The organism is Kitasatospora sp. NPDC059327, from assembly GCF_042752535.1.
Taxonomy (GTDB): domain Bacteria; phylum Actinomycetota; class Actinomycetes; order Streptomycetales; family Streptomycetaceae; genus Kitasatospora.
Genome location: NZ_JBHYYB010000028.1, coordinates 1 through 43,775, shown reverse-complemented (window position 1 = coordinate 43,775; position 43,775 = coordinate 1). Strand labels below are relative to the sequence as shown.

The 43,775-nt window shown below is 73.4% G+C and carries 34 protein-coding genes; 8 read left to right on the top strand and 26 right to left on the bottom strand.

The genetic code is table 11. The features are described 5' to 3' along the window. Positions 1-143 precede the first annotated feature (143 nt). The 7 genes from trxA to ACFXHB_RS18915 form a co-directional block, all read right to left on the bottom strand. Entirely contained in the window at positions 144-470 is a 327-nt protein-coding gene (gene trxA / locus ACFXHB_RS18945) for a thioredoxin (RefSeq protein WP_380575549.1), read from the bottom strand. A 134-nt stretch (positions 471-604) separates the two neighbouring features. Then, positions 605-1,570 carry a thioredoxin-disulfide reductase gene (gene trxB, locus ACFXHB_RS18940; RefSeq protein ID WP_380575548.1) on the bottom strand — a complete coding sequence of 322 codons (966 nt, stop codon included), beginning with the start codon at positions 1,568-1,570 and terminating at the stop codon, positions 605-607. 325 nt (positions 1,571-1,895) lie between these two features. Further along, positions 1,896-2,867 (bottom strand): zf-HC2 domain-containing protein, encoded by a 972-nt coding sequence (locus ACFXHB_RS18935; protein WP_380575547.1) that lies wholly within the window; start codon positions 2,865-2,867, stop codon positions 1,896-1,898. Then, positions 2,864-3,631, bottom strand: coding sequence for an RNA polymerase sigma factor SigM (gene sigM, locus ACFXHB_RS18930; protein ID WP_380575545.1), 768 nt, complete (start codon positions 3,629-3,631; stop codon positions 2,864-2,866). The genes ACFXHB_RS18935 and sigM overlap by 4 nt, the downstream gene beginning before the upstream one ends. Before the next feature lie 87 nt (positions 3,632-3,718). Then, the gene (locus ACFXHB_RS18925; protein ID WP_380575544.1) at positions 3,719-5,680 is read right to left on the bottom strand and encodes a serine/threonine protein kinase; all 1,962 of its coding nucleotides are present in this window, start codon (positions 5,678-5,680) and stop codon (positions 3,719-3,721) included. Positions 5,681-5,986: 306 nt separating this feature from the next. After that, entirely contained in the window at positions 5,987-8,518 is a 2,532-nt protein-coding gene (gene murJ, locus ACFXHB_RS18920; RefSeq protein ID WP_380575543.1) for a murein biosynthesis integral membrane protein MurJ, read from the bottom strand. 58 nt (positions 8,519-8,576) lie between these two features. Further along, the gene (locus ACFXHB_RS18915) at positions 8,577-10,982 is read right to left on the bottom strand and encodes a DUF6049 family protein (protein WP_380575542.1); all 2,406 of its coding nucleotides are present in this window, start codon (positions 10,980-10,982) and stop codon (positions 8,577-8,579) included. Positions 10,983-11,463: 481 nt separating this feature from the next. Here ACFXHB_RS18915 and ACFXHB_RS18910 point away from each other — a divergent pair, with 481 nt between their 5' ends. Further along, positions 11,464-12,912, top strand: a complete 1,449-nt coding sequence (locus ACFXHB_RS18910) for a CCA tRNA nucleotidyltransferase (RefSeq protein WP_380575616.1) — start codon at positions 11,464-11,466, stop codon at positions 12,910-12,912. A gap of 111 nt (positions 12,913-13,023) precedes the next feature. On the opposite strand, the gene ACFXHB_RS18905 is transcribed toward ACFXHB_RS18910, so the two are convergent. The 5 genes from ACFXHB_RS18905 to ACFXHB_RS18885 form a co-directional block, all read right to left on the bottom strand. Next, complete coding sequence (locus ACFXHB_RS18905) at positions 13,024-14,073, bottom strand: hypothetical protein (RefSeq protein WP_380575540.1); 1,050 nt, start codon at positions 14,071-14,073, stop codon at positions 13,024-13,026. Positions 14,074-14,130: 57 nt separating this feature from the next. After that, complete coding sequence (locus tag ACFXHB_RS18900; protein WP_380575539.1) at positions 14,131-14,790, bottom strand: hypothetical protein; 660 nt, start codon at positions 14,788-14,790, stop codon at positions 14,131-14,133. 95 nt (positions 14,791-14,885) lie between these two features. Beyond that, on the bottom strand, positions 14,886-16,223 hold the full coding sequence (locus ACFXHB_RS18895) for an MFS transporter (protein WP_380575537.1): 1,338 nt from the start codon (positions 16,221-16,223) through the stop codon (positions 14,886-14,888). 217 nt (positions 16,224-16,440) lie between these two features. Further along, positions 16,441-17,523: an inositol-3-phosphate synthase gene (locus tag ACFXHB_RS18890; protein WP_380575536.1), complete on the bottom strand. Its 1,083-nt coding sequence runs from the start codon at positions 17,521-17,523 to the stop codon at positions 16,441-16,443. Positions 17,524-17,648: 125 nt separating this feature from the next. After that, positions 17,649-18,350 (bottom strand): helix-turn-helix transcriptional regulator, encoded by a 702-nt coding sequence (locus tag ACFXHB_RS18885; RefSeq protein WP_380575534.1) that lies wholly within the window; start codon positions 18,348-18,350, stop codon positions 17,649-17,651. Between the two features lie 352 nt (positions 18,351-18,702). Between ACFXHB_RS18885 and ACFXHB_RS18880 the strand changes: the two genes are divergently transcribed. Beyond that, positions 18,703-21,366: a transglycosylase domain-containing protein gene (locus tag ACFXHB_RS18880; protein ID WP_380575533.1), complete on the top strand. Its 2,664-nt coding sequence runs from the start codon at positions 18,703-18,705 to the stop codon at positions 21,364-21,366. A 107-nt stretch (positions 21,367-21,473) separates the two neighbouring features. Here ACFXHB_RS18880 and ACFXHB_RS18875 read toward each other — a convergent pair whose 3' ends face one another. The 7 genes from ACFXHB_RS18875 to ACFXHB_RS18845 all read right to left on the bottom strand — a co-directional run bounded on the left by ACFXHB_RS18875 (position 21,474) and on the right by ACFXHB_RS18845 (position 27,539). Beyond that, positions 21,474-22,334: an SMP-30/gluconolactonase/LRE family protein gene (locus tag ACFXHB_RS18875; protein ID WP_380575531.1), complete on the bottom strand. Its 861-nt coding sequence runs from the start codon at positions 22,332-22,334 to the stop codon at positions 21,474-21,476. A gap of 14 nt (positions 22,335-22,348) precedes the next feature. Beyond that, the gene (locus ACFXHB_RS18870; RefSeq protein ID WP_380575530.1) at positions 22,349-23,305 is read right to left on the bottom strand and encodes a sugar kinase; all 957 of its coding nucleotides are present in this window, start codon (positions 23,303-23,305) and stop codon (positions 22,349-22,351) included. Further along, a complete protein-coding gene (locus ACFXHB_RS18865) occupies positions 23,302-23,925 on the bottom strand; it encodes a bifunctional 4-hydroxy-2-oxoglutarate aldolase/2-dehydro-3-deoxy-phosphogluconate aldolase (RefSeq protein ID WP_380575528.1) in 624 nt (207 codons plus the stop codon). Before ACFXHB_RS18865 ends, ACFXHB_RS18870 begins: the two co-directional genes overlap by 4 nt. Continuing rightward, positions 23,922-24,773, bottom strand: a complete 852-nt coding sequence (locus ACFXHB_RS18860) for a hypothetical protein (protein ID WP_380575526.1) — start codon at positions 24,771-24,773, stop codon at positions 23,922-23,924. Before ACFXHB_RS18860 ends, ACFXHB_RS18865 begins: the two co-directional genes overlap by 4 nt. A gap of 71 nt (positions 24,774-24,844) precedes the next feature. Further along, complete coding sequence (dgoD, locus tag ACFXHB_RS18855) at positions 24,845-25,990, bottom strand: galactonate dehydratase (protein ID WP_380575525.1); 1,146 nt, start codon at positions 25,988-25,990, stop codon at positions 24,845-24,847. After that, positions 25,987-26,691 carry a FadR/GntR family transcriptional regulator gene (locus tag ACFXHB_RS18850; RefSeq protein WP_380575524.1) on the bottom strand — a complete coding sequence of 235 codons (705 nt, stop codon included), beginning with the start codon at positions 26,689-26,691 and terminating at the stop codon, positions 25,987-25,989. Before ACFXHB_RS18850 ends, dgoD begins: the two co-directional genes overlap by 4 nt. A gap of 80 nt (positions 26,692-26,771) precedes the next feature. Beyond that, positions 26,772-27,539 (bottom strand): SDR family NAD(P)-dependent oxidoreductase, encoded by a 768-nt coding sequence (locus ACFXHB_RS18845; protein WP_380575522.1) that lies wholly within the window; start codon positions 27,537-27,539, stop codon positions 26,772-26,774. 352 nt (positions 27,540-27,891) lie between these two features. Between ACFXHB_RS18845 and ACFXHB_RS18840 the strand changes: the two genes are divergently transcribed. Together ACFXHB_RS18840 and ACFXHB_RS18835 are read left to right on the top strand one after the other, a co-directional pair. Continuing rightward, the gene (locus tag ACFXHB_RS18840) at positions 27,892-28,950 is read left to right on the top strand and encodes a substrate-binding domain-containing protein (protein ID WP_380575520.1); all 1,059 of its coding nucleotides are present in this window, start codon (positions 27,892-27,894) and stop codon (positions 28,948-28,950) included. Between the two features lie 149 nt (positions 28,951-29,099). Further along, positions 29,100-31,751 carry an RICIN domain-containing protein gene (locus tag ACFXHB_RS18835; protein WP_380575519.1) on the top strand — a complete coding sequence of 884 codons (2,652 nt, stop codon included), beginning with the start codon at positions 29,100-29,102 and terminating at the stop codon, positions 31,749-31,751. 229 nt (positions 31,752-31,980) lie between these two features. On the opposite strand, the gene ACFXHB_RS18830 is transcribed toward ACFXHB_RS18835, so the two are convergent. Continuing rightward, the gene (locus ACFXHB_RS18830) at positions 31,981-34,722 is read right to left on the bottom strand and encodes a DUF6493 family protein (protein ID WP_380575518.1); all 2,742 of its coding nucleotides are present in this window, start codon (positions 34,720-34,722) and stop codon (positions 31,981-31,983) included. 216 nt (positions 34,723-34,938) lie between these two features. Between ACFXHB_RS18830 and ACFXHB_RS18825 the strand changes: the two genes are divergently transcribed. After that, positions 34,939-35,385, top strand: coding sequence for an anthrone oxygenase family protein (locus tag ACFXHB_RS18825; RefSeq protein ID WP_380575516.1), 447 nt, complete (start codon positions 34,939-34,941; stop codon positions 35,383-35,385). A 32-nt stretch (positions 35,386-35,417) separates the two neighbouring features. Beyond that, the gene (locus tag ACFXHB_RS18820) at positions 35,418-35,573 is read left to right on the top strand and encodes a hypothetical protein (protein WP_380575515.1); all 156 of its coding nucleotides are present in this window, start codon (positions 35,418-35,420) and stop codon (positions 35,571-35,573) included. Positions 35,574-35,642: 69 nt separating this feature from the next. Here the strand turns inward: ACFXHB_RS18820 and ACFXHB_RS18815 are convergent, their stop codons facing one another. Continuing rightward, entirely contained in the window at positions 35,643-36,293 is a 651-nt protein-coding gene (locus tag ACFXHB_RS18815; protein ID WP_380575514.1) for a nitroreductase family protein, read from the bottom strand. 85 nt (positions 36,294-36,378) lie between these two features. On the opposite strand from ACFXHB_RS18815, the gene ACFXHB_RS18810 reads away from it, so the two are divergent. Further along, positions 36,379-37,062 carry an IclR family transcriptional regulator gene (locus tag ACFXHB_RS18810; RefSeq protein ID WP_380575513.1) on the top strand — a complete coding sequence of 228 codons (684 nt, stop codon included), beginning with the start codon at positions 36,379-36,381 and terminating at the stop codon, positions 37,060-37,062. Between the two features lie 152 nt (positions 37,063-37,214). Here ACFXHB_RS18810 and ACFXHB_RS18805 read toward each other — a convergent pair whose 3' ends face one another. The 5 genes from ACFXHB_RS18805 to ACFXHB_RS18785 form a co-directional block, all read right to left on the bottom strand. Beyond that, positions 37,215-38,132, bottom strand: a complete 918-nt coding sequence (locus tag ACFXHB_RS18805; protein ID WP_380575511.1) for a hypothetical protein — start codon at positions 38,130-38,132, stop codon at positions 37,215-37,217. A 312-nt stretch (positions 38,133-38,444) separates the two neighbouring features. Further along, on the bottom strand, positions 38,445-39,500 hold the full coding sequence (locus tag ACFXHB_RS18800) for an Ig-like domain-containing protein (protein ID WP_380575510.1): 1,056 nt from the start codon (positions 39,498-39,500) through the stop codon (positions 38,445-38,447). A gap of 838 nt (positions 39,501-40,338) precedes the next feature. Then, on the bottom strand, positions 40,339-40,953 hold the full coding sequence (locus tag ACFXHB_RS18795; protein ID WP_380575509.1) for a DUF305 domain-containing protein: 615 nt from the start codon (positions 40,951-40,953) through the stop codon (positions 40,339-40,341). Positions 40,954-41,134: 181 nt separating this feature from the next. Further along, positions 41,135-42,040, bottom strand: coding sequence for a M56 family metallopeptidase (locus tag ACFXHB_RS18790; RefSeq protein ID WP_380575507.1), 906 nt, complete (start codon positions 42,038-42,040; stop codon positions 41,135-41,137). After that, positions 42,037-42,405, bottom strand: coding sequence for a BlaI/MecI/CopY family transcriptional regulator (locus ACFXHB_RS18785; RefSeq protein WP_355405569.1), 369 nt, complete (start codon positions 42,403-42,405; stop codon positions 42,037-42,039). The genes ACFXHB_RS18790 and ACFXHB_RS18785 overlap by 4 nt, the downstream gene beginning before the upstream one ends. A 239-nt stretch (positions 42,406-42,644) precedes the next feature. On the opposite strand from ACFXHB_RS18785, the gene ACFXHB_RS18780 reads away from it, so the two are divergent. After that, entirely contained in the window at positions 42,645-43,685 is a 1,041-nt protein-coding gene (locus tag ACFXHB_RS18780; RefSeq protein WP_380575506.1) for an NlpC/P60 family protein, read from the top strand. Positions 43,686-43,775: the final 90 nt, after the last annotated feature.

The following is a 43,775-nucleotide window of genomic DNA, read 5'->3' as shown; positions in this document are numbered from 1 at the left end:
GGTTGTGGGGCGGGCGCCTGTGGCCCCGGGGGTGGGGGGCTTGGGCGGCGGCCGGAAGCGGCCGGGGGGGGGGGCCGCCACGTCCCCGCCGGGCGGCGCTCCCCGGGTGGGGGAGCGCCGCCGTCGTCGGATCGGGCCGGGGCCTAGATGAAGTCGGCCAGCTCGCGCAGCAGCGCGGCCTTCGGACGGGCGCCGGTGATCGACTTCACCGGCTCGCCGCCCTTGTAGACGATCAGCGTCGGGATCGAGATGACGTTGTACTGGGCAGCGGTCTGCTGGTTGGCATCGACGTCGAGCTTGGCGATGGTCAGCTTGTCGGAGTGCTCGGCCGCGATCTCGTCCAGGATCGGGGCGACCTGGCGGCACGGGCCGCACCAGGTGGCCCAGAAGTCGACCAGGACGGGCTTGTCGCTGTCCAGGACGTCAGCCTTGAACGTCGCATCGGTGACGGTGGTGGTGGCGCCGGCCACGGGAACTCCTAGGGGTGGAACGGAGGGGGTGCTACCAGGGAGAACAACGGGCGGGCCCGTTCTGTTTCTGCCCGGCCGGGGCGGGGGTGTTTCACGTGGAACACCCCCGCCGAGGATCGGTGGGTGCGGCGGGATCAGACCGCCACGGCGGCGGCCTGGGTCTCCAGGTCGGCCAGCGAGGCCAGGTAGCGCTCGGCGTCCAGCGCGGCGGAGCAGCCGGTGCCGGAGGCGGTGATGGCCTGGCGGTAGGTGTGGTCGACGACGTCGCCGGCGCCGAAGACACCCGGGATGTTGGTCCGGGTCGAGGGGGCCTCGACCTTCAGGTAGCCCTCGGCGTCCAGCTCCAGCTGGCCCTTGAAGAGCTCGGTGCGCGGGTCGTGGCCGATGGCGATGAACAGGCCGGTGACCGGCAGCTCGCGGGTCTCGCCGGTGGTGGTGTCCCGCAGGGTGACGCCGCTCAGCTTCGGGTCGCCGTGGATCGCCTCGACGGCGCTGTCCCACTCGAAGCGGATCTTCTCGTCGGCGAACGCGCGCTCCTGCATCGCCTTGGAGGCGCGCAGGGTGTCCCGGCGGTGGATGATCGTGACGCTGCGGGCGAAGCGCGAGAGGAAGGTGGCCTCCTCCAGGGCGGTGTCACCGCCGCCGACGACCGCGATGTCCTGGTCGCGGAAGAAGAAGCCGTCGCAGGTGGCGCACCACGAGACGCCGCGCCCGGAGAGCTTGTCCTCGTTCGGGAGGTTCAGCTTGCGGTGCTGCGAGCCGGTGGTGACGATCACCGCGCGCGCCCGGTGGACGTTGCCCTCGGAGTCGGTCACGGTCTTGATGTCGCCGGTGAGGTCCACGGCGACGATGTCGTCCGGAATCAGCTCGGCGCCGAACCGCTCGGCCTGCGCCCGCATGTTGTCCATCAGCTCGGGGCCCATGATGCCGTCGCGGAAGCCGGGGAAGTTCTCGACCTCGGTGGTGTTCATCAGCGCGCCACCGGCGGTGACGGCGCCCTCGAAGACGAGCGGCTTGAGGGCGGCACGGGCGGTGTAGAGCGCAGCCGTGTAGCCGGCCGGGCCGGAACCGATGATGATCACGTTACGGACGTCGCTCACTGCATCTCCTGGTTCGCATCGCGACCCGCGCTAGGGCGGGGAGGGCGGTCCTGCTCCGCCGCCCGGGACAACGACTGACCAGTCTCTCGCATTCCCAGGCCGATCGGCACCAGGCGCCCGCAGTGTGGGAGCGCGGGGCCGCGCCCGGCGTGGATCGCACGGGAACGGTACGGGCGCGGCGGGCCCCTCGGTGCCGCGGGGCCGTCCCCGCCGGAGCGGATCGCGCCGGATCGGTTTCCCCGGGATCCGGCCCCGGCGTTCCGGCCCCGGCGTTCCGGCCGTGGTGCTCCGGGCCGCGCCGTCCCGGGTGGCGGTGCGGCGCCGGTCAGTGGGCCGCGACGGTGCGCTGCAGCAGGACCGGGCCGCAGTCCGGCTCCCGCAGGTAGACGTCGAGCTGTTCGGGCCGGCCCGGCACCCCGTACACCAACAGCTCGGCCGGGGCCCCGGCGTAGCTGCCGTGGCCGGTGGCCAGCAGCGGGCCGGCACCGGGAGCCCGGCAGGCCGGGGTACCGCCGCCGCCGGTGAGCCCCTGCTCGCCGGCGGCGGGGGGAGCGGCGGACGGCGAGAAGGGCTTGGCGGGGCCGTCGGTGGTCGTGCCGGCGAGCAGCTGCCGGGCCTGGGCGGCGAGCAGCTCGTCCTGGTACACCGTGCCGGCGGTCGAGAGCTTCGGCTCGGCAGGCCCGGTGGCGCTGCCCGCGGCGGCTCCGGTGGCGACCGGGGCACCGGCCCGAACGGCGGAGGCATCCGCCCCCCGCGGCTCGGCGGGCCGCAGCAGCAGCGCGCCGCCGAGGCCGACCGCGAGCAGCGCGGTCGCGGCGCCGATCAGGAGAGCGGCCCGTCGCCGGCGTGGGCGGGGGCGGCCCGGTCCGGCCGGGGAGGTGGCCGCGGTGCGTCGTGCGGGCGGTGCGACGGGGGTTGTGGCGGGCTGTGCCGGGGTCGTCGGTCCCTGGGGTCGGCCGGGAGGTGCGGCGGCCCTGTGGGGGCCGTCCGGGGCCTCGGCGGCGGACCTGGCGCGGGTGGCCGGGGCGTCCGCGTCGGTGTCGGCCGCGGCGGCCGCCAGGGCGGCGTCCAGCCGTGCGGCGACGTCGGCGGGCATGACCGGGGCCGGCACCTCGCCGAGCAGCGTGCCGAGCTCCGCGAGCGCCTCGGAGGTCTCACGGCAGTCGGCGCAGCCGTCCAGGTGCCGCCGCAGTTCCTCGGCGGCCGCGGGCTCGACGAGTTCCTCGGCGAGGTCGGCGAGCTCGTCGACCGAGGGGTGCGCTTCGAAGGGGTCGGGGGAGGAGAGGGGGGCCGTCATCGCGTGCTCGCGTCTCCTTCCAGAATTGGTCGGCCGGTGTCCGGGCCTGTCCCTGTGACGGTCCTGGGCCCGGGTGGGTTCCCCGGGGGTGCAACGCGGCCGGTCCGGCCGGTCGTCGCCCGCCCCGCCCCGTCCGGTGCCGTCGGTCCGGGTGGCCCTGTTTCACGTGAAACATCGGCGGCGCCCTCGCGCAGATGCCGGACCAGGGGCAGCAGGCGGGCCCGGCCGCGTGCGCAGCGGCTCTTCACCGTCCCGACCGGTACGCCCAGCAGCTCGGCCGCCTCGGCGACGGGGTAGCCCTGCATGTCGACCAGGACCAGCGCGGCCCGCTGCTCGGGTGCCAGCTCGTCGAGCGCCGCCGCCACTTCCCGGTGCAGCTCGGCGCGGACCACCGGGGAGTCCGCCGGTTCGGCGGCGCCGACGAGGGCGTCGAGACGCCGCGGATCGTCGTCGAGCGGCTTGGTACGGCGGGAGGCGGTGCGCCGGGCGCGGTCCAGGCAGGCGTTGACGACGATCCGGTGCAGCCAGGTGGTGACCGCCGAGCGGCCCTGGAAGGTGTGGGCGGCCCGGAAGGCGGAGACCAGGGCGTCCTGGAGGGCGTCGGCGGCCTCCTCGCGGTCGCCGAGGGTGCGCAGGGCGACGGCCCAGAGCCGGTCGCGGTGGCGGTCGACCAGCAGGCCGAAGGCCTCCCGGTCGCCGGCGACGTGCCGGGCCAGCAGCGCCGCGTCGTCGTCCGGCCGGTCCGTGCCGTCCGCCACTGCCACCCCTTGCCCGTTCGTCCCGTCCCGCTCCGACCGTCCCGCTCCGTCCGGCTCCGCCGCGTCGTGCGCCGGGGCCGGACGGGCCTCCGGTCAGCCTGAGACCTTGACCTCGGCGACGTAGCCGCGGAACGTGCCGTCCGTATCCTTCGGCAGGCTGGTCATCCAGAGCAAGAGGTACCGCGTGGTGACCGGGCTCTCCAGGGCGTAGTCGAGCGTGGTGCCGCTCTGCTTGGCGCCGGCCACCGTGAAGTCGCCCGGCTGTGCCTTGGCCGGGTCGCCGGCGGCCTGCGGGCCCGGGATCCGCAGCTCCGCCGTGGTGGCGCCGACGAACTGCACGTTCACCGAGCTGACGGCCTGTGCCGAGCCGAGGTCGAGCAGCAGGCCGATGCCCTCCCGGAGAGCGGGCTTGGGGCCGAGCTGGTCGTTGTACCAGGAGGTGATCCAGGTCGTGGCCGGGTCTCCGTCGATGGCCTTGCCGACCGTGTACTTGCCCCCGGCGGAATCGCCCGCCGGGCTGTACGCCTGGGCGTTCTTGACCGGGATCGGCACCGGAGTGCGGGCGGCGGCGTGCGCGGTCGGCGACGTCGCCGAGGGCGAGGGCCCGGTGGCGGCCACCGAGGTCCGCGGGTGGCGCAGGGTGTCGACCAGCTGCCAGGAGGCGACACCGATCGCGCCGAGGGCGACCGTCCAGGCGGTCACCTTGATCACCCGGCGCAGCCGTCGGCGGGTGCGCCGGACCGGGCCCGGGCGGGCCGCGGCGGGCATCGGACCGGTGCCGGGGGCGGCCACCACCCGGGTCGGGTTGGGCGCGGTGGGCAGCGCGTGGGTGGTGTGCCGGGGCGGCGGGGCGAAGACGGGCAGCTCCGGCTCGGGCTGGCGGATGCGCGGCATCAGCGCGATCGCCTTGGCCAGCTGCTCGGGGGTGGAGATCGGCTCGGCGTGGTGCGGCGGCTGGTCGAACAGGGCGCGCGCGGCCAGCTCGGACAGGCCCTTGTGGACGCCGGCCCGGACCTGGTCCGGGGGGACGTCGCGGAGGTTCTTCGGCAGGCCCTTGAGGTCGTAGCGGTCCTCCGGGAACGGCCAGCGGTGCGTGAGCGCGGCGAACAGCAGGGCGCCGATGGCGCGGGTGTCGGTGCGCTCGGCGTCCTCGTCGGTGCCCTCGGCGGGCAGGCCGCGCAGGGCGGCGTCGACGGCGATGCCGTTGATCCGGTACTGCCCGCTGTCGGTGCGCAGCACGCAGCGCGGGGTGAGCCGCAGATGGGCCTGGCCGCGGCGGTGGGCGGCGGCGACCGCGTCGGTGACCTGGCGGACCATCTGGTACGCCTCGTGCGGCTCCATCGGGCCGGTGGCCAGCAGCTTGGCGAGGTCCGAGGCGTGCGGCAGCCACTCCCGCACCACGTAGACCAGCTCGCCCTCCTGGACGGCGTCCAGGACCTGGACGAACCGCGGGTCGCCGAGCAGCGCGGCGGACTTGGCGGCGGCCAGCACGGCCCGGGCCCGCTGGTGGCCGGAGGCCATCAGATGGACGCCGACGGCCCGGCGCAGCTTCTCGTCGACCGCCCGCCAGCTGCTGAAGGTCTCGGTGTGGGAGATGCACTCCTCCAGCCGGTACCGGTGGCCGATCTTGTCGCCGCTGTGCCGCAGCGGGGCGGGCAGGGTGCGCGGCAGGGTGGCGGTGTCGCGGGGGTCGTGGGTGGGTTGCGGGTCCTGCGGGGGCCGTCCGGAGGGGCGGGCCGCGGGGCCGGGTGCCGGCTTGCGCTTGGCGTCGCCGGCGGCGAGCTCGGCGCGGATCTCGTCGGCGGACAGCGGAGCGGTGATCTCCGAGGTCTCCTCGCTGCCGGTGGGAGCGGCCTTCGCCGGGCCCGCCCCGGTGTCGTCCGGGTCGTCGGTGCCGGTGTCGTCCGCCTCGGTGCGGTCGGCGGCGTCCGCACCGGACGTGGGGGACGGGGCCGTCTCGCCGGCGAGCTCGTCGATCGCCGCGGCCAGTGCGGCCTCGTCCGCCGCCCCGTCAGCTGCTGACGTGTCGACGACCGCCTTGGTGCCATCAGCCACCGTGGTCCTGCCTCCCCTTGTGTCGCCCCGGCCTGAGAGAGTCGCTGGAGCGCTCGGGCCGAGGCCCGGTGCTCCAGGACAATTGTGCCCACTCTTCTCCACCGGGTACGACCGCTGAAAGGCCTTCGCGGTTGCGTGCCGGTGGAGAGATGTGGTGCAGATCCGACACTGGGCCGCCGGCTCGGGCCCGGGTGATCCCGGACGCCGACGGCGGCCCAGCACCCGCCCCGTCGGGGCGGAGAACCCGGGCCTTCCGGTTGACGCCCGGTCAGGGCGCCGGCCGGACGGACCGGTTGGCGGAGCGGGTCAGCGGCCCAGTCGGCCGCGGACCATGCCCAGCATGGCGTTCAGCTCCTCGATCCGCAGCTTCTTCGCGATCAGCACGAAGACGGCGAGCTGGAGCCCGCCGGCCACCACGATGGTGAGCACACTGCCGAACCAGCCGGCCAGCACCTGCTGGACCGCCAGGCTGGCGCCCAGACCGACCAGCGCGGCCGGCACCGAGGCGGTGATCAACCGGGTGTAGGTCTTGCCGATCCGCTTGGTGTCCAGGCCGCCGATCTTCTTCTTCAGCTTGGGCACCGCCACCGTCACTCCGACGGCGTACGCGAGACCGTACCCGAAGGCCATGCCCGTCACGACCCACTCGGAGGGCAGGACGACCCAGCAGGCCAGCGAGAAGGCCGCCTGGCAGGCCGCCACCCAGACGGTGTTGGAGAACGGCGTCCGGGTGTCCTCGTAGGCGTAGAACCCGCGCAGCATCACGTACTGCGCCGAGTACGGGATCAGGCCCAGCGCGAAGGCGGAGAGCATCAGGCCCACGTTGGTGGCGCTCTCCAGGGCGCCGTCGTTGCCGCCCACCGCGTAGATCGCACGGCCGATCGCCGGGCCGAGCGAGAGGAACAGGAACGCGCCCGGGACGACCGCGACCGCGGTGCTGCGCAGCCCGTACGAGAGGTCGTCGCGCACCGCTCCGGCGTCCTCGTCGGCGGCGGCCCTGGAGAGCCGGGGGAGCACCGCGCTCATGATCGAGACGACGATCACCGCCTGCGGCAGCTGCCAGATCAGCAGCGCGTTGGAGAACGCCGCGAGACCGACACCGCTGTGCCCGCCGTCCTCGGCGGCCTTGCCGGCCGCGGTGGCGAGCTGGGTGATGACCAGGTAGCCGGCCTGGTTGGCCAGGACGAAGAAGAAGGTCCACTTGGCGAGGCGGGCGGCCTTGCCCAGGCCGTGACCGCGCCAGTCGAAGCGCGGCCGGTAGTGGAAGCCGGCCGCCCGCAGGTACGGGATCATCGCCAGCGCCTGGACGGCCAGGCCGACCAGGGTGCCGATGCCGAGCAGCCGGACGCCCTCGGGGGAGATCGTCTCCGGGGTGACACCGGTGCTGTCGGCGTTGCCGTAGACCCAGAGGAACGCGGAGAAGGTGAAGATCACCACGATGTTGTTGAGGACCGGGGTCCACATCATCGCGCCGAACCGGCCGCGGGCGTTGAGGATCTGTCCCATCACCACATGGATGCCCATGAAGAAGATGGTCGGCAGGCAGTACCGCGTCAGCGCCACGATCACGTCGGCGTTGGCACGGTCCCGCATCAGCGGGTGCGCGATCAGCTGGACCAACAGGGGCGCCGCGAGCACGGCCACGAAGGTCACGCCGGCCAGACCCACCATCACCAGGGTGAGCAGCCGGTTGGCATAGGCGGTGCCGCCGTCGGCGTCGTTCTTCATGCTGCGGACCAGCTGCGGCACGAAGACGGCGTTCAGCGCGCCGCCGCCGATCAGGATGTAGAGCAGCGTGGGCAGGGTGTTCGCCGCGTTGTAGGAGTCACCCATCACGCCGAGGCCGATCGCGGCGGCGATCACCATGGTGCGCAGGAAGCCGGTGCCGCGCGAGACGAGCGTGCCGGCCGCCATGATGGCGCTGGAGCTGAGCAGGCTGGAGACCTTGCCGCCGCCGGCCGCGGGTGCGGGCGCCGCGGGGGCGGCCGGCTCGGCGGCCAGCTCCTCCAGCGGCTCCACCGCGGGCGGGATCTGGACCGCCGCCACCTGCATGGTGGCCTCCTCCTCGGAGAGCGGCGGGTCGAACTCGATCGGCGGTACGAACGGGCGCTGCCCGTCCGGGCCGCCGCGGTAGCCCTGCGGCCCGGGGTGGCCGGGGTTCCCGTGGTACGCGCCGGCCGGGGGGAACGGCGCGGACGACGGGAACGGCGCGGGGCCGACGGGCGGCTGGGCCGCGGCCTGCCGGGCCGGCGGCTGCTGGGCGGGCGGGCTGGCCGCGGCCTCGGCGGACCGGCCGCCGAACAGTCCGTCCACGCCCACGTACTCGGTGCTCTCGGAGTCCCACGCCGAGTGGGCCGGGCCGGGCTGCCACTGCTGTTGGGGCAGCTGCTCCTGGCCGGCCCACCGGGCGCCGGCCGGGGCCGGCTGCTCCCAGCCGGGCCCGCCCTCCTGCCAGGCCGCCGTCTGCTGCCCGGCGCCCTGCTGCCCGGCGCCCTGGTGGGCCGGGGCCTGCTGCGCCTGCGCCGGGGTGTCCCAGCCGGGCTGCACCGGCGGAACGGGCGGGGTGAACGTCGCCGGGGGGACCGGCATCGGGTAGCCACCGCTCTGCGGCGGCAGCTGCGGCGGCACGTCGTACGCGGCGACCGGCTCCTGCGGCGCGGCCGGCCGGGCGGCCCGCAGGCCGTACGGGTCCTGACCGTCCTGGTGACCCTGGTACGCGTCGGCCGCGTACGGGTCCTGGGCGTAGGTGTCGGCCACGTACCAGTCGCCGGACGGTGACTCGGCGCCCGGCCGGGCCTCACCGCGGCCCGGCGGCCGCTCCTCGCTGCGCCCGGTCATGTCACCTCTTCGCTGTTGTGGGGGAGGCCGTCCCGGAGACGGGCGGGTATCGGCGGTATCAAGGACCAACCTTCTCATCACTGGTGGCCCGATCCCGGCCATCTGTGCCGCTGCCGCGCGGTGTCTGCGCGGCTCCGCCGCGTTCCGGCCCCCGCGGGCCGTCCTCGTCCGGCGTGCCGGGCGCGGTCCGGTCCGCCGCCCCGTCGGGCCGGGCGGGTCCGTCGGCGGCCGCCGGGGTGTCGTCGAGGGGCTCGTCGTCGAGGGGTTCGTCACCGCGCGGTCCGTCGCCGTCGCCGTCGCCGTCCTCGGCCCGGCGCTTGCGCTGCCGGAAGAAGCGCAGCGCCGCCAGCAGGAGCAGCACCAGACCGCCGCCGAAGACGTAGAGCACGCCGTTGGTCACCGAGGTGACCTCCACCGTGAAGACCTGCGGCTCCCCGTACTTCTGCGGGTTCGGCCCGGTGGTCCAGAGCTGGGCGGTCATGCTCACCGGACCGTTGTTCTGCGCCTCGGCCTGGAACCGCAGGGTGACGCTCTGCGAGGCGGGCAGCACCAGCTCCTCGGCGGGCCGGATCTTCAGCCGGTTGGCCTGGCTCGGGGACAGCACCAGCTTGAGGTTGGTGACCGGCTGGGTCAGGTCGTTGCGGACGCTGACCTGGAGCACCCCGGTGTCACCGGCGAAGGTGATCACGTTCTTCTTCGGTACGTACACCGCCTTGGTCAGCTCGGCGAGGTAGCCCGCCACGCCGTCCCGGTAGACGGAGCCCTCCGGGGCCTGTGCCCGCCACTCGGTCGACATCGAGCGGACCATCGCGGCGCTGAACGGGCCGCGCACCCGCTGCGGCAGGGTGAGCACCCGCATCAGGATGTCCAGATCGCTCTGGATCTTGACGGTGTCGGTCAGCGCCGAGGACGGCAGCTCGGAGGCCCGCGCCTGCGACGGGTAGTCGGTGGCCGCCGGGACGCCGCCGTTGGCCTTCGGATCGGCCGGGCCCTGGGCGAGCACGTCCAGCTTGACCGGCTCCACCCACTTGCCGGCCTGCGCCGCCTGCACGGCCGTGGCGAGCGCCTTGGCGGTGCCGGCGGTCAGGTCGCGCGGCGGCATCACCAGCAGTCCGCGCGGGTTCTGCGGCTCCTGCCGGGAGATCACGAAGGTCTCGGCGAGGAACTGCTGGATCGCGAGGGTCTGCTCCTGGGGCGTGCCCAGGTCCTTCCCGAACAGGGCGGAGACGGCCTCGTCGGCCACCACCGCGTTCTGCCCGTTGCCGATCGGCCGGACGGCGGTCGGGGTGTACTTCAGCGCCTCCGGCTCCGGCAGGCTCGCGCCGTTCGCCAGGACCAGGGAGCTGCCGGTGCGCTGGGCCATGGCCGCGATCTGCTGGTCCAGGTAGCCCTGGTACGGCCAGGCCACGTCCGAGCGGGTGTCGACCGCCAGCCGGCCCTCGACGGTCAGCCGGCCCGCGGTGGCCGCCTTGCCGAGCGCGGCGTCCACCCCCGGGAGCTCGGCCGCGTTGTGGGCGATCGAGGCGATGTCCGGGTCGGCGTACGGCAGCGCCACCACCTGGCTGCCGGGCTTCGCCACGGCGGCCCGCAGCTTGTCCAGCCAGGCCGTGGCGGCCGCCGAGCCGGTGCCCAGGACGGTGTTGTCCTCCTTCGCGGCCTTCTTCTCGCTGCCGGGCTTCTGCACCCGGTACTGCTTGGTCATGGCGAACGCGGTGTCCAGCAGGTCCGGGTCGACCACCCAGGTGAGCCCGGTCAGCGACGACCCGGTCTCCACCAGTTCGTAGAGCCGGCCGCCCGGCGCGAACTCCGCCGCCAGGCTGTCGTCGCGCAGGACCGGGATGGTCTGCTCGTTGTCGGAGAAGGTCTGCGCGGCCAGCACCGGGGCGTGCACCAGCGGCCAGAGGGTGGTGACCTTGGAGGGCTGCGCGCCGGTCGCGCCCGGGTCGTAGGGCAGGAAGGTCCGGGCGATGCCCAGCGGGCGGTCGCGCTGGTTGTCGGCGGTCGAGCCCCAGGCGTCCACGGCCAGCTCGTACACGCCCTCGGTGGACAGCTGGAGGTCGCTCACGGCGACGCTCAGCGTGTACGGCTGGCTCTGGCCCGGGCCCAGCTCGTTCAGTGCGTACTGCGGGCTGTCCAGGTCGACCCCGTCGCGGCCGGTCGGGTTGGTCCGGGTGGTGACGTCGGTCAGCTCGCTGCGGGTGGTCAGCGGCTTGCCCAGCCAGGGCTTGCGCACCGCGGCGTGGGCCGACTTCAGCACCGACTTGCCGGCGTTGGTGACGTGCCCGGTGATCGTCACGGTGCCGTTGGGGACGGCCACCGGCTTGTTCACCGTCTCGATGGTCATCACCACCGGGTACTCGGCCGAGACCGCCGTCTCGGCCGCCGGGCGGGGGCCCGCGGCGGGCAGCGCACCGGCCGGAACGGCCGGCAGCAGTGCCAGCGCGGCGCCGAGCGCGACCGCCAACCGCCGGACGGTGCGCGCCGCACGGCGCCCCGGGCCGCGCCCGTGGGCGGCACTTCCGGTGCGTTCGGCGGCCCGCCCAGGGTGTCCGTCCGCCTCCAGGCCCGAGTGCCGTGCCGGCTCGCCCACGCGCTTCGCCCTCGCCGTTCTCGATTGCTCGCTGCTCGATGCTGTGCTGCTGCGGATGTCCCGCCGGCCGGAACGACCGGCCGTGGATCAGTGGTTCGGTGGATCAGTGGTGAGGAACGCGTCCGCCCGATGGTCCGGCCGGCCGTGCCGCGCGCGGCACCGCGGCTCCTCGCCGGTGCCCGAGACTCGCTCCACCCGGCATGGTAACGATGCGGCGGGGGGTGCAGTGTTGCGGGCCTCGGGGTGAGCGGCGGAAAACGCGCGGGCAGCGGGGCCGTCGGGCCACGTACCCTTGTGTGCCGTGTCCACTGCCAATGAGCCCACCGCCCACGAGTCCGGCGCCCATCATTCCAGCATCGCCACCCAGGCCGTCCCAGGCCTGAGCGAGGCGCAGACCCTGGGGCTGCAGGAACTGCTCCGGGTTTCCCCGGTCGCCGACGAGATCGCCCGCCGTTTCCAGGCCGCCGGGCACCGGCTCGCGCTGGTCGGCGGCTCGGTCCGGGACGCGCTGCTGGGCCGCCTCGGCAACGACCTGGACTTCACCACCGACGCCCGCCCGCACGAGGTCCTGAAGCTGGTCAAGGGCTGGGCCGACGCCGTCTGGGACGTCGGCATCGCCTTCGGCACGGTGGGCGCGCGCAAGGACACCCCGCTGGGCTCCTTCCTGATCGAGATCACCACGTACCGTTCCGAGGCGTACGACCGCACCTCGCGCAAGCCCGAGGTCACCTACGGCGACACCATCGAGCAGGACCTCGTCCGCCGTGACTTCACCGTCAACGCGATGGCCGTCGACCTGCCCGGCCGGGGCTTCGTCGACCCGCACCGCGGTCTGGACGACCTGGAGGCCCGGGTGCTGCGCACCCCCGCCACCCCGGAGGAGTCCTTCTCGGACGACCCGCTGCGGATGATGCGGGCCGCCCGCTTCGCGGCCCAGCTGGACTTCGAGCCCGCCCCCGAGGTCGTCGCCGCGATGACCGCGATGGCCGACCGGATCACCATCGTCTCCGCCGAGCGGGTCCAGGCCGAGCTCAACAAGCTGCTGGTGGCCGCCCACCCGGTCAAGGGCCTGCGGCTGCTCGTCGACACCGGCCTGGCCGACCACGTGCTGCCCGAGCTGCCGGCCCTGAAGCTGGAACGGGACGAGCACCACCGGCACAAGGACGTCTACGAGCACTCGCTGACCGTCCTGGAGCAGGCCATCGACCTGGAGCGGGACGGCCCCGACCTGGTGCTGCGCCTCGCCGCGCTGCTGCACGACATCGGCAAGCCGCGGACCCGGCGCTTCGAGTCCGACGGCCGGGTGTCCTTCCACCACCACGAGGTGGTCGGAGCCAAGATGACCCGCAAGCGGATGCGTGAGCTCAAGTACTCGAAGGAGCTCACCGAGGACGTCTCGCGCCTGGTCGAGCTGCACCTGCGCTTCCACGGCTACGGCGGCGGCGAGTGGACCGACTCGGCGGTGCGCCGCTACGTCACCGACGCCGGGCCGCTGCTGGAGCGCCTGCACAAGCTCACCCGCTCCGACTGCACCACCCGGAACCGGAAGAAGGCGGCCGCGCTCTCCCGCACCTACGACGGGCTGGAGGAGCGGATCACCGAGCTGAAGGCGCGGGAGGAGCTGGACGCCGTCCGGCCCGCGCTGGACGGCAACCGGATCATGGAGCTGTTGGACCTCAAGCCGGGTCCGCAGGTCGGCAAGGCGTACAAGCACATGCTGGAACTGCGGCTGGAGCACGGCCCGATGGAGGACGACGAGGCGATCGCCGCGCTCCGCGCCTGGTGGGCCGACCAGCAGGGCTGAGGCTCACCGGCAGGGCTGGGCGCGAACGTGTTCACCCGCCCACGCGGGAGGGGTGGCTCCGGACGTTCCGGAGCCACCCCTCCCGCCGTGTGGGCCGGGACCGGCCGTCCGTCAGCTGTGGATCCCCTGGAGGCAGAGGACGTAGCTCAGGGCGGCGGAGGGGGACTCCCGGGTGTAGCTGCTGTCCGAGTCGGGCACGTTGTCGCAGGCCTTGTCGTCGCTGGTGGCGAGGATCTTGCGGAGCACCTTGTACTGCGCCCGCGAGTCCGTGCAGGACAGCATCGTGATCCGCGGGTTGGGGTCGTGGGTGGCGCCCGTCCCGTTCTCGTTGCGCAGGCAGTCGCCGGCCTTGGCGCGGTCGATGTCGCTGGGCACCGAGGAGGCCCCGGCCGGTGTGGACGGCTTCACCGCGCCCGGGGTGGTGATCTCCGGGATGGGCGGCATCGAGAACGACGGCATCGTGGGTATGGTCACCGCCGTCGGCGTGGGCAGGACCAGCGGGTGGTACGGCGTGGGGCCGCGGTCGCCGGCGCCCAGCAGGGCGCCCGTGGTGACCAGGACGACGAACGAGGTGATCGAGAGGACCGGCAGCAGCAGCATCAGCATGTGCGGCCGCTTGGTCAGCGGGACGCCCGGGTCGAGCTGGGGGCCGTGGGTGCCGGGGACCGGCGGCGGCAGGTCCTTGATCTTGTTGTGGGCGGCGAGGTTCCGCAGCAGCGTGATCGGCGTGATGATCGAGGACAGGTAGCCCCACCAGCCCTGGACCAGGGTGCGGGCCGACATGTCGCGGACCACCGCGGTGCCGCAGGTGCGGCAGAACGGTCCCGGCTGCTTCAGGAACCGCATGATGATGATGATGCCCTGGTGCCCGCGGACCGTCGTCTCCACGGCCGGGAAGCCGCCGCAGAACCGGCAGACCGGTCCGCCCTGCGGTGCCTGCTGGGCGTATCCGGCCTGCTGCGGGTAGCCGTAACCGGGCTGGGCGGGGACGCCGTAGCCGGGCGGTGCGGGCTGGGCGGGCGCGCCGTAGCCGGGCGGGGGCGGCGGCGGTGCGGCCGGGTAGCCGTAGCCGGGCGGGGCCGGCGCGGGCGGCGGGGCGCCGTACGGATTGCCGGTGGCGTAGGGGTTGGCGTCGGCCGGTGGCGGCGCTCCGTACGGCATCTGGGGAGGTGGAACGGACACAGAGGTCCCCCGTGGAAGGTCGGTCGGTGAAAGGGGTCAGGACTTCTTGACCGGCGGCACACCGGTCAGCGGGCCGAGGCAGAGCACGTAGCGCTTCTTGTTCCAGCGCCGTCCGCTCTTGCCCGACACCGTGCTGGTCGTCCCGACGGTCTGCTTGCAGCGGGTGGTGTCGGTGGTGTCGGCGAATGTGGCCAGTACCTGGTAATTCGCCTTGGCGTCAGTGCACTTGACGATGTCGACGTCGCGCGAGCCGGTGGCCTTGACGCAGTCGCCGACCTTGGCGCTGCTGACGCTCGGGCCGCTGACGAAGTAGCCGATGATCAGCGCGATGCCGCCGAGCACGGCGACGACGATCTTCAGCTTGGCCTTGGCCCCGGTCTTCCGCGCCGGCTCGGCGGGCACCGGGGGCCGGCCGTACGGCGGTTGCTGCCCGTACGGAGGCTGCTGGCCGTACGGGGCCTGCCCGTACGGAGGCTGCTGCCCGTACCCGGGTGCGGGCGGGGCCGGCGGCGGCGCGGCCGGGTAGCCGTGGGCCGGAGGCTGTCCGTAGCCGGCGGGAGGCGGCTGGGGCGGGCCGTACGGCGGAGCCGGGGGAGCACCGTACGGCGGGCCGCCCTGCGGCGGTACGCCCGGTCCGGGTGCCTGCGGGTAGCCGTACTGGGGCGGCGATCCGTACGGACCGGGTGGTGTGCTCATCAGGTTCTCCCCCGAGACGCGGTGCTGTCGCTCCGACAGATGACGTACCTTAGCGACTCACCCGGACGTGGCAGGTTTCGAGGGCGCGCGCGGACTCAGGACGCCTGGTCGCCGGGGAGCGGACCGGTCCGCCGGGCCGCCCGCAGATAGAGCAGGGCGGCGAGCGCGTACACCAGGGAGACTCCGGCGACCACTGCGACCGAGCGTCCGGAGAGCGGCAGCACCAGTGCCGTCACCAGTGCGGCGGCCACGAAGGCGACGTTGAACAGCACGTCGTAGACGGCGAAGACGCGGCCCCGGTACTCGTCCTCGACCGACTCCTGGACGACGGTGTCGGCGCAGATCTTGGTGCCCTGGGTGACCACCCCGAGCAGCAGCGCCGCGATCAGGCACGGCACCAGGGAGAAGCTCAGGCCGAGCGCGGGCACGAAGACCACCGGAGCCGCCAGGCAGAGCGTCATCCAGCCGGCCAGCCCGAGCCGGCGGGTGCACCACGGGCTGATCACCGCCGCGAGGAAGAACCCGGCGGCGGAGAGGCCGACCGCCTGGCCCAGGGTCACCAGCCCGGCGGCGCTGTCCGCCGGATCGTTGAAGGTGTAGCGCGCGAGCATCACCACGACGACGATCAGCACGCCGTAGCAGAACCGGGCCGCGGTGACGGCGGCGAGCGCGTGCACCGCCGGCCGGCAGTCCCGGACCAGATGGGTCACGGCCGCGCCCAGATCACGGGCGGCCAGCCCCAGCGCCCGGCCCAGCGGGGGGCGGTCGGGGTGGTGTCCGGGCCCCAGGAGGTCCCGGTCCATCCGGCGGGCGGCCAGCGCGGCGGAGAGGTAGAGCAGCGCGGCGACGGTCACCAGCGCCGCGTCGGCCTTCGGGCCGGGGGTCATCACCTGGTGCAGCACGAAGCCCAGGCCTCCGCCGGAGGCCGCGGCGACCGTGCCCAGGGTGGGGGAGAGCGCGTTGGCGGTGACGAGCTGTTCCTGCCGCACGACCCGGGGCAGCGCGGCGGACAGACCGGCCAGGATGAACCGGTTGAGCGCGGTGACCAGCAGCGCGGAGGCGAAGAACAGCGCGGTCGGGGCCTCGGCCAGCAGCAGGGCGCCGGTGACCAGTCCGAGCCCGAAACGGGCCAGGTTGCCGAAGAACAGCACCTGGCGGCGGCGCCAGCGGTCCAGCAGCACGCCGGCGAAGGGGCCGATCACGGAGAACGGCAGCAGCATCACGGCCAGCACCGAGGCGATGTCGGCGGGGGAGGACTGCTTCTCCGGGGAGAAGACCACGTAGGCGGCGAGCGAGACCTGGAAGACGCCGTCGGAGAGCTGGGAGAGCACCCGGGCGGTCAGCAGCCGCCGGAAGTCCCGGCCGTGGAGCAGCCCGAGGAGCGTGGCGCGCTGCTCGGACTGGTCGGTGCTGCCGTTCTCCGTGATCGCCACCCGCCCAGATTGCCATGGAACCGGCCTGTGTTTCACGTGAAACATTCGCCGGAGAATGGTGAACGGGCCCACGGCGGACCGTGGACCCGTTCAGCGCCCGGGGAGCACGCGGCTCCCGGTGTTCCGGACCCGGCGGCCGGGTACTCGGCGCGAGGCGCTCAGTACCCGGATCCGGCGTCCGGAACCCGGCGCGTGACGACCGGGATCGTCACCGAGCTCAGCGCTCGACCTCGCCGCGGATGAACTTCTCGACGTTCTCGCGGGCCTCGTCGTCGAAGTACTGGACCGGCGGGGACTTCATGAAGTACGAGGAGGCCGAGAGGATCGGGCCACCGATGCCGCGGTCCTTGGCGATCTTCGCGGCGCGCACGGCGTCGATGATGACACCGGCGGAGTTCGGGGAGTCCCAGACCTCAAGCTTGTACTCAAGGTTCAGCGGGACGTCGCCGAACGCGCGACCCTCAAGGCGGACGTAGGCCCACTTGCGGTCGTCGAGCCACGCCACGTAGTCGGACGGGCCGATGTGGACGTTCTTGGCGCCCAGCTCGCGGTCACGGATCTGCGAGGTGACGGCCTGCGTCTTCGAGATCTTCTTGGACTCCAGGCGCTCGCGCTCAAGCATGTTCTTGAAGTCCATGTTGCCGCCGACGTTCAGCTGCATGGTGCGTTCGAGGATGACACCGCGGTCCTCGAACAGCTTGGCCATCACGCGGTGCGTGATGGTCGCGCCGACCTGGGACTTGATGTCGTCACCGACGATCGGCACGCCGGCCTCGGTGAACTTGTCCGCCCACTCCTTGGTGCCCGCGATGAACACCGGGAGGGCGTTCACGAAGGCGACCTTGGCGTCGATGGCGCACTGGGCGTAGAACTTGGCCGCGTGCTCGGAACCGACGGGCAGGTAGCAGACGAGAACGTCGACCTGCTGGTCCTTGAGGATCTGGACGACGTCGACCGGGGTCTCGTCGGACTCCTCGATGGTCTCCCGGTAGTACTTACCCAGACCGTCGAAGGTGTGGCCGCGCTGGACGGTGACACCGGTCGGCGGCACGTCGCAGATCTTGATGGTGTTGTTCTCGCTGCTGCCGATGGCGTCGGCCAGGTCGAAGCCGACCTTCTTGGCGTCGACGTCGAAGGCGGCGACGAACTCCACGTCACGGACGTGGTAGTCACCGAACTGGACGTGCATCAGGCCGGGGACCTTGCCGGCCGGGTCGGCGTCCTTGTAGTACTCGACACCCTGCACCAGCGACGCGGCGCAGTTGCCCACGCCCACGATGGCTACGCGAACCGAACCCATTCCGGTTGCTCCCTGTGATCTCATGAGGGCCGCCGGTGCTCGGCGGCTCTCGTCCTGCTTCTTCGATGAATGCTTGACGGGCGCGAGGCGCCCACTCCTGCCGCGTGCCGAGGGCGGACGCGGTGTCAGCGCTCCTGGTCGGAGCGCCCCGGGCGGTCGTACGGTGGCCCGGGCGGATCCGGGGATCCGGCCTCCTGGCCACGGCCGTCCGAAGTCTTGTCGGTTGCCGCGGTGGTCGGTCCGTCCGTGAGCGGTCCGGTCCGGCCGCTGCGGTTGGCCCGCTCGGTCTCGATCAGCTCGTTGAGCCACCGGACCTCGCGCTCGACCGACTCCAGGCCGTGCCGTTGCAGCTCGACGGTGTAGTCGTCGAACCGCTCGCGGGCCCGGGCGAGCGAGTTGCGCATCCGTTCGAGGCGCTCCTCCAGCCGGCTGCGGCGTCCTTCCAGGACGCGCATCCGCACGGCCCGGTCGGTCTGGCCGAAGAACGCGAAGTGGACACCGAAGTGTTCGTCCTCCCACGCGTCCGGGCCGGAGTCGGCGAGCAGTTCCTCGAAGCGCTCCTTGCCCTCGGGGGAGAGCCGGTAGACGATCTTGGACCGCTTGCCGTTGAGCGCGGTGGCCGGGACGTACTCGTCGTCCGGGTTGTCCTCGACGAGGAAACCCTGGGCCACCAGGCTCTTCAGACACGGATAGAGCGTTCCGTAGGAGAACGCGCGCAATGTTCCGAGCAGGACGTTGAGCCGCTTGCGCAGCTCGTAGCCGTGCATCGGGGAGTCGTGGAGCAGGCCGAGAACGGCGAACTCCAGCACTCCTGAGCGCCTGCCCAATGCCGTGGTCCTCCGTCCTTCCGGTCGCTTCCCGGTCCGCCGTCTCCGGCGGTATGTCGCTCCGATGTATCGGCTCGATATATCGAGAACAGTAAACCTGGGTCCCCGGTCGAGCAAGAGGGGCACGCGTGAATGTGATCACAAGGCGACGCGCAGGTGTGCTTGGCAACGGGCATGTAATGATCTGCTGCCGTTTTGCGGGCATTGGGGACTGATGCCCGATTAGTTGTATTTCCCGGCTGCGTACGCTGTCGCGTGTGCACGAGGACCACCTCCGGGGTTAGGGCGGTTGCGGGCATCGGACGTGAACCCTGCCTTCAGGCTCGACCGCCTGGCGAGGAGTAGCTGGAACATGAGCGAACGACGGCGGAGGTCCGCCGACGGTGGCGGGCAGCCCCCGGGCGACAACGGCGGCCAGGGCGGAGCCGGACGGGACGAGCTCAGCTCGGACCGGCCCGCCCGCAAGCGCCCCGCGGGCCTGCGGGAGACCGCGCAGCAGCCCCGGATGGGCCGCGCCGAGATGCGCAAGGCGGCCCAGAAGGGCGGCAAGCGCGGCGGTGCGGCGTCGGCTGCGGAGGCCGCCGGCGGCAAGCCCGGCAAGAAGCGGTTCATCGACTACCCGCGCTTCGGCAAGCAGGGTGTCCGCCGCTGGCTGCCGTCCTGGAAGCAGTGGCTGACCGGCTTCCTGGTCTTCTTCGCGATGTGTGTGAGCGGGATCTGGTACGCGTACGCGACCACCAAGGTCCCGGAGATCCACGACCTGGTGAACGAGCAGAACAACATCTACTACTGGGCCGACGGTTCGGAGATGACCCGCAAGGGCGAGACCAACCGTCAGATCGTCCCGCTCGCCGACATCAGCCCCAACGTGCAGAACGCCGTCATCGCCGCGGAGAACGCGACCTTCCGCACCGACAGCGGCATCGACCCCGTGGGCATGATGCGCGCCGTGTACAACATGGCGACCGGCGGCGAGACGCAGGGCGCCTCGACGATCACCCAGCAGTACGTCAAGAACGCCTACCTGAGCCAGGACCAGACGCTCGGCCGTAAGGTGCGCGAGTTCTTCATCACCCTGAAGGTCAATCAGGAGATGGAGAAGCCCGACATCCTGCGGGACTACCTGAACATCAGCTGGTTCGGCCGCGGGGCCACCGGCATCCAGGCGGCCGCGCAGGCGTACTACGGCGTCGACGCCAAGGACCTCGACATCTGCCAGAGCGCCATGCTGGCCGGTCTGCTCAAGGGCGCCGCGCTGTACGACCCCACCAACCCGGCCAACCAGGAACGCGCCGAGGGCCGCTGGAAGTGGATCCTGCAGCGGATGGTCGACACCAAGAACGCCACGGCGGAGGAGCGGGCCAAGTGCACGACGTTCCCCGCGCCGATCCCGCGCAAGCCGCCGGCCAACATGAACGGTGAGATCAGCTACCTGGTCGACACGGCCAACAAGTTCGTCATGTCCAAGGACCCGACGATCAGCCAGCAGTCGATCGACAAGGGCGGCTACAAGATCTACACGACCTTCGAGAAGGACAAGGTCGACGCCCTCAAGAAGGCCGTGGACGACGTCAAGGGCGAGACGCTCAACGTGCAGAAACGCCCGGACAAGGACAACTGGGTCCAGTTCGGGGCGGCCAGCGTCCGCCCCGGCGACGGCGCGATCGTCGCCCTGTACGGCGGCGACGGCGTGGAGAACCAGCACTTCGACAACAACGCGGACGCCAAGGGCGTCCAGGTCGGCTCGACCTTCAAGCCGTTCGTGCTGGCCGCCGCGATGCAGGTCGGCGTGCAGACCGCGACCGACGACAAGGGCAAGCCGAAGCGGATCAACGCCGACAGCCGCTACCAGTCCGACGACCTGTCCGAGATCCGCAAGCCGGACGGCTCGCTGGTGATCGGCGACGACGGCAAGCCCTACCGGCAGAAGAACGAGGACGCCGGCAAGCGCGGCTTCGTCTCGCTGCGGATGGCCATGCAGAACTCGTACAACGTGCCGTTCGTCCAGCTCAACCAGGACGTCGGCGGGCAGAACGTGGCCAACATCGCCGAGGCGATGGGCGTGCGCAAGGAGAGCTTCGCGGATCCGAAGACCCCGACCTTCGCCCTCGGCACCTCCACGGTCAGCCCGATCCGGATGGCCGACGCGTACGCGACCCTGGCGGCCAGCGGCAAGCAGGCCGAGCCGTACTCGGTGACCAAGGTCGAGGTGAAGGGCGTGGCGCGGCCCGGCTTCAACAAGCCGGAGCTCAAGCAGGCCCTGGAGCCCGCCGTCGCCGACAACGTCACCGACGTCCTGGTGAACGTGGCGAAGAACGGTACCGGCTCGAAGAGCAACGCGCTGGGCCGCCCGGTGGCCGGCAAGACCGGTACCACCGACCAGAACAAGTCGGCCTGGTGGGTCGGCTACACCCCGCAGCTGGCCACCAGCGTCGCGATGTGGCGCGAGGACCCGACCAAGCACGAGCGGCTGTCGCTCAACGGCACCGGCGGCAAGGACTCGGTGCACGGTGGTGACACCCCGACCGACATCTTCACCCGGTACATGAAGGCCGCCCTGGCCAACGAGAAGAAGATGGACTTCCCGGCACCGCAGCCGGTCGGCAGCCAGGTGGACTCCTCCGGCGCCCCCAGCACGGCCAGCCCCTCGACCTCGCCCTCGGCGACCGAGACCATGGCCACCACCGCGCCGGACCCGGGTGCGCAGCAGCCGACGCAGCCGCCCGCCACCCAGGGCCCGGCCTGTGTCCCCGGCGTGGACTGCCCGGGCACGGTGCCGACGCAGGCGCCGACCAAGACCCAGCCGCCGACCAACGGCGGTGGCGGTGGCGGCGGTGGTACCGGTGGTGGCGGCGGAGCCTCGCCCAGCTGCCTGATCCCCGGGCTCTGCACCACCCCGCAGCCGTCGTCCTCGCCGTCCAGCTCGACGGGCCCCTCGCCCAGCAGCACCAAGCCGACCAGGCCGACCACCTCGGCCAGTCCGTCGGGCTCCGGCCAGCAGGGCATGGTGCCCTGACGCCCGGCACGCCCGACGGCGCCGGACCGTGCTGAACGGCGGTGGGGGGGCGCCGGGGGGGGGGGCGGGGGCGGGCCCCCCCCCCCCCCGACCGGTCGGGTGGTCGGTCAGCGGGGTGTGTAGGCGGCCGCCGGTGGCGCCGCGGTGTCCACGGTGGTGCGGAGGACGCTTCCCGACAGGCCGGGGTCGGTGGTGAGGCCGTACCGGGCGGTGGTGATGTAGAGGGTGCCGGTGGGGGTGAGGCAGACGGAGGTGGGTTGGGGGGTGGGGAGGTGGATCCTGGCGCTGAGGGTGCCGTCGGGGTGGTAGCGGTGGACGGCGGCGCCGCCCCAGAGGGCGACCCAGAGGTGGTGGTCGTTGTCGACGGTCATGCCGTCGGGGGCGCCGGTGTTGCTGGTGCGGGCGAACTCCTCGCGGTGGGTGATGTTCCCGTGGGTGTCGAGGGCGCAGCGGTGGATGACGCCGGCGGTGCTGTCGGCGACGTAGAGGTGGGTGGCGTCGGGGGTGAAGGCGGGGCCGTTGGCGACGGTGAGGCCGTCGAGGACGTGGTGGACTGTGCCGTCGTGGTCGGTGCGGTAGAGGTTGCCCGCGCCGGGGGTGCCGTCGAACGGCATGCTGGTGGCCCAGAACCGGCCGCGGGGGTCGCAGGCGCCGTCGTTCATGCGGACGGGGACGGGGGAGTCGTCCTCGGGGCGGGCCAGCCAGTCGGTCGTGCCGTCGGGTGCGACGAGGGCGATGCCGGTGCCGGCGGCGGCGATCCAGTGTCCGGGGCGGCCGGCGACGGGGGCGACGGCGCCGAGGGGGACGGGCAGGCGCAGGAGTTCCCGGGCGGGGGTGGGGGCGGGGTTGGGGGTGTGGAGGAGGCGTCCGGTGAGGATGTCGGTGAAGACCAGGCGGTTGTCGACCCAGCGGGCGCCTTCGGCGAGTTCGTGGGTCCCGCGGGCCCGGACGGTGATGGTGTGCGGCATCGGGTTCCTCGGGGTCAGCGCAGGGTGGTGCCGGTGGGGGTGTCGAGGAGGGTGAGGTCGGTGCGGGTGGGCAGGCCTTCCCAGTCGCCGCGGGTGGCGACGGCGAAGGCGGCGGTGTCGGTGGCGCGGTGGAGGCGTTGCTCGACGGTGAGGTGGTCGAGGAGGGCGGAGAGGTAGCCGGCGACGAAGGCGTCGCCGGCGCCGATGACGTCGACGACGGGGACGTGCCGGGCCGGGGCGTGGTGGGTGCCCTCGGTGGTGGTGACGCGGGCTCCGTCGCCGCCGCGGGTGATGACGACCTCGCGGGTGCCCCGGTCGAGGAGGGCGGCGACGGTGTCGGCCTCGTCGCGGGTGGGGTCGTCGGCGACCAGGTGGAGTTCGTCGGCGGAGGCGATGAGGATGTCGGCGGCGCGGGCCAGCGGCAGGAGGGTGCGGCGGGCCTCGTGGTGGGTCCACAGGCGGGCCCGGTGGTTGAGGTCGAGGCTGACGGTGATGCCGAGTTCGCGGGCGCGGGCGGCGGCGGCCCGGACGGTGAGGGCGGCCGAGGGGCCGAGGGCGGGGGTGATGCCGGTGAGGTGGAGGACGCGGGTGCCGGGGTCCAGGGCGGGCAGGACGTGTTCGGGGTGGAGGGCGGATCCGGCGGATCGCTCGCGGTGGTAGTGGACGGCGGCGAGGTCGCTGATGGAGTCCTCGCGTACGAGCAGGCCGGTGGGGCGGCCGTCGGTGTCGACGTGGGTGTGGGTGGTGTCGACGTTCTCGGCGCGCAGGGTGCGCAGGACCAGGGCGCCGAAGGGGTCGTCGCCGACCCGGCCGACCCAGCGGGCGCGGTGGCCGAGGCGGGCGAGGCCGATGGCGACGTTGGCCTCCGCTCCGGCGACGGACAGGTCGACGGGCGGGGCGAGTCTGATCGGTCCGGTGGCGCGCAGCGCGGCCATGGCTTCGCCGACGGTCACCACCTCGGGGGCGGTCATGCGGGCACCGCCCGGGTGAGGGCGGCGCGCCAGTGGGCCGCGCGGGCGCGCAGGGCGTGCTGGTCGCCGCCGTCGGCCGCGTCGCCGATCAGGGGCGAGCCCACGCCGACGGCGGTGGCCCCGGCGGCGAGGTGGGCGAGGGCGGTGGCGGCGTCGATCCCGCCGACCGGCACGAAGGGGACGTCGGGGAAGGGCGCGCGCAGCGCGGCCAGGTAGGCGGGGCCGCCGTGGGAGGCGGGGAAGAGTTTGACGGCGTGGGCGCCGTGCCGGGTGGCCGCCATGATCTCGCCGGGTGTCAGGGCGCCCATCAGGACGGGTGGGTGTCCGGGGCCGTGGGGCAGGTGGGTGACGAGGCCGGGGGTGACGAGGAAGCCGGCTCCGGCTTCGGTGGCGCGGGCGGCGTCCTCGGTGGTCAGGACGGTGCCGGCGCCGAGGTGGGCGTCGGGGCCGAGCTCGCGGCGGGCCTGTTCGATCACCCACAGGGCGTCGGTGGTGGTGAGGGAGACCTCGCTGGCGGTGAGGCCCTCCTCGGCGAGGGCGAGTACGGTGCGCAGGGCGGCGTCGCGGTCGGTGCCGCGGACGATGACGAGGGTGCGGTACGGGAGTTCGCTCGGTCTCATGGCGTGCCTTCACGGGGTGGGGAGGAGGCGCGGTCGGCGGTGATGGTCAGTTCCCAGCGCAGTTCGCCGGCGGCGGGGACGAGGGCCGCGTCGCCTTCGCCGGCCTCCGCGAGGTCGAAGACGGCGCCGAGCACGGGTTCGACGCCGATGCTGCGGTAGGGGTCGGTGGCGGGGTAGCCGCCGAGGTTGCGCCACAGGGCGACGGAGACGGGGACGTCGGTGTCGGCCCGGAGGGTGAGGCGCAGGGTGTCCGGGCCGTCGACGACCGACACGTCCGCGCAGTCGGTGAGCACGGCGCCCACGGCGGTGCCGTCGTCGGGTCCGAGGCGGTCCAGGGGCAGCCCGAGCGGCGTGGGCCAGTGCCCGGTGAGGTGGGGGGCGTTCGCGGGCCACGGCCGGTCGATCAGCGGGGCGGCCTCGGGGAAGACCCGGGTGGCCGTGCCCGTCGGTGCGACGAGCCGGGCGCCTGGACCGACGTCGAGCAGCGCGTGCGCCGCCCAGAGGAAGCGGTACCCGGGGTCCGCCGACAGGTGGTAGGTGGCGCGCAGGGCCCCGGACCGGTCCTGCCGCAGGCCGCGGCGCAGGACGAAGTCGGGGTGGTCGAGCACGTCGGTGCCGCCGTCGCGCCGCCAGGGCCGGGACCAGGCGTCGCCGTGGTCGGGGGTGCCGCGGACGGTGGGGAGGCATTCCTCCAGACCGCCGGCGTCGACGAAGGCGTCGCCGGGCCGGACGGTGTCGCGGGCGCCGTCGTGGCGGTGCCAGAGCCACTCGCGCCCGCCGCCCCGCAGGCTGGTCCAGCGGCCGCCGCGGTGGGGGTCGGTCGTGGCGGTGAGGGGGATCCGGCCCACGGGGATTTGGTGCAGCGGGGGTCGGTCCACCGGGGGCTGGTCCACCGGGAGTCGGTCCACCGGAGGCTGGTTCACCATTCCGCGAACCCGCCGTCCTCGTGGCGCCAGACGGGGTTGCGCCAGCGGTGCCCGCGTTCGGCGGCGCGGCGTACGGCGGCCTCGTCGATCTCGATCCCCAGGCCCGGGGCGGTCGGGAGGGCGGCGTATCCGTCGGTGAACCGCAGCGGTGTCGTGTCGAGGAGGTAGTCGAGCACGTCGCCGCCCTGGTTGTAGTGGATACCGACGCTCTGCTCCTGGATGAGGAAGTTCGGTACGGCGAAGCCGAGTTGGATGCTGGCGGCGAGCGCGATCGGTCCGAGGGGGCAGTGCGGGGCCATGACGACGTCGTGGGTCTCGGCCAGGGCGGCGATGCGGCGGACCTCCGAGATGCCGCCCGCGTGCGAGACGTCGGGTTGGGCGACCGCGATGCCGGTGGTGAGGACGTCGCGGAAGTCCCAGCGGGAGTAGAGCCGTTCGCCGCAGGCGAGCGGCACGGTGGTGGAGTCGACGAGCCGGCGCAGGTCGCGGGCGTGTTCGGGCAGGACGGGCTCCTCCACGAACAGCGGGTTCAGGGGTTCCAGCAGGGGCAGGAGGCGCCGGGACATCGCGGTCGACATGCGGCCGTGGAAGTCGATCGCGACGTCGTGGTGGTCGCCGATGGCCTCGCGCACGGCGGCCACCCGGTCGACGACGGCCCGGGTCCGGGCGGGGGTGTCGATGGGCCGCAGGTGCGCGGAGCCGTTCATCTTGACGGCGGTGAACCCGGCCTCGATCTGTTCCCGGGCGAGTTCGGCGACGTGGGCGGGGCTGTCGCCGCCGATCCACGCGTACATCCGCAGCCGGTCGCGGACCGGGCCGCCGAGCAGCTGGTGGACGGGCACGCCCAGGGTCTTGCCCTTGATGTCCCACAGGGCCTGGTCGATGCCGGCGACGGCGCTGGAGAGGACGGGGCCGCCGCGGTAGAAGCCCCCCTTGGTGAGCACCTGCCAGTGGTGTTCGATGCGGAGCGGGTCCGCGCCGACGAGGAGGTCGGCCAGTTCTCCGACGGCGGCCCGGACGGTCTCCGCGCGGCCCTCGACGACGGGTTCGCCCCACCCGGTGATCCCCTCGTCGGTGGCGACGCGCAGGAACAGCCAGCGCGGGGCGACGAGGAAGGTTTCCAGGGCCGTGATCTTCATGCCGTCTCCCCGGGGTGTATCAGGTCGAGGTCGGCGGTGGCCTGCGCGAGCAGGTCCCGCACGGCCTGCTCGGCGGCCCGCGGGTCGCGGTCGCGCAGGGCGTCCAGGACCGCGCGGTGCGCGGGCACGGGGTCGATCCAGTGCCCGGCGCTGTGGACGAGGTGGTCGCGCACCCGCAGGTCGGCCTCGATCACCACTTCCATGCGGGTGAGCAGTTCGTTGTGGGTCGCGGTCAGCAGGGCGCGGTGGAAGGCGAGGTCGGCCTCGACCGCGGCTTCGGTGTCGTGGCCCGCCTCGGTCATCCGCTCCAGGGCGTGGGCGAGGTCGGCGAGGTCGGCGTCGTCGCGGCGCCGGGCGGCGAGGCGGGCGGCGGCCGGCTCCATGATGGAGCGGACCTCGTCCAGGTTGGTCAGGAAGGCCTGGTCGGGCACGCCGGCGCCCTGCCAGCGCAGCAGGTCGCTGTCCAGGAGGTTCCAGTTCGCGCGGGGCCGGACGAAGGTGCCCAGCTTCTGGCGCGAGTCGATGAGCCCCTTGGACGCGAGGACGCGCAGGGCCTCGCGCAGGACGGTCTTGCTGACCCCGAGGTCCTGCTCCAGCCGGTCCGGATGGAGCAGCGATCCCGGGGGGTGGGCGCCGCTGACGATCCGCTCGCCGATGATGTCGATGATCTGCCGATGCAGATTGCGGGGCGGCGGGTTCATGGGGAGGCCTTCCTCGGCGGGGGCGTCGCGGGTGTTCGGGCGCGCTGTGGTCCGTGTCGTGGTTCGTGTCGTGGTTCGTGTCATGAGGAGGCCTTGACGATCGACCACCCGCCGTCCACCACGAGCGTGGTCCCGGTGACGTAGGTGGCGTCGGTCGAGGCGAGGAAGGCGACCGCGGCCGCCACCTCCTCGGGGGTGCCGAAGCGCTGGGCCACCGTCCCGGCCACGCTGTCGGCCCGGCCCGCCCGGTCTACCCGGTCCCACGCCGCCGTCATGATCGGACCGGGCAGGACGGTGTTGACCCGCACCGACGGTCCGTACTCGACGGCCAGTTGGCGGCCGAGGGAGCACAGCGCACCCTTGGCGGCGGCGTAGGCGGGGTGGCCCGGCAGCCCGACCAGCGCGTGGACGGACGAGGTCAGGACCACCGAGCCGCCGCTGTCGCGCAGCGCCCCGGCGAAGGCCCGCACCCCCAGCCAGGCGGCCTTGAGGGTGACCGCCAGCTGGCCGTCCCACTCCGGTTCGGTGAGCTCGTGGGCGGGCTTGACGACCACCGCGTAGGCGTTGCTGTGCAGCACGTCCAACCGCCCGTAGCGCCGGTGCACGTGCGTCGCGAGCTCCTCCCACATGGCCGCGGACGTCACGTCGCCGTGCCGGTACTCGGCCTGCCCGCCCTCGTGCGTGATCGCCTCGGCCGTCGCCCGCCCGGCGGCGTCGGCGATGTCGACGATCACCACCGCGGCGCCCTCGGCGGCGAGCCGCCGCGCGGTCGCGGCGCCGATCCCGGCGGCGGCACCGGTGATCACTGCCACCCGGTCACGGAAGCGGTGGCACGTCTGCTCTGTCATGCCGCCACCGTACCGCTGGACATAAATTATGCAAAAATCTTGACAGGGAGTCATCTCCGCCACAGGATCGGCGTCCAAGAGGTCGGGCACGGCGCGGAAACCGCACCGCCGTACGTCCACGCGCTCCCCCGGAACCCCGGATCACGCGAACGTCGTCGAGGCGCCCTCCTCGGGGCGGGGCTTTGCCGGCCGAAGCCTCGACCAGCCCCCTCCGGCGTCCGCACGGCCGTACCGACGGCTGTCCGCGGAGGTGGCCGAATGAATCCGCACGTCGACCGGCCCGCACCGCCGTCAGGCACCACCCCCGCATCGCCCCTTCCCGCGCAGAGTCGCGCGTCCCCCTGGAGCGTTCATGTCCACCACTTCGCACCGTCGCACCGTGCCCGCCGCCACCGCTCTCCTGCTCACAGCCGCCCTGAGCACCGCGTGCTCCACCGGTCAGCAGTCTTCCCCGTCCCCCAACGCGGGTGGTGCGGTCGCTCCGGTGAGCGGCCGGATCTCGATGACGTACCTGCAGAAGCAGGGTGATCAGGAGTACTTCGTCGGCGAGGCGGCCGGGGCGAAGGCCAAGGCCGCCGAGCTCGGTGTCGACCTCAAGGTGGTCAACCTCGGTAACGACGCCAACAAGACGGTCAGTGAGGTCCGGTCCGCCATCGCGCAGAAGACCAACGGCCTGATCGTCGTCGTCCCGGATCCGGCGGTCGGCCCCCAGGTCGTGCAGGCGGCCAGGGAGGCCAAGGTCGCCCTGCTGACCTCCGACGACCAGATCTGCGCCACCGGCCCCGACCCGGCGGGCTGCGCGCCGGGGGACATGGTGCCCCGGATCGGCTTCAGTGGCGAGCAGATGGGCGCCGAGGTCGGCAAGCGTGCCGCCGAGGAGTTCGGCAGGTCGGGGTGGAACCCGGCCGAGACCCGGAGCATCTCCGCCTGGAAGCAGGACGTCACCGTCTGCACCTCCCGGGTCAAGTCCGCCAAGGCCGCCTTCCTGAGCGGCGGGGGCACCGGAGTGCAGAACATCGACGTCGCGACCGACAACACCCCCACCGGCGCCCAGGACAGGATCGCCGCCGTCGTCACCGCCAACCCGAGCGTGAAGCACTGGGTGGTCTGGGGCTGCAACGACGAGAACGTCCAGGGCGGCGTCACCGCGCTGGAGAACGCCGGCTTCAAGGCCGACCACGTGATCGGTGTGGGGTTGGGCGCCTACCTCGCCTGCAAGAACTGGGGCTCCGACAAACCCTCCGGGATGCGGGCCGCCCTGTTCATCAACGGTAGGGACGTCGGGGCGCTGGCCGTCCAGACCCTCTACGACAAGCTGAAGAGTGGCACGGACATGCCCGCCGAGGCGTTCGCTCCCACCACCATGGTCGACGCCGCCACCTTCAGGGCCAGCGGCGCCGGCTGCAACTGACGCCCCACCAGGCCGTCCTTCGGCCGACCACCCCGGGCGCCGGTAGGCCGAAGGACCCGCCCCGCCCGGGGCCCGACGGCCCTCGGCGGGGCCGCCCGGAGACCTTGCCGTTCGGCAAGCACGCACCTCCCACCACCCAGGAGATCCGCATGCGACATTCCCTTCCGCCGTGGAGCCCTACGGTTCCGCGGCATCCCTCACGCAGGCCCGGGCGGGGGCGCGGCCGGTCGGCGCTGTTCGCGGCGGCGGCGGCCGTCGTCGCCGCCCTCGCCGTGCCTCTGCCGGCGCAGGCGGCCGAGCCCGCGGAGACGGTGGTCGACGTGACGGCGTTCGGCGCCGACCGGACCGGCGCGCAGGACAGCGCCGGCGCGGTGAAAGCGGCACTGCAACAGGCCAAGACCGTGCGGGGGCCGGTGCGGGTGCTGTTCCCCCGCGGCACCTACCAGATCTATCCGGAGCAGGCCGAGACCCGGGAGCTGTACCTGTCGAACACCGTCGGCGCCGACCAGACCTACCGGGACAAGCGGATCGGCATCCTCATGGAGGACATGCGCGACGTCACGATCGACGGCGCCGGCTCGCACCTGCAGTTCCACGGACTGATGACCGCCTTCGCCGCCGTCCGCTCCCAGAACGTCACGGTGCGCGACTTCAGCTTCGACGTCACCGCTCCCAAGGTCGTCGACGCCACCGTCAGCGAGACGGGCGTGTCCAACGGCCGCGGATACCGGGTGCTGAGCGTCCCGCCCACCAACGGCTTCAGCGTCGCGAACGGCCAGGTCACCTGGCTCGGCGAGAAGAGCCCCGCCACCGGACAGCCCTACTGGTCCGGCGTCAACGGCATGCGGTACACCCAACTCCACGACCCGGCGACCAGGACCACCTGGCGCGGGGGCAGCGGCGTGCTGTTCAAGGACGTGGCGTCGATGACGCCGTTGGCCGGTAACAAGCTGCGCATCGACTACACGACCGCGGCGCAGCCCTCCGACCGGGGGCTGGTCTACCAGATGCGCGAGGACACCCGCGACACCGCCTCCGCGTTCTTCTGGGAGTCCAAGGACGTCACCGTGAAGAGGCTGAAGGCCCGCTACCTGCACGGCTTCGGCTTCCTGGGGCAGATGAGCGAGAACCTCACCATCGAGGGCAACGAGTTCCGCACCGACCCCGCGAGCGGGCGCAGTACGGTCGGGTTCGCCGACTTCGTCCAGATGTCCGGCATCAAGGGCACGGTGAACATCAGGAACAACGTCTTCGACGGCGCGCACGACGACGCGATCAACATCCACGGCACCTATGTCGAGGTCACCGGCCGGTCCGCGGACGGCCGGACGCTCACCCTCGCCTACAAGCATCCCCAGACGGCCGGGTTCCCGCAGTTCTACCCCGGCGACAGCGCGGAGATCGTGGACAAGCGGACGATGGCGGCCGTCCCCGGCACCACCGTGAAGGTCGTCTCCGTCGACGGCCCGACCGGCCGCGACCACGACAAGCCCCTGAAGACCATGAAGGTGACCTTCGACCGGGTCGTCCCCGCCTCCGTGACCCCCGGGGACTTCGTGGTGGAGAACACCACCTACACGCCCACCGTCGACATCAGCGGCAACACCGTCGTCAACATCCCCACCCGCGGCATCCTGGTCACCACCCGCAAGCCCGTCGTCATCAAGGACAACACCTTCGACGGCACCGGGATGGCCAGCATCTTCATCTCCTCCGACGCCAAGGAGTGGTACGAGTCCGGCCCCGCCCAGGACGTCCTGATCACCAACAACACCTTCCTGCGCCCGGCGGGCCCGGCGATCCTGATCGAGCCCACCAACCAGGTCCAGGACGCCGCCAACCCGGTGAGCCGCAACATCCGCGTCCAGGACAACGACTTCAGGATCGGCGACGTCCGCCTCCTCAACGCCAAGAGCGTCGGCGGCATCACCTTCGAGCGCAACAACGTCGCCCGTCTCGATCGCGACACCGCGTTCGCGGCCGAGACGACCACCACCTGCCTGGCCCCGGGCACCACCGGAACCGTCCGCACGGTCACCGCCGCGGCACCGTACACGAGCTCGTTGTTCGTCTACCGCGCCTCCTCCGGCGCCGTCGTCAAGGACAACGACTTCGACAACGGACTGAACCTGCGCGCCGACCTGACCGCCACCGACGCCGCCCAGGTCACCACCGACGAAGTCACCACCAACGGCACCAACAGGATCCTGCCCCTGCTGCCGACCATCACCTACACCAGCAGCGATCCGGCCGTCGCCACCGTCGACTCCGCCGGAACGGTGACCGCCAGGGTCACCGGCACCGCCCTGATCACCCCCGTCACCACCAGCCAACTCGGCGACACCACCGGCAAGCCCGTGACGATCAAGGTCGGCTGCGCGGTCCCGACGACCTACCGCACGATGACCGTCGCCGGGACCGGCGACGCGGTGGACATCAGCGGGAGCAGCGTCGCCGACGGCGCCCCGGTCATCCGCCGGCCGAGGACCGACGCCCCGAACCAGCGCTTCGAGCTCCGGCCGCTCACCGACGGTTACGTGCGCGTCGTCAACCAGAACAGCGGCAAGGACCTGGCCGTGCTGAACGCGTCCAAGGCCGCCGGAGCCAAGATCATTCAGCATGCCTACGCACCCGGCGCCGACACCAACGACGAATGGCGGCCGGAGGACGCCGGCAACGGCCGCGTGCGTCTCGTCAACCGCTTGAGTGGCCTTTACCTCACCGCCGGCGCCACCCAGAACAGCCAGTTCGAACAGCGCCCCCAGGGCGGAAGCAGCCTCCAGACGTTCGTCCTCGGCTGACGTTCCGTCGATCGATGGGCGGGACAGCCGGCGGCGAGCGGTTCGCCGCCGGCTGTCCCGCTCGGGCCCGGGCGGTTCGGGAAGGCGCACCCCGGGTCACCGCCGGCGCCCCCCCCGGGGGGGGGCACGGAGCCGGGCCCGTGCCCCAGGCCCGCGCCCCGGGCCCGCGCCCCCCGGCCCGTGCTCGGCAGGAGCGGTGGTGCGCGACGCGGCCGCTCCGCCGCTGTCGTCACGCCGTGAGGATCCCGGCCAGGCGCGCCGCTTCCGCCCGGACGCGCCGGGGTGCCACCGGTGCGGTCAGGGCGTCGAGAGCCGGGAGCGTGGTACGGATGCCCTCGGCCGCCGCGCACTCGGCGGCGAGGGTGAGGGCGTCGGCCAGCCCGCGACTGCCGGGCTCGGTGGCGAGCTCGGTGATCACGGCCGCGAGCACGGCCCACACCGTCCGGCCCGCGCCGCCGCGCGCGGCGGCGGCCAGGACGGGCAGGATCCGGTTCGGCTTGGCCGCGGACAGCCGCCAGAGCGCGGCGAGCCGTTCGCCGAGCACGTCCGGCCGGAGGCGGCCGCGCGCGGCGGCCGTCATCAGGAAGTCCAGCGCGGCGGTGCGGTGCTCCGCCCCGGCGGCGCTCAGCCCGTAGGCGAGCAGGAGGTGGCTCACCGGTCCGAACTCGCCCGCCGCCTCCGCGAGCCGGGGGAGCAGGGGATTGCCTCCCCGGGGGCCGGCCGCGTCCGCCTGGAACACCGCGGACGGCACGCCGTGCGCGGCGACGGCCTCCGGGTGCCAGGGCGCCACCCAGGCCAGTTGGGCGAGTTCGGCGGGCGGAACCGACGGCACGCCCACGAACCGGCCGTACCCGGTGGGGTCGGGGACGGCGTGCAGCAGTCCGGCGATGCCGCCCGGTACCGGTGCGGTGTCGACGCCGAACGGTGCGATGCGCGCGATCGTGAGCGGCGCCCGGCCGTGGGGGCCGACCCGCTCGGGCATGGACGGGGTCTGGACGTGGAACCGGTGCGGTGCGGGCGGCGCCGTGTCGGGAGGCAGGTCGAAGCCGCCTCCGGCGGCAGCGGCACGGACGTCCGGCAGTGCGGCCGGGGCGACCCGGAGCAGCGACTGGGCCAGGTCCTCGGGCCAGGGACGGGCTCCCGCGGCCCGGTACGCCGCGAGCCGGTCGAGCAGCACGGCGGGGTCGATCGTGCCGTCGCCCGCCGTGGGCGTGGCGAGCAGGACCGGCACCGGCGCGTCCGCGATCAAGGACGCCGCCTCGTGCACGCGCACCGCGGGGATCACGGCGGGGGTGCTTCGATCGGCGGGGAGGCCGAGCAGCTCGGCCGCGTGCGATCCGGACCGGTGCGGCCGGCCGCTCAGGGCATCCAGCAGGCAACCGAGCGCCCCGGCGGCGCTGCGGGTCTCGCGGAACCGGACCCGCTCCGCCTCGCGCCGGGAGGCGAGCGGGGCCAGCGCGGTGCGCAGGGCGGCGGCATCGCGGTGCTGCTCCGTCACGAGGGCGGCGAACACCACCTCGAACTCGCCGGGGTCGGGGACGCCGCCGGCCATCAGGGCACTCAGCCGCTCGGCGGCGTCGAGCGGTCCGGCGGGCGCGACCGGCAGGGCGACGCGGCCCGGGTGCGTCGCGGCGACCGGCGCCTGCTCCGGCCGCTCGGTGGGCGGGATGTCCAGCAGCCGGTGGGCGTCGGGCTTCAGGGCGGGGCCGAGAGCGGCGGCCGCGGCCCGCACGACCTCGACGACGGCGGGGGCGGTGTGCGGCAGGTGGCGGGCGACGAGACGCAGGGCCTGCTCCTGGACCGCGGGGGCCGGATGGGTGAAGGCCGTGGCGACGACGGGCACCAGGTGGTCGGCTCGGGCCGGGTCGCGGCGCAGCACGGCGTCGGCCCGGCTCAGCTGGGCGGTGGCGAGGGCCTTCTCCGGGCGGGCCAGCACGACGTCCGTGAGGTCGGCGAACAGCTCGGCCGGCAGCCGCTCCGCCACGGAGTGCAGGGCCGTCTGCGAGGCCTTGGCGGCGCCCGGCGCGCCGTCGGCGGCCAGCCGGACGTGGTCGCCGGCCCGGGCGAGGATCTCGTCGGCGTCGAGGGCCAGCGCCGCGTACAGCCGGAGGAATCCGCGCAGATTGCCGGGTCGGTCACCGCGCAGCAGCCGGCCCAGGCACAGATCGATCAGTTCGGCGCGGTCGAGCAGGCCCTCGGCCGCCAGTCGGGCGAGGGCCTCGGGCCACGCGTTCTCCGGACCGTCGCCGGCGGCGTACGGGTCGGCGAACTCGGTCCCGACGTCCGGCACTTCGAACAGGCGGCGGACGAACTCGGCGATCCGGGGCTGCGCCCGCAGCCAGGACAGCAGTGTGTCGTGGTGCGGCACCGGCTCGCGCAGGCCCTGATCGGCGAACCACTCGCCGATCTCCCGGTGGTCGTAGCGCACCAGGCGGCCCTGGCGGATCCAGCCGGTCACATAGCCGTCGGTGGCGGGGAGTTCGGCGCCGGACCAGACGGCCAGGCCGTGGGCGAGCAGCCAGCGGGGGCCGTCACCCCGTGCGGGCAGCCATTCGGCGAGCCGGACCGCGAGTTCGCGGTGGAACGCCGCGTCGCGGTGCGGCGCGAGCAGGGCGAGGAGGACGGTGTGGTGGTCGGGATGGGTGGAGCCGCCGCCGGGCCGCGGCCAGGTGATGTCGAGGAGCCGGCGGGCGGTCAGCCAGTCCAGCGCCTCGGCCGGGGTGCCGGCGGCCAGGACGCCGGCCAGCTGCAGGGCGCCGAGCTGCTCGTACGCGGCGTGGTAGCGGAGGTTGTCGCCGGAGGAGAGTTCCCGCGCGAGGTCGGTGCGGAGCTTGCGCAGCGGGGTGCGCAGGTGACGCAGTCCGGCGGCGGGCAGCGGGCGGAGCCGGTCGATGACCCCCTGCGGGATCCGGGCGGCGATGAGCGCGCGGGTCTCCTCCCAGCTGATCGTCTCGCTCGCGAGGTCGGTCATGATGTCCCCGTTCGGTCCGGTTGGTGATCGTCAACCTAACCCGCGGGGCTGACAGCGCGGTCCCTGTCGCCCCGGTGGGCGCTGCCGACCGAGCCGCCGGATCGGGGCGACCGCGATGCTAGCGGCGCTAGACAAGGGAGCGTCGATCGCCCTAGCATTGAACCAGAGGCTAGCGGCGCTAGAAGTGGTGGCCGTGGCCGAGCCCCGGGAGGGAACATGGAAAGCGCACTCGCCGTCGTCACGGTCGTGGTCGTCGGCCTGCTGGTGGGCGTGGAGTTCGCGGTCGCCGTCTTCGTCAATCCGATCGTCGACGGACTGCCGCACAACGGCGGCCTCGCTGCCCGGAGCACGGGAGCCCGGCTGCTCGGGCGGGTGATGCCGTTCTGGTACATCGGCTCGGTGCTGCTCGGCGTGGTGTGGGCCGCGGTGGGCTGGGGGGAGGGCGGTGCCGGGCTGGTCGCCTCGGCCGCCGGGTTGCTCGTCCTAAGCGTGGTGATGTCGGTCGCCCTGCTCGTTCCGATCAACTCCCGGGCCGCGCACTGGACCCCGGAGGACGCCCCGGCCGACTGGCGGGAGCAGCTCGGCCGCTGGGACCGCCTTCACTTCGTGCGCGTGGCCGTGATCGTCACCGCGTTCGTCCTCCTGGTCGTCGCCCTCGTGTGAGGGGCCGACAAGCAGCCTTGGAGCGAGCGGCCTTGGGCAAGCGGCGTTCGCGAGGGATCCTCAAGAACGGTGAGCGCGCCGGACTCGGCACCCTCTCCTCGTACTCCGGTCGCGCGGTCGGCGCCGACTTCGCGCTGATCGAGTCCCTGCACACCGGCCACGTCGCCGGCAGCCCCGCCTGCGCGTGATGCCCGGACCGGGACGGTCGGCCCGGGCACCTGGTCGAAGTCGGGAGCGCCCGCCACCGTCCGGGCCGGTCACCAGCCGTCCCAGTGCAGGACCTGCTCGCGCGGGATCCGCCGCGCGGGGCGGAAGTCGGTGCCGACGGTGTACGCGACCGGGATGAAGGCGGCCTGCATGACCTCCGCGAACGGGATGCCGAGCGCCTGCGCGAACTCCCCCTCCAGCGGCAGGTTCCCGGTCGTCCACACGGTGCCCAGACCGCGTTCGCGCGCGGCCAGCATGAAGCTCCACGCGGCGGGCAGGATCGACCCCCAGGTACCGGCCTGGTGGGTGACGGAGAGTCCCTCGGTGCGCCCCTCGACGCAGGGGATGACGAAGGCGGGCACCTCGTGCAGATGCCGGTACAGGTGCTCGACGCCCGTGTACACCCGCGCCATCACGCCCGGCGCGACCTCGGCCCGGCGCACGTCCCGGGCGGGCAGCGGCTGGTGGGCCTCCGGAACGCCCAGGCTCGCCCGCCACAGGTCGGTGAGGACGGCCCGGCGGTCCGGATCGGTCACGATGACGAAGTGCCAGCGCTGCCGGTTGCGGCCGGTGGGCGCCTGGACGGCGAGGTCGACGCACTCCTCCAGGAGCGCGCGGGGCACCGGCCGGGTGAGGTCGAGCCGGTGGCGCACGGCCCGGGTGGTGGAGAGCAGGGTGTCGGAAGTGAGACCGAGGTTCATGCGTTGAGCCTCGTACGGCCCGCACGGGGCCGGGAAGTCCGGGCTTCCACTGAGTGGAATCCGGGGGAGAGACAGGGGCGGGGAGTTGGGCGAGAGCGTGGCGGGACGGCTGTTCTCGGTGCTGGACGCCTTCGGGGGCGGCGGCCCGGTGGCCTTGCGGCTCACCGACATCGCCGCCCGTACCGGGCTCCCGGCGCCGACGGCGCTGCGCCTGGTGCGGGAGCTGGTGGCCTGGGGCGGTCTGGAGCGGGGCACGGACGGCAGGTACCGGCTGGGGCTGCGGCTGCGGGTCCTCGGTGCCGCGGCGCCCTGCCCGCGCGGGCTCCTCGACGCGGCGCTCCCCGCGCTGCGGGCGCTGGGTGCCCGGACCGGCGGCCACGCGGATCTCGCGGTGCCCGCCGCTCCGCCGGCGGGCGGAGTGCTGTGCCTGGTGAGCGGCGAGCGGCCGGCGCCGCACGCGACGGCGTACGGGAAGGTGCTGCTCGCCCTCCCGCCGGCGGAGCTGCCCCGGTACACGCGGCACACGGTGCTCTCCCCGGGCGTCCTCGCCGGCCAGCTCGCCCGGATCCGGGCGGCGGGACTCGCGGTCTGCGCCGAGGAGTTCCGGCTGGGCGAGGTGTCGGTGGCCGCTCCGGTGCGGGGCCCGGCCGGGACGGTCGCCGCGCTGGGCGTGACCGTCCCGACTGGCGTACCCCTGGACCGGGTGGTGGCGGCGGTCCGGGAGGCCGCCGCGCGGGTACGGCCCCCGGAGCCGCCGCCGGCGCCGTGACGGTCACCCGGTGGTGCGTCGGCCGGCGCGCCGTGGTCGCCTCCCCGCCGTGACCGGTGGCCGCGTTCCCCGGCCGGGGCGGCCGGCGCGGCCGGCGCGGAGGTCCGGCCCGGTGCCCGGGGCGGAGGTCGCGGTGCCGGCCCCTGGATTGGTCAGTGCTTGTGGCTGTCGCTCGGACGGGCGGAGGTAGCGCCGCCCGGGGGCGTGGTCGCGCTGGGTCGGGCCGTGGGGCCGCTGCCTCCGGGCGTGGTGGCGGCGTCCGTCGAAGGCGAAGGCGCGTGTTCGGCCGGGCTGTCGGCGGACTCGCCGGCGCCGTGGCCGTGCCCGCCTCCGCCGGCCGATTCGGCCGTGAGGTCGGCGGCGAGACCGCGCAGGCCGAAGAACGCGACGGCGGCGGTGATCGCCACGGCCGCGCCGGTCAGTCGGATGATGCCGCGCCAGCGGGCGGCGTCGTAGCGCAGGACGTAGGCGATGAAGGAGAGCACGAGTCCGGTGGGGATGAGCCACGCGCCGCGGTCGGGAAAGTCGTCGAAGTGCTGGAGGCCACCGCTGAGCATGCCGATGCCGAACGAGAGGGCCAGGGAAGCGGCGACCACGGCGGCGATTCTGGCGGCGCCCGGACGGTTGTGGGCGAGGACGAACTCGTTCATCAGGGTGCCGAAGAGGAAGACGGCGGCGGCGATGATCCCGATGAGTCCGTAGCGGGCCGGATCGAGCGGGTAGTGCACGACGGCTCCGCTGATCAGGCCCGCGCCGACGAAGGTCGTGATGTAGCCGAGGTAGCCGTTCAGCAGGAGCGGCTTGCGGGCGGCTCGTCGGCGCCCGCGATCGCCGCCCGCCGCAGCGGACGACCGGGCGGAGGTGGGCGCCTCCGCCCGGGGCCGCGGTACGGGTGGCCGGTCGCGCCGGTCGGCGGGGGAGGGCGCCGGGCCGTCGGTCCGGTCGACCGGGTAGTGGTCCGAAGGAGCGTCGTATCCGTACGGGGGCTGGTGTTGGTACGGCGGGTACGAGCCCGCGGGCGCCCCGCGCGAGGGCGCGGTCGGACGGTTGGTGAGGTGGGGCTGGGACATCGAGGGCCTTTCGGCGCGAGCAGGTGGCGGGGTCGGTCCGGTGCGCGAGCACGGGACGGACCCCGATTCCGAGAGCGGGACTGGGGTGGTGGGTGGAGTCGAGTGGTGGGCCGGTCGGGAGGGGCCGATCAGCCGGAGCGGGGCGTACCCCGTGGCGGCCCCGGCGGGTCGGACGGCGGGGGCCGGTGGCGGTGGACCGTGGCCCCTCGGAACCGCGGGCCGGCGTCGTCCCGGCCGTCCGTCCGGGCCGTCCGTCCGGGCCGGCCGTCCGGGATGGGGCGGGGACGGCCGGACCGGGGCGGGCGACGGCGACTACCAGGTGGTCCAGGGGAGGTTCCAGCCGCTGAGGCCGTTGTCCGGCTTGACCAGGCCGCCCTGGGAGTTGACGATCTTGACGACGTCGCCGATCAGCGACTGGTTGTAGAACCAGCCGGCGTCGGAGGTGTCGCTGCCGCCCTTGACGTCGCGCAGGCCGACGCAACCGTGGCTGGTGTTGGACTTGCCGAAGGAGTCGGCCCAGTAGTTGCCGTGGAGGAAGGTGCCGGAGGTGGTGAGCCGGATCGCGTGCGGGACGTCGGCGATGTCGTACTCGGCGCCGAGACCGACGGTGGCGGAGTTCATCCGGGTCACTCTGGCCATCTCGGAGATGACCATGGTGCCGGACCAGGAGGCGAACTCGGGTGCGCCGGTGGTGATCGGCAGGCTCCGGAGGGCCTGTCCGTCGCGTTCGACCTTCATCTGCAGGCCGACGGCGTCGGCGGTGCTGATCTGGCTGCGGCCGATCTGGAACGGTTCGTCCTTGGTGAAGGTGCTGTACACGCCGGGCGAGGCCTGCACGCCGTCGAGGCGGTACTTGACGGTCACCTTGGTGCCGGGCTTCCAGTAGTCCTGGGGGCGGAAGTCGAGTCGCTGGTTGCCGAACCAGTGGCCCTTGACCTCGACCGGCGGGTTGGTGTCGAAGGTGATCGCCCGCTCGACCGCCTTGGTGTCCTTGACGGGCTTGGTGAAGGTGACGGACACGATCATGCCGACGCCGTAGGTCGCGTTGTCGGTGATGTTGTCGGTCGCGGAGAAGGTGTTGGCCGGGGTGAGTGTGGTGAAGGTGGCCGTGCCGGCGGCCTCCAGGCCCTTGGCGTCCTTGGCCAGCGCGGTCACCGAGTACGTGGTGCCGGTGTCGAGGTGGCGGGCGGGCGTCCAGGAGGCGCCGTCGGGGGTCAGCGTGCCCGCGACCTCCTTGCCGTCGTGGTCGGTCACCTTGACGGCGCTCAAGGTGCCCTGGGCGACGGCGACTTTGAGCGCGCCGCTGGTCGCCACGTCGGTCGCGCCGTCCTTCGGCGAGATGGTGAGGGCGGCGGCGGACGACGTCACCGCTCCCGGGCTGCTTGCCGTGGCCGACGGCGCCGTGGCTGCCGGCTTCGAGGGCGCCGGCTTCGAGGGCGCCGGTATCGCGGTCTTGCTGGTGCCCGCGCTGCCGCAAGCGGCCACCAGCGTGAGCGCGGCCGCTGCCAATGTCGCGACCAGCCCCCGGCGTGCGGCTCCGACCGCGCCCGCTGATGTCACCTTCATGTCCCACCCGGTCCCTTCGTTGTCCACACCATAACTGCTAATGAACTTAGTAGACGTGGTCGATGCGTCGGCGGTTCCGGTGGTTCTGTGCGGATTCCGCCGAAGGGGCGGAGGGGGTCCCGCGGAGCGCGGCGACCGCCGGCGCGCCGGTCGGCGGTCTGGTGATTGCCCCCGTGTTCCCGTCGTGCGGGCTCTGGCCGCTCGGTCCACCCCGGGCACCGCCCCGCGGTGTGGCAGGGGTGACGGCCTTCGCGGTCCACCGCGCGCCCCCGGTGCTGTCCGGATGTCCGGAGGAATGGATCCGCCGCCCCGGCCCCCACCCTTGGCGCCGCTCGCCGTCGCCGTCGAGAGGTGCGGCCCGCGGGTCGGTGGTCACCGGCGGCGCCCCGGGTGTCGCGACCGCCTGTCGGTCCGTCGCGTGCCCGGCCTTATCGGCGACGAGTCGCCCCATGGCCCGCCCGTTCGTTCCGGGTGGCGACATGCCGACACGCCGGCGGTGCTCCCCGGGGGGTCGGAGCACCGCCGGGTGCTACTAAGAAGCTTAGCTGATAGTGGGACGATCCTTCGGCAGTGGGGGCGACGGGACGGCTGAGCGCGGCTCGGGCGCCGGCTCCCCGGCCCGCCCGCGCCCCGCTGGGCGTCAGCCGGTCAGCAGCTTCTGCAGGGTGGCGATCTCCGCGGTCTGCTCCTGCCTGATGGTCTCGGCGAGCCGCCTGAGCTCGGCGTCGCCGCCCTTGGCGGCCTCGTCCGCGGCCATCTGGACCGCGCCGTTGTGGTGCTCGATCATCAAGGTCAGGAACAGCTTGTCGAACTCGGCGCCGCTCGCGGCCTTGAGCTTGTCCACGGCGGCGGTGGTCGTCATCCCGGATGTGCCGCCGTGGTCCATGGCGGCCGCGGTCGGCTTGCTGCGGTCGGTCAGCCACTTGGTCATGGTCGTGATCTCCGGGTCCTGGGTCGCGGCGATCTTCGTGGCGAGTTCCCTCACCCGCGGATCGGCGGCCCGGGTCGGCGCCAGTTGGGCCATCTCCACGGCCTGTCGGTGATGCGGGATCATCATCTGGGCGAACATCACGTCGGCGCCGTTGGCCGCGGCGCCCGGTCCGGACGATCCGGAGGCTCTGGCTGATCCGGACGCGGCGGCGCCGCTCGCACCCATGCTGCTCATGTCGTGGCCGCCGCCGCCGCAGGCGGTGAGGACGGCGGCGGCGGCCAGGGTGGCCAGGGAGAGGCCGACGGTTCGGCTGAGGGGCTTCATGGCGCGATCCTTCGTCGTTGGTGGCGGGGGTTCGTGCTGCTTCGGGAGCCTCGCTCGACCGGGGTCGGGCATGGGAACCCTGTCAACGAAGGAACTTAGTAATTGCGGGGCGTGAGCGGCAACCTCACGTCGTTGTGAGGTGTCGCACGCCCAAGTGCGCGGCGGGGCTGGGGCGAGGGCCTCAGCCCGTGGCCGAGCCGCAGGCGAACAGGAACGGCACCATCGGCGCGGCGAGCGCGACGGCCGCGATGGACGTCCAGGCGAGCGGGTGCGGGGACTTGCCGGGCTGCAGGAGGCGGGTCACCCGGGCGACGACCGTCGAGCCACCGGCTCCGAGGCCGAAGCCGGGCACCTGGCCGGCGGCGACCTCGTACATGGCAGTGGCCAGGGTGCGCGGCGGGTGGGCGAGGACGGCGCGGTCGTCGGCCACCATCTCCAGCAGGGTGGCGATCTCGGCGCGGGCGCCGGTCGCGAGCGGCAGGCCGGGGAAGGCGCGGGTGAACGCGTCGGCGGCCCCGGTGACCAGGTGGTGGCGGCCGCTCAGGTGGGCCCGCTCATGGGCGAGGACGGCCTGGAGCTGGGGTGCGGTGAGCGCCTTGAGGGCGCCGCTGGTGAGGACGATCCGCCGGGACCGCCCCGGCAGGCAGTAGATCGCGGGCGTGCTGTGGTCCAGCACGGTGGCGGCGAGCTCGGGCTCGCGCCGGGCCACCAGGTCGAGCATCGCGCCGTGCCGGCGGCGGTGGCGCCGGGCGCGCAGCACCACGGCGGCGAACCAGCCGGCCGGCCACAGGGCGACGATCAGCGGGGCGGCCATCTGCGCGGAGTCGACCGCGATCCCCAGGCCGGTCGTCCCGGCGACGCCACAGGCGTGGAGGATTCCGAGCACTCCCCGGTGCAGGTGCGCCTCCGGCACCACGAGGTGGTGCACCACGAGGGCCAGGGAGACGACGAAGGACACCAGCAGGCCGAGCCAGAGGGCGATGGCCAGCCCGGGCGCGCGGTGGGGCCAGCGGGCCCGTCGGAGCAGTCGGGGCGCGGCCAGCCCGACGAGCAGGGTGTAGGCGGCGAGGACCGCGGTCGAGATCACGGCTGGTCCGGCACCGGCTTCGCGTCGAGCAGGCCGCGGATCACTTCGAGCTCGTCGGAGGAGATCTCCTCGATGAAGTGGGCCAGCGCGGCCGGGCGGTCCCGGCTGGAGCCGAGCGCCTCCTGCATCAGCGCGGCGGTGTACTCCTCGCGGCCGAGGGTCGGCCGGTAGAGCCAGGCCCGGCCCTGCTTCTCGCGGGTGAGGATGCCCTTCCCGTGCAGGATGTCGGCGACGGTCATCACCGTGGTGTAGGCGACGGGGCGCTGCCGGTTGATGTCGTCGACGACCTCCCGCACCGTGGCGGGGCGGTTCCACGTCCACAGGCGGTCCATGATCTCCGCCTCCAGGTCACCCAACCGACGCACAGCCTGCCCACTTCCCCGAGGATCCCGTTGGTCGCCCCCATGCTAGTCCGCGAGGTCCGTGCGGGGGGATGCCGGGCGGCGGAGCGGCCGGCCGGCGGTGCCGCTGAGGTGCGGGGGGTTGCGGAACCCACCCCCCAATCTACTAAGTTGGTTCGCACCTGCCGGGCCGTACCCGCGGCGGGCTCTTCGCCCGCACCCGCGTGGGCGCCTCACACACGTCGAATGGAGTGCGCCGAACGATGGGATCGCACCGCAAGCCGAACCCGCCGAGTCGGGCCCGGATGGCCGTCCTGACCACCGCGATGGCCGGCACCGCGGCCCTGGCCTCCACCGTCAGTGCTCACGCCGAGCCGGCGCCCTCGCTCGACGCGGTCAAGGCCCGGGTCGACGCGCTGAACGAGGAGGCCGAGGCGTCGATCGAGAAGTACAACGGCTTCAAGGAGAAGCAGCAGCAGCTCCAGAGCGGGGCCAACCGGCTGCAGGAGCGGGTCGCCGACGGGCAGGCCGCGCTGAACGAGCTCAGGACCGAACTCGGCGTTCTTGCCGGCGAGCAGTACCGCAACGGCGGGGTCGACCCCGCCGTCCTGCTCATGCTCAGTTCCAACCCCGACTCCTACCTCACCCAGGCCTCGATGCAGGGCCAGGTGGCCACCTCGCAGACCGAACTGCTGAAGCAGCTCCAGGGCGAACAGCGTCGTCTGGACCAGGACCGCGCGGAAGCCGCCGCGTCCCTCGCCCAGCTGGAGGCCACCAACACCGCGCTGGCCGCCGAGAAGAAGGGCATCCAGGACAAGCTCGCGCAGGCCCAGGCACTGCTCAACAAGCTCAGCGCGGCGGACCGGGCCAAGGTCAACGCCCAGGAGGCCGCCGCCCGCGCCTCCCGGGCCGGCGACCGTGAGCCGGCGCCCGCCTATCAGGGGCCGGTCACGGGTCGTGCCGCGGAAGCGCTGAAGTTCGCCTACGCCCAGCTCGGCAAGCCCTACGTGTGGGGCGCCACCGGCCCTTCGGGCTTCGACTGCTCCGGCCTGACCGGCGCTGCGTGGAAGGCGGCCGGGGTCTCCCTCCCGCGGGTCTCGCAGGCCCAGTGGAACGCCGGCCAGCGCATCGCCCGGGCCAACCTCCAGCCCGGTGACCTGGTCTACTTCTACGCCGACCTGCACCACGTGGGCATCTACATCGGCGACGGCAAGATGATCCACGCCCCCCGCACCGGCAAGAACGTCGAGATCCTCCCGATCGACAGCATGGACGGCCCGGTCATGGGCGGCACCCGGCACTGAACCCGTCCCGGTCCGGGCTGCCGATGACCAAGGCTCCGGAGCGCCGGATGCCCTTGCCCGAGACGGCCGGCAGCAGCGCGTCGACCGCGT

What these genes read in the sequence shown, in the direction of transcription:
- ACFXHB_RS18850 (WP_380575524.1), bottom strand. Translation starts at nt 26,691, where the DNA reads ATGAACCCGCCGCCCCGCAATCTGCATCGGCAGATCATCGACATCATC.
- ACFXHB_RS18780 (WP_380575506.1), top strand. Translation starts at nt 42,645, where the DNA reads ATGGGATCGCACCGCAAGCCGAACCCGCCGAGTCGGGCCCGGATGGCC.
- ACFXHB_RS18845 (WP_380575522.1), bottom strand. Translation starts at nt 27,539, where the DNA reads ATGACAGAGCAGACGTGCCACCGCTTCCGTGACCGGGTGGCAGTGATC.
- ACFXHB_RS18890 (WP_380575536.1), bottom strand. Translation starts at nt 17,523, where the DNA reads ATGGGTTCGGTTCGCGTAGCCATCGTGGGCGTGGGCAACTGCGCCGCG.
- ACFXHB_RS18875 (WP_380575531.1), bottom strand. Translation starts at nt 22,334, where the DNA reads ATGCCGCACACCATCACCGTCCGGGCCCGCGGGACCCACGAACTCGCC.
- ACFXHB_RS18825 (WP_380575516.1), top strand. Translation starts at nt 34,939, where the DNA reads ATGGAAAGCGCACTCGCCGTCGTCACGGTCGTGGTCGTCGGCCTGCTG.
- ACFXHB_RS18835 (WP_380575519.1), top strand. Translation starts at nt 29,100, where the DNA reads ATGCGACATTCCCTTCCGCCGTGGAGCCCTACGGTTCCGCGGCATCCC.
- ACFXHB_RS18935 (WP_380575547.1), bottom strand. Translation starts at nt 2,867, where the DNA reads ATGACGGCCCCCCTCTCCTCCCCCGACCCCTTCGAAGCGCACCCCTCG.
- ACFXHB_RS18830 (WP_380575518.1), bottom strand. Translation starts at nt 34,722, where the DNA reads ATGACCGACCTCGCGAGCGAGACGATCAGCTGGGAGGAGACCCGCGCG.
- ACFXHB_RS18840 (WP_380575520.1), top strand. Translation starts at nt 27,892, where the DNA reads ATGTCCACCACTTCGCACCGTCGCACCGTGCCCGCCGCCACCGCTCTC.
- ACFXHB_RS18815 (WP_380575514.1), bottom strand. Translation starts at nt 36,293, where the DNA reads ATGAACCTCGGTCTCACTTCCGACACCCTGCTCTCCACCACCCGGGCC.
- murJ (WP_380575543.1), bottom strand. Translation starts at nt 8,518, where the DNA reads ATGACCGGGCGCAGCGAGGAGCGGCCGCCGGGCCGCGGTGAGGCCCGG.
- ACFXHB_RS18905 (WP_380575540.1), bottom strand. Translation starts at nt 14,073, where the DNA reads ATGCCGTACGGAGCGCCGCCACCGGCCGACGCCAACCCCTACGCCACC.
- ACFXHB_RS18865 (WP_380575528.1), bottom strand. Translation starts at nt 23,925, where the DNA reads ATGAGACCGAGCGAACTCCCGTACCGCACCCTCGTCATCGTCCGCGGC.
- ACFXHB_RS18795 (WP_380575509.1), bottom strand. Translation starts at nt 40,953, where the DNA reads ATGAAGCCCCTCAGCCGAACCGTCGGCCTCTCCCTGGCCACCCTGGCC.
- ACFXHB_RS18880 (WP_380575533.1), top strand. Translation starts at nt 18,703, where the DNA reads ATGAGCGAACGACGGCGGAGGTCCGCCGACGGTGGCGGGCAGCCCCCG.
- dgoD (WP_380575525.1), bottom strand. Translation starts at nt 25,990, where the DNA reads ATGAAGATCACGGCCCTGGAAACCTTCCTCGTCGCCCCGCGCTGGCTG.
- ACFXHB_RS18805 (WP_380575511.1), bottom strand. Translation starts at nt 38,132, where the DNA reads ATGTCCCAGCCCCACCTCACCAACCGTCCGACCGCGCCCTCGCGCGGG.
- ACFXHB_RS18900 (WP_380575539.1), bottom strand. Translation starts at nt 14,790, where the DNA reads ATGAGCACACCACCCGGTCCGTACGGATCGCCGCCCCAGTACGGCTAC.
- ACFXHB_RS18870 (WP_380575530.1), bottom strand. Translation starts at nt 23,305, where the DNA reads ATGACCGCCCCCGAGGTGGTGACCGTCGGCGAAGCCATGGCCGCGCTG.